The sequence below is a fragment of the Flavobacteriales bacterium genome (assembly GCA_016704485.1).
Lineage (GTDB): Bacteria > Bacteroidota > Bacteroidia > Flavobacteriales_F > PHOS-HE28 > PHOS-HE28.
In genome coordinates this window covers 575,156-632,826 of the sequence record JADJAA010000001.1, presented here as the reverse complement: position 1 = coordinate 632,826, position 57,671 = coordinate 575,156, and the positions used below count along the sequence as shown (strand labels likewise).

Below are 57,671 nucleotides of genomic sequence, written 5' to 3'. Positions count from 1 at the left end.
TCAGTATGTGGCGCAAGTTTGTCATTGAATATCGTGAACAGGGCTTGATTACCTCTAATGCATGGATAGTCACCTGCATACGGATCATAATATCCGTCGCCATTGGCATCCACATATGGCGCTAGATACAAAGCCTGACCAGCATTTACGTCCCCATTGGCGGGCCAGTTGATGAATGCCTGTGGTACGGTATATCCATTCGGAAATAGCGTTGCAATGTCGCAGCTAGGTTCGTTCAGGCAATTATACCAAAGGACGTGTTGGTCTACCTGAGACTTATCAATGCGCAACACCATATCATAGGCGAGCGAAACCTGATCGGATATGGTTGCGGAGCCATCAATAGTCAATGGTCCTGGAAAGAAATCCGATCCACTGCCGTAAAGTTGCGCAGCGAGTTTTAGTTGGTTGTCGGTGGAAGAACCCGCCATCCACAGACCGGCATAGCCCATGGGACTAGCTCCACTTCCTGCAGGTACAACGAAACCAGGAGTTCCTAGGCTAAGATCATTTCCGATCTTACCATTTGAGAAAACTCGCATTTCAACATCATTGATGTTCAGTGTATTAAAAGCTTGATTGAAGGCTTGAGGCAAGGCACCGATCAGAATGCTTGTAAGGAGTACTACTTTTTTCATGATCGTTGAATTTGTTGATATTGATATCAAACCTATACGCTTCAGTGGGTGGATGTTAGTCCACAACGGGTAACGGTCACAGTAGGCCATGGAGCGGTATCATAGCCCAGAGGTTTACATGGCGAATTAAAAAAATGGACAGCATCCTGCCGGAATGGTCAAAGTGGTCATTAAGCGACATTATCGGAGAATAGCATGTCGCTTCCAAGTTCTTATTCGGGGCAACGGTCTTGGACGTATGATCGTCCACAAGGCATATGCTCATCCAGCCGAACGCCTTAAGGTTCGGTGTTCACATCCTGATACCATGTTCACTCAGCGCCTTGTCTTGCTTCCCTTCTTGTTCGCAACGTTCTGGACACCCCATGCACTGCATGCGCAGACGCTTGGTGCCGGCAATCAATTCAGCGTTTTCCTGTGCGCGCCGCAGGGGCTGAGTTCGTGTGGTTCGGACTATTATGGCCAACTCGGCAACACCTCTTCCATCGATCAGAACATTGCGTTCCCAGTGGCAATGCCGGATGAAGTGACCATGGTCAGTGTTCAACAGCAGCAAGCCATTGTATTGGGTGCGGATAGTACGGTCTGGACCTGGGGCCAACGGGTGGGCACTACCGAAGTTTACGACAGCATTCCATACCACGTACCCGGTCTTACAGGGGTTATACAAGTCGCCATGGGCTTCGCACATGCAGCGGCCCTACGAGCTGATAGTACGGTTTGGGTCTGGGGTGGTGGCCTTTTCGGGCAGTTGGGTAACGGACAGATGGGACCCGGTACATTGTCCTTATCGCCGATCCAAGTTCCCGGGCTTACGGGAATTGTCTCCATCGCTACAGGTGGTTACCACACACTTGCACTTCGAGCGGATGGTAGCATCCGCTCCTGGGGCATGAATGCAGATGGGCAGTTGGGTGATGTGACCACCGAGAACCGTGCAAGTCCGGTGAACGTGGTTGGACCTACCGCCATCGCCGTGGCAGGCGGGAACAACCATTCATTGATGCTGCGTGCCGACGGAAGCATCTGGGGCTGGGGCTACAACGAGCAAGGTCAGATCGGCGATGGCACCAACGTAACCAAGACCGGCCCAGTGCCTTCCTTGGCTAACAGTGGTTTCACGAGTGTAAAGGCGGGTGTGTTCCATTCTTTGGCATTGAAAGAAGATGGTACTGCTTGGGCATGGGGTTATAACCATTACGGCCGTTTAGGCGATGGCACACAGACCGATCGTTGGAGTCCAGTGCAAGTGACAGTGATCAGCAACGTCGTGGAGATCTGCGGTGGTGCCGGACATAGCCTTGCCCGCACAAGTGATGGAGGAGCATGGGGTTGGGGAAACAACGAATGGGGACAGCTTTCCATCGGGACGAACACCAATTCACCAGTTCCGGTCAGGTCACTGGTAGATTGTGGCTTCCGGTCGATCGCGGAGCAAGCTGCATTGCCACCACTTTCGGCACAGCCCAATCCATTCATGACCGAAGTTATTGTGCAAACCGCAAGTACGAAAGGAGGAACTTACACGCTCTGGGATGCCTGTGGAAGAACGGTTCTGCCGGCCACCCGCTTCGGCGATACAAGTCTGGTCATATCTCGTGGTAGCTTGCCATCGGGTGCATACTTGCTACACGTGGAACATGAGAATGGCATGCGGCAAACAATACGTCTGATGGCGGAGTAGGAACGTTCGTGTACGCCTCGCTCAGACCATAACGATCGACCCTGAACCACGATCCTGAAAGCTCTGTATCCGTAATACGCGGATAACGGTTTTCGATGTTCTGAGTTGGTTGGCTTCCGGTGTGTCCAACACGGAGATCATTGATGATCTTCCACAATTGACAGAAGAGGATATTAGAGCGTGTTTGGCATTTGCTGCCCTTGGGAATTTGCCACTCAGCTCTTGAATGTCAAATTTTGATAAGGTCAAGTTCGGCCTTTAGACGATTGAAGTGCTTATCTCCAGTAACCAGCGGAATACTCAGACTGATGGCAGTTGCTGCAATTAAAGCATCCGCCAGTTTTAGCTTATGTTTGATTCGAATGTCAATTGCGATCATCTTAATGTTTTCATTGACATCAGTGACAATGAACTCCTTGATCTGTTCTGACACCACGGTCCGTTCTTCTGTCGAATAGCCTGGCCAGCTAAGCAGTTCGATCTGGGTAACGAACGAAATATGGACCTTTTTATCTTTCAGTAGCTCGCCGACGTGCTGATCACCTCCGAGTTGGTGGATCAGTGCGTTTGTATCGGCCAGCATCCGCTCAACGATCATCGCGCATGTGTTCCAAATACTCTTTCATCCGTTCCGCAAGGCCCGGGATCGCACCTGTGTACTTATCTGCGTCATACCCTTTACGAACCTTATTAGGAGCCGAACGCTTCGCTGGCTTTTGTTCCGTCCGCTTTTCAGTGCCCGCAGGCTTAGGTGCTGCTCGCCTAGCGCGAGTTTTCACCGCATCCGCAATTGTAGCGTTTGGTTTTTTCTTAGCCATTGTATGGCGAAGTTAGGACAACGTTTCCCTTCACAACTTCCCCAACAGCCCACGCATATTCACTTTCTCACCAACAATGCGGTCGAGGTCAGTTATAGCAACCCGCTCCTGTAACATCGTATCACGGTCACGGATGGTTACGGCGTTGTCGGTAAGCGTTTCGTGATCAACGGTAATGCAGAACGGAGTGCCGATCGCATCTTGTCTGCGGTAGCGTTTACCGATACTGTCCTTATCGTCGTACTGGCAGTTGTGGTCAAGCTTCAAGCGGTCAATGATCTCACGCGCTTTTTCAGGTAGGCCATCTTTTTTGATCAACGGCAACACTGCAACTTTCACAGGTGCCAATGCTGCTGGAATGCGGAGCACGGTGCGTACCTCACCGTTCTCCAATGTTTCATCTTCGTACGCAGAGCTCAGCATTGCCAAGAACATCCGGTCCAAACCGATCGATGTTTCGATCACATACGGTACATAGCTTTCGTTCGTCTCGGTATCGAAGTAGCGCAGCTTCTTACCGCTGAATTCCTCGTGCTGCTTCAGGTCGAAATCAGTACGTGAGTGAATGCCTTCAAGCTCTTTGAACCCCATAGGGAAGTTGAACTCGATATCACATGCGGCATTGGCGTAGTGCGCTAATTTGATGTGATCGTGGAAGCGATAATTCTCCTGTGCGATTCCCAATGAACGATGCCAGGCAATGCGCTTCTCCTTCCAGCTATCGTACCATTCCATTTCGGTACCGGGTTTCACGAAGAACTGCATTTCCATCTGCTCGAATTCGCGCATGCGGAAAATGAATTGGCGTGCTACGATCTCATTCCTGAATGCTTTACCGGTCTGTGCAATGCCGAAAGGAAGTTTCATGCGTGCACTCTTCTGCACGTTCAAGAAATTCACGAAGATCCCCTGAGCTGTTTCAGGGCGTAGGTAGATCGTGGCACTCTCGCCGCTTACACTACCCAGCTCCGTTGCGAACATCAAATTGAATTGACGCACTTCCGTCCAGTTGGCAGTGCCACTCACTGGGCATTTGATCTCTTCGTCCAAGATCAATTGGCGCACACCTTCCAGATCATTTGCTCCCAATACCGCTTTCATACGGCCCTCGACCGCGTCGATCTTGTCTTGACTGCGTTTTACATTCGGGTTGGTCGCGCGGAACTGTACTTCATCGAACGCATCGCCGAATTTCTTCTTCGCTTTTTCAACCTCCTTATCGATCTTCTGCTCGTACTTGGCCAAGTGTTCTTCCAAGAGGACATCTGCACGGTACCGTTTCTTGCTGTCCTTGTTATCGATCAGCGGATCATTGAACGCATCCACGTGTCCGCTTGCTTTCCAAACGGTAGGGTGCATGAAGATGGCGGTATCGAGGCCGACGATGTTCTCGTTGAGTTTCGTCATCGCCTCCCACCAATACCGGCGAATGTTGTTCTTCAGTTCTACACCATACGGACCGTAGTCGTAGGTAGCACTAAGTCCATCGTAGATCTCGCTGCTTTGAAAAACGAAACCATACTCTTTGGCATGGCCGATCAGTGTCTTAAGGCGGTCTTCTTGATTGCTCATGATGTTCGTTCGTTCACCTTGGAAACCTGTGGCGACGGAAGTGCAAAGATGGGATGATCGCGCGTATTGCGATCGTCTATCTTTGCAAGGCAATGACCACCAAGCCGATCCCTGTATTCGCACGCCGCATTTTTTGGGATGTGGATTTCGATAAGCTGGACTATGAGGGCAAGGCGGATTTCGTGATCGAGCGAGTATGCACCTGGGGCGATGTTCCAGATATTCGGCAGGTTAGAAGATATTACGGCGACGAACAAGTATTGGCTGTTCTTCTTGCTGCTGAAAACATGCCAAGCGTTTCACTTTACTTTTGGAGCTCTGTTCTCAACAGACCAGTAACAGACTTTAAGAGCTATAACGTTGGTGAAGAAGAGAAGCCTTACAATACTAAAAGGGCCTACTTTGATCGACTGAACGAAATACATGGTTTGCCGCCCATGCCAGAACCGCATCCGGCTATTTTAAGGATGAGCTGATCGAGGATGTGAAATGCAAGATCATCATCGTTGGATCAAGCGCTGTGAATAGCCAAACCGGACTATTGGATATTCTCTGTCAATAGTTGCCTTCCATTTGTTCTGATCCATGATCGATGATCTACTTATCTTTACAGAAACATGGTATCGTTTGAAGTGGATGTAACGAGTAAAGAGGCCCGAAAGCTATTAGAGCAATTGCGCGACCTTGGCAATATTGCTATGCGACTAAGGAAAGTGCGGACGCTTACGGCGGTAATTGCCGATATTCAGGCGAGAGCCAAGAAATTGCCACCGATCTCTGAGGGGGAAATAACAAAAGAAGTGGAGGCAGTTCGAAAACAACGATACAATGCCTCAGCGCGTAAGCCTCAGGCTCCTCGTTGACACGATTGTTTGCATCAGTTCACTTCTTTCTTCAGATATAAATGAGCTGGTAAGGCAAGTCGCGAGAATTTACAAATGATCGAACACCGTAACACCCTTATTAGCGAGGATATTTTCGAGAAGCGCTTCGTGTGCGACCTCAACGCATGCAAGGGCGAATGTTGCGTGGCGGGCGAGAGTGGTGCGCCTTTGGAGCAAGCAGAAGCTGATCAGTTGAAGGCATTGTGGCCGAAAATAAAACCCTACATCCCGGAAAAAGGTCAACGTGCCATTGAAGAACACGGTGTTAGTGAGGTGGATGATGACGGGGATCTTGTTACTACATTGGTCGAGGGTCGTGGTGAGTGCGCCTTCACCGTTTTCGATGAGCAAGGCATTGCATTGTGCGGCGTAGAAAAAGCGTGGAAGGATGGCGCGATACCCTTCCGTAAACCGATCAGCTGCCACTTGTATCCGATCCGTATCACGAAGTTGAAATTCCACGAAGGCTTGAATTACCACACATGGCCTATCTGCAAGCCAGCCTGTGAGTGCGGTGCGAAATTGGATGTGCCTGTATACCGGTTCTTGAAGGAAGCGCTCGTGCGTAAATTCGGTGAAGAGTGGTTCAAGGAATTGGACGAGATCCACACGGCTTGGCTCGAGCGATAGATCGTCTTGGTCCGAAGTGATCGATACGTTCTTTTTTCCTGAACGAGTGGAATGAATTCACTTCGTCCGAACCGTTACCTCTTTGTGCTCATCGATAACACGTTGCTATCTATTTTCTAGTGTTATCAACCTGTTCCGAGGTTCCGTGTCTCATTATGTTAGTGCAGACGTAGGTTACAAGCATTGTTAATGCTTCGTGAAAAGAAACTGTTGCAAGTGTGGTTTAGTGATCCAGCCCGCGTCAGCAACGGCGTACAAGGTCATGTTGAAAACTACGGAAACTTAGTGGCCTCTTGGACTTGTGAAAAGTAGATCGGGTTCGGACTTTTGTAACCCGACGACGCACTGTTCCAGATCCGTCATCGGCACCAAGAATTTCCTGTTGAATTATTCATTGAGGTCTCCCCCTCATGAAACTTTACCCCCGGTCCCGAACCATGAGTACCAGAACTACACCCACTCAAATAAGTATGATGGATGACATTCTTCCAACGAACGTGGACAACGCTAACGAACCATTGTTACGGGAGAATAAGGACCGATTCGTGATCTTCCCGATCCAACACAATGACATTTGGCAATTCTACAAGCAGCATGAAGCCGGCTTCTGGACCGCAGAAGAGATCGACCTACAGATCGATCTTAGTGATTGGGCGGATAAATTGAATGATGATGAGCGTTACTTCATCAAGCACATTCTTGCCTTCTTCGCTGCAAGCGATGGCATCGTGAACGAGAACCTAGCGGAGAACTTCGTACACGAGGTGCAATATCCAGAGGCGCGTTTCTTCTACGGCTTTCAGATCGCCATGGAGAATATCCACAGTGAGACCTATAGTCTGTTGATCGATACCTTGATCAAGGACCCTACCGAGAAAGATCATTTGTTGCATGCCATTGAAACGGTTGAATGCGTGCAGAAGAAAGCGGAATGGGCCTTGCGTTGGATCAGCAAGGGGAGTTTCGCAGAGCGCTTGGTCGCATTTGCAGCAGTTGAAGGGATATTCTTCAGCGGCAGCTTCTGTTCGTTATTCTGGTTGAAGAAGCGCGGCCTGATGCCGGGTCTCACATTCAGCAATGAATTGATCAGCCGCGATGAAGGATTGCATTGCGATTTTGCCTGCTTGCTCTACAACAAGCACATCGTGAACAAGCTGGATAAGAAAACGGTGACCAAGATCATCATGGATGCCGTTGAGATCGAAAAGGAATTTGTGACCGACGCATTACCGGTGAACCTGATCGGTATGAATGCGAAGTTGATGCAGCAATACATCGAGTTCGTTGCCGACCGGTTATTAATGGAACTGGATAACGAGAAGGTGTTCAACGCTACCAATCCTTTCGATTTCATGGAGATGATCAGCCTGCAAGGCAAGACCAACTTCTTCGAGAAGCGCGTAGGCGAATACCAGAAGGCCGGCGTTATGAATAAGGATAAGGAGGGTAACAAATTCTCACTGGACGCTGATTTTTAGTGCTCCCTTTGAAGCCCAAACACCGTGGTGGAACACGCTCTCCTTGTTAGCGTAGTAAACCCGGCGGGCTTCGATACGGAACTTACCCACCAACTAACAACGTTCGGTTAACGATCCTCCCGGACCTAGGATCATTATGCGTTGTTAAAGAACCCATCTTACGGGTCCAAAAGTTTGACAGATAAACCGGCAAAGGGCGACCAACAACGGGAGTTGAAAGTCGACCGAAGCCACAAAGCCAGCTCAATTAAGTATGTATGTAATTAAACGCGATGGACGCCGGGAGGCGGTGAAGTTCGATAAGATAACCGCCCGAGTTAAGAAGCTCTGCTACGGGTTGGATCCCAGTGTGGATGCTACGCAGGTCACCCTCAAGGTGATCGATGGTATCTACGATGGAGTAACCACATCCGATCTGGATAACCTTACTGCCGAGGTATCCGCCACCATGACCGTGCGCCACCCGGATTACGCACAGCTCGCCAGCCGTATTGCGGTAAGCAACTTGCACAAGAACACCACCAAGTCCTTCAGTGAAGTAATGAAGGACCTCTATGAATACACTGACCCGAAGACCGGAGCGCAAGCAAGCCTCTTGGCCGATGACGTTCACAAGATCATCAGCGACAACGCAGAGGTTTTGGACAGCGCCATTATCTACGACCGCGATTTCAGCTATGATTATTTCGGTTTCAAGACCTTGGAGCGGAGCTACTTGTTACGCACACACGGGCAAGTAGCTGAGCGTCCGCAGCACATGCTTATGCGTGTCGCCATCGGTATCCACAAGAACGATATTGATGCAGCGTTGAGCACATACAATTCGCTTAGCGAAGGATGGTACACGCATGCAACACCAACACTATTCAACGCCGGAACGCCAAAGCCACAGATGAGCAGCTGCTTCTTATTGCAGTTGAAAGAGGATAGCATCAATGGCATTTACGATACACTGAAGCAGTGCGCACAGATCAGCCAAAGTGCTGGTGGCATTGGACTAAGCATCCATAACCTGCGGGCAAAGGGTAGCTACATCAAAGGAACCAACGGTACCAGTAATGGCATTGTTCCGATGTTGCGTGTCTTCAACGATACGGCCCGTTATGTGGACCAAGGCGGTGGAAAGCGCAAAGGCAGCTTTGCCATGTATATAGAGCCATGGCATGCCGATGTGAACGATTTCCTTGATCTGAAAAAGAACCACGGTAAAGAAGAGATGCGCGCCCGCGATCTTTTCTATGCCATGTGGATCCCGGACCTGTTCATGAAGCGCGTGGAGATGGGAGGCGATTGGACGCTGATGTGCCCACATGAATGCCCAGGTCTTAGCGACACATGGGGTGCGAAGTTCGAAGCGTTGTATGAAAAATACGAGAGCGAAGGCAAGGGCCGTCAGACCATCAAGGCACAGGAGCTTTGGTTCAAGATCCTGGAAAGCCAGATCGAGACCGGTACGCCGTACATCCTGTTCAAGGACGCTGCCAACGGCAAGAGCAACCAGCAGAACTTGGGTACCATCAAGAGCAGCAACCTCTGCACGGAGATCATCGAATACACCAGTCCAGATGAAGTTGCCGTATGCAATCTCGGTTCCATCGCGTTACCGAAGTTCGTTACCAAAGGCAAGTTCGATCACGACAAGCTTTTCAGTGTAACCTATGAACTCGCACGCAACCTGAACCGTGTGATCGATCAGAACTATTACCCGATCCCCGAGGCAAAGCGCAGCAACATGCGTCACCGCCCGATCGGTATCGGTGTACAAGGCTTGGCCGATGCGTTCATCCTGATGCGCCATCCGTTCGATAGCGTAGAAGCGAAAGTGCTGAACCGCGAGATCTTCGAGACGATCTACTACGCTGCACTTACCGCGAGCAAGGACCTAGCGAAAGAAGAAGGTCCATACGAGACTTACGAGGGCAGCCCAATGAGTGAAGGCGTATTGCAGTTCGACATGTGGGGTGTGAAGCCAAGTAGCCGTTGGGAGTGGGACGTATTGCGTGAGGAAGTGAAGAAGCATGGTGTGCGCAATAGCCTGTTGTTGGCTCCGATGCCGACCGCCAGCACCGCACAGATCCTTGGTAACAACGAATGCTTCGAGCCATTCACCAGCAACATCTACACCCGTCGTGTATTGAGTGGTGAGTTCGTAGTCGTGAACAAATACTTGCTGCGCGACCTCGTGAAGTTGGGCCTCTGGGGAGAAGACCTCAAGAACAAAGTGGTGGCCAACAACGGCAGTGTCCAGAACATCCCGGAGATCCCACAGAACCTGAAGGACCTTTACAAAACCGCGTGGGAGATCAGCCAAAAGGTCATCATCGACATGGCTGCTGACCGTGGCGCGTACATCTGCCAAAGCCAGAGCTTGAATATCTTCATGGAGAACGTGAACTTCGCGAAGCTCACGAGCATGCACTTCTACAGCTGGAAAGCAGGCCTTAAGACAGGCATGTACTACCTCCGCACCAAAGCCGCAACGGATGCTATCAAGTTCACCGTGGACAAAGCCAAGCTCACTGAGCCAAGCGCTAAGAAAGTTGCCGAAACCTTAGTATCAAAAGCACCGACCGCGAACTTGATCGAGGAAGAAGTGGAAGTAAGTACCGAAGAGCATGATCTACCGGTAACCGCTGTCGAGAAGCAGAACAGTGCGCGCATGAAAGCCATGAGCAAACAAGCCCAGGCCCAAGCCGAGATCAGCTGCTCACTCGATGATCCGGATAGTTGTGAGATGTGTTCTGGGTAGGAGAGCGGCCAAATAACTAACAAGGAAGAGCGGCTTATAGGGCCGCTCTTCGTGAAAAGAGCAATATTCAATAATGACTACTATGAAGAAGCAATCACATGTTATCCCCCTGTCCATAGAATTGAATGAACACGAACAGTGTGCGGAGATATTCGAGAATCTCTTTCTGACATCCGATGGCAATAGCGTTGGATGCGACATTTGGCGCGCATTGGTTGGGGATGAACGATTATACGACAACTGTCTTGGAGAGAATTTCAATCAGTTACTCCATACGATTCATGATGATTGGTTTGGTAACTCTGCATGGAAGGAAACTTCGATTGAATTCTATAACACAACCTACATATTTTGGCTCTACTTGGTAGTCGCTCGAGTGAATGAGGTCTTTGACACGATTGACCCCAAAGGCACAAACCAACTTGTACAGAAGAAGAGGCGGTCACTTTCAACATTCCATGAGATTAACCTCTGGGCCATATTCAGCAAACATCCCAAGGAATTTATTTACGCGCATTGGCCTGAAGCAAGCTGCGAAGGACGGACTCATAGCCGGACACGGTCAACAGCAATTCGCATCAATACGGCTTATCTCAAGGCGCACTACTCTTCAGAGAGTGATAAACGCCCGATTGAGTTGAAGAATCATACTAACGTAGTGGTGGAATATCCCAAACTCACACGACTGACGGAGGGCTTGGTTAAGGATTTTCTTGCTTTCCGGGACTTCATCTGCAAGAACGAGATGGTAATTGATGAACTAAAGAAGGACACGAACGTTCCTTTTGAGAACGTGAGGTAATTACCTGCGCAGGGTCTTACGTCATCGTAGACCCTATGGCACATACGATTGCATGTGTGGGTCCCAGACTCCCGCAATAGATCCCATAAACATAAAACTCAAGCTATTGGAATCCATCTTACCAAGGAAATACCCTTGTTAGCTCAGCCCTGCATGGGCGACACAGCAAAGCGATGGGTCAAGACCCATCGATAGAAGAACGCGTGAATTTTTCAAGCCCTGCAGGGGCGAAATAGTGCGGTCCTATTATTCAGGTTGGAAAACAAGGGTTGCTATTTCGCCCCTGTAGGGCTTCACAACCATTGGTAATGCGAAGTCGATGGGTCATGACCCATCGCTTTGCTATTGCACCCCGCTGGGGTTGTGCTTCAATCAATTCAACAAGGCCTAAGTATTATGGACCTTCCTCAGCATTTGGGCACTTGTGTAGCTCTTGCCTTCTCCGCGCAAGTAGCGGGAATGCGAAGCATCAAGTTGTGCCTTTTGTTCAGCACTCAATTCAAAATTGACCGCCTGATTCAATACCAGATCCACAGAGTGTAATTCAGACTCGCTTTCCGACTCGAGGATCTGCTTCGCAAGGGATACTTTCAATTCGTTGAGTTTCATGGTGCAGTTACTTGACCCTAAGATAGAACCACAGACAGTTGTATGGCCGGCCTCAATGCCGAGCCCCCTCTGCATACGGCCAAGGAATACCGGTGATGACCGTGTCGCCATCAACCGTCGGCGTTTTTACACAGGCAACCATGGTGCCGCCTGGGCATAGGTTCCAGTGCAAATTGGAGTCATCGATCTCGTTGCCGAACGGGATCTCTCCTGCCCATGCATGCGATCGTACGGCGACAAAGAGCGCGCAGGTCCGCTGGGCGATATTGAAGTTGAGGATGTCCGGGTTGAAACCTGCGGAAGACGCTTTTAGTGCTGGTTGTTCCAACGTACTGAGTGCTACTCCGGGTTCCTGCTCAGATGTACATGAGCAGAATGCAAGCATGAGGAACAAGGCAACTAGGTTTACGGGGCGCATGGTTCAGTGTGTTGGTATTCAAAGGTCATTGATCCACGAACTGCGATCGTTCTAATACACAGTCTTTAACGTTTTCACCAGTATGGTCAAGGCCTTCCGAGGCGAATTACACGGAGCAGGACCAAAATGCCATCGGGATACCGATACACAAAGTCTACGACCTTTGGTCAAACGCAATTGTTGCAGGCAACCGAAACGCTATTGAAACGTCATAGGAACAGCGGGTTAGATTAGATTCGCAGGCCATTAGAAGGGTAGCTAAACATGGGAGGTTCAAGGATCATACGGATTTTTGCAGTAGTAGTGCTAGTTATAGGACTATTTGCTCCTTGCCACGCGCAAACGACAGTGCCATTTACCAGTGGACCCATACCTCCATGTGACACCAGTTATTTTACAGCGAATGTGTCCGGTGTTGGTACATTGTACCCTCCAGGATGGGGTGGCGGATGGACTTACTCGCTGCAAATGCTTACGATCAATATAACCAGTGAGCATCCTTGGACATTACAGATCTCGTTGACCTCTCCGGAAGGGACCACGTTACTCTTGTCCGCATTCAATGGCGCGGGTGGACAGAATTACACCAATACCACGTTCCAGTATTTTCAATATCCATCCATCACCACGGGCACTGCTCCTTTTACTGGTGATTGGACAGCAGAAGGGGGATCACTTGATCTTTTCGATTATGAGAATGCGGACGGAACATGGACCATTACCGTGATCGATACAGCTTGCGGCAGTGTAAGTGGTCCTGGACCTGGTGGAATTTGGACCCCCGGATGGTTCGATGGGGGTGCAGGAAACGGTGGTTTTGCATTCTATTTTGATCCTGGCCCGCCGCCATGTTGGGGAGGCATTCCAAGTGATGTGGCTTACGTATGTGCTGGCGAGACCGTTGATGTTGTTGCGTATTATGAAGGCTTGAATACGGGTTACTCCTTTAATTATTGGAATTGGTCCGACCCGAATTTCGATCCTAATGCGGCATCTGGAACACAGACCATTCAAGTGGATGCCACTGATCCTTGGGATAATTGTTGGTATTCCGCTCAGTTCGATATAGTTGAGTCGCCGCCAACAGCGCTCGGCACGGATCAGACCATGGATATCTGTGGAAGCGAAACAGCTGATCTGAATGCATTGTTCGTGCTTTCTGGATCTACGGCCAATTGGTCGTTCGCCGGAGCGTCTATCACAAGCGCATCTGCATCGACTGCCAATGAACCTGGCACCTATCAGATCATTGCCGGTACAGGAACCTGTAGTGATACCGCGTTGGTTACCTTGAACGTTGATCCTGGTCCTGCATTGGGTCCGGATCAATCGGTCAGCATTTGTCCGGGCAGCAGTTTGGATCTTACAACACTTTACACTACCGCTGGAGCAACCGCAGATTGGTACTTTGGTGGAAATGTTCTCACAACGCCGACGGTAGCAGAGTTCGACGGCATTTATACCTTGATCGCTACATCGCCTGGAGGCTGCTCTGACACTGCGGAAGTTACATTGGTGGTGCAGTCCTTGGCATCCGTAGGCGCGGACCAAGTGGTTGATCTGTGCACCAACGCCACGCTCGATCTTACATCACTCTATTCCACTACGGGCTTAACTTCATCCTGGTCGTTAGCTGGAGTGCCAGTAGCAAACGCTTCAGCAGTTAGTACTACGGGCACCTATGAGTTGATCGCTTCCAACGGCACTGGCTGTGCGGATACCGCTTTCGTTACGGTCAATGCGATCGCACCTCCGGACCTCGGACCTGATGCTACGGCCTCCGCTTGCTCCGGTGATCTGGTTGATCTTACTTCCTCGTTCCTTACTGCTGGTCTCACCACGACGTGGACCCTTTCTGGCGCACCGGTCGCTGATCCAACAGCGGTTGACGCAACAGGCCTTTATACAGTTGTTGCAACAGCGGCAAATGGTTGTAGCGATAATGCAACGGTGGATCTGATCGTATCGGCCAACCCTACGCTTGGGCCTGACCAAACGCTGACCGAATGCGCTGGTGTTCTTGTTGATCTCACATCGGTTTACGCCACTGGTTCGAATACGACATCTTGGACCGCAGGAGGTTCAGCGCTTGCTGATCCGACTTCCGTTCTTACCGCAGGTACGTATACCTTATCCGCGACGAACACTGCTGGTTGCACGGCATCAGCGGTTGTTACGTTAATGTTCGAAGCATCGCCAGTTCTTGGTGCGGACCAAACAGCATCCATCTGCGCCGGTTCAACCTTCGATCTTACTGCATTGTATTCCACGGCGAACCACACTACGCAATGGACACTTGGCGGGGCAGCGGTTACCGACCCTGCTGCAGTGAATGCAACTGGGAATTACCGTTTAGTGGCAAGCAATCTCGCTGGTTGCAGCGATACTGCATTCGTTGACTTTGTCGTGAATGACGTTCCTGTTCTGGGCGCTGATCAGTTCTTTACGCTGTGCTCATGGCAGACGGTAGATCTCAGTACGGTATTCCCAACTTCAGGAATGTCGGTTGTCTACACGTTCAATAGCAATCCATTGGCCGATCCGACAATGGTACACGATGCTGGTTCATACATCCTCACAGCAACCAATGTGAACGGGTGTGTTGACGTAGCGGAGGCAACGGTGATGAACATTGAATGTCTTTGCGTTGCGGACTTTGTGCAGGATGCGAAGTGCATGCAGGATCCGGTGAAATTCATTCTTGAAGCCGATTCAGCGGTGGTCGGGGTGCAATGGAATTTTAATGGCGCAGCGGATAACTCCACGGAGATCGATCCTAGTGTGCGTTTTACGCGGGCAGGTGAAGTGTTGGTCTCCCTGCAAGTAACATTGAGCTGTGGTGTTGTCGATGTGGAAAGAACCATGTTCATAGAAGATTGTTCCGACTCTTGCACGGTATGGATACCATCGGCATTCTCACCGAATAACGATGAGCAGAACGATGCATGGAGCTGGAAAGGGGAGTGTACCCCGGAGGATTTTTCAATGGTCATCGTGGATCGTTTTGGCGAAGTGATCTTCAGGACCACAGACCCTGATGCAACTTGGGACGGAACCTACGGTGGAAGGGTTTCACCGGATGGCGTTTATGTGTACAAGGTGGGTTATCGCTTGCCTTACCAAGAACGAAAAGATGTGGTCGGAAAGATCACGTTGTTGCGGTAGAGGCCTTGCACGGTTTAGGACCGACCAAAGAACATATAGAGCCCATCCCAAAATGCTTTCGGGATGGTCTTTATGTTGGATAACGACTTCACGCTTACAGTTCTCAATGTAGTGTTGGCTGTATGAGACTTTGCGATCGCGTCGTTACGACTCCTCAACAGACCACAGTACGTGATTCAAAACCTTTGCATTCTGCATATATGCAGAGTGAAGAATATTCGGAGATGTTCAGGTAAACATCAACGCAAAGCAGCAACACCACTTATCGCATTTCCGCTAGGCATGAAAAGCTGTGCTGGTCCACTGTTATTCACGAACAGGATGCCGGGTGTTTTGGATGTTCCGATGCGTATGGGCATTACGTGGCGTGTATCGTAAGGTGAAAAGATCCCGCTTTCAGCAACAGGTGCAGGTTTGAATCCACCTTTGCCGTCGCCGTAAAGAAGAAGTCCCACACCGGCATCATACCGCACGGTCTCAACTTCGGCACCGTACATGTTCCCACCGCAGATGATGTCTTTCTTACCATCGCCATTCACATCCTGAAGGATAAAGTCGCGGATCGGAAAGAGCTGCGCATGGTTCGGTAATGCGGTTGCAGTGAATTTGCCTTGTCCATCGTTAAGAAGCACCATGCTCTTGAATTCCGTAACGGAAAGTTGCAGTGCGTTCGCCAATTTATCTGCTCCGTAGATCTTCTGCAGATCTGCTTCAGCAAAGGACTTGTAGCTCGGGAACTTCTGCAGGATCACCGGGCATTGCTGCGAAGAACATTCGCGCCCACGCACCGGGAGTTCACCACTATTTCCCGTCTTGGCAAGAACAATATCGTTGGTGCCGGTTCCATCCAGATCGCCGGAATAGACCTTCAGTGGTCGTTCGTGGGATGGGTGGAACTTGTTGTTCATTCCAAGATTGCCAGCGAGTATATCCAGGTCACCATCACCATCAATGTCCTCCACACGAAGGCCTTGCCACCAGCCGGACATGGTCGTGTCTATCATGTTCGCTGTAGCATCTTTAAACGAGCTGCCAGTATTCTTCAGAATGCGCAAGGGCATCCATTCTGCGGCAACGATCAACTCGTTCTTCTTGTCGCCATCGAGATCCGCGAACTGCGCCGCGGTGATCATTCCCAGTTCGTTTCCCTGTTGCAACCAATTCGCAGTTGCATCAATGAATCGGCCATTCTCGTTCAGGAGGATCTGGCATTGCGGTGAAAACGGATAAAAACCGGGCACATTCCGACCGCCTACGAATAGGTCCAGATCGCCATCGGTATCCAGATCCTCGGAGACCACGCAACTGGTGCTGTTATAGCTTTCCGGAAGTGCATTAGGTGCTTCGATGAAATTCCCTTTGCCATTGTTCAAGAACAACCGGTCGCGATACTCCTTCGCACCCTTTGGAAACTCCGTACTCCCGGCAGCTAGGTAAATGTCCGGATCACCATCGCCGTCCGCATCGAAGAAATGTGCGCCAATGAATTCAGAGTTCTTGTAAGAGCTCCACGGTTGCGATCCTGCTTTCGTGAATTTTCCAGATGCGCTCTGCAGGTACAACGTAGTTGCGCTTCCTGTTTCGCTGGTAATGATCATATCATCAAGGTCATCGCCATTCACATCGGCTACAGCAGCCCCGGGCCCGTGTTGGCTTTGTTGTTGGGGTAATAAAGGTTCCTTGAGAAAGTCATCGAACGCGTTTTCTTTATGAGCAGTTACCCCGCTCAAATTCGAGGAACGATCCACATAGAATGATCGCTGATCTTCTTTTGGCCGTGCCGCACGAGCAGCCGCCTTCATGTCCACTGTCATGCGCTGATCGACCGTTGGGGATGAAATGATCGTGCGTGTTCCATCGTACCAATCGATCATCAGCTCATCCACGGAGCCATCGCCCAAACCAAAATGGACGATCGGTTCCACACTGCTCTGATAACCCCGGCCAAGCCAAAGCTCAAACGTTTGGATACCCTTCGCGTTCTTAATGGTCACGGTGGTTCCGATCGCATTGGGATTCAGGTCTTCACCTTTCAGGAGAATTTGGATGAAGTGATCGTTTCCAAGTTGTCGCGCACGGTTCTCGATGACCTTGCATTTGTCGTTCACATCGGCAGAAACAATATCCAGATCGCCATCGCCATCCAGATCCGCATACGATGCTCCGGTCGCGGCATTACTGTGGTGAAAGTTCCACGGGTCCATGGCCTTTTCGAAGGTGAGGTCTCCTTTGTTCCGGAAAACGCTGGTCTCTTTGTAGTGGCTTGGGGCAAGATCAAGGATCTGTTTGAAGTTTGGCCGTCCGCCACTTTCTTCCGTTATTGCATTCGCCTTGATGTTGAAATCAACATTTCCGATATCGCGCGGAATGCCATTGGTAACGTAAAGGTCCTTCCAACCATCATTGTCCAGATCCACAATGAGTGGGCACCAGCTCCAGTCTGTCTTGTCCACCCATGCGGCCTGCGCGATCTCTGCAAAATGGCCATTGCCCAGGCCAAGGTGTAGCGTGTTCACCATGTATTGATGGTTCATACCGTTCTTCACCATGTTCCGGAATTGATCGGGTTTCATGCCGGCCATATTCTCCTTGCTCAGTTTATGGTCTCCAATGGCCATGTCCAGTTCCATCATATCCGCAACACCGTCGTTGTTCAGATCCCCTCGATCCACGCCCATGGCGAAATATGAGGTGTGCCTTAGGAACTCCAATGCACGATCCGAGAAGCGTGGTATGCCATCCCGTGTTCCGTTATTGATCATCAATTTGTTGGGCGAGTAGTAATCGCAGCTGGTGTAGATATCGTTGCGTCCATCGCCGTTGATATCACCGATCGCAACGCCGAGGCCCCAATTGCGGCTCGCCGTTCCAGCGGTCGCGGAATGCTCGGCGAAATGTCCGGTTCCATCGTTCAGGTAAAGGCGATCGGATTGGTCCGCAACAGGCAGGAACCGTGGATCGGTGATGGCATTGTTCAAATTCTTGAAGTCCACGCGATGTGCGAGAATGAAAACGTCAAGATCACCATCACCATCCAGGTCGGCGAAACTGGCTGCGGTATGGTGCCCTTCATCCGCTACACCTCTCTCCGCGGCTTCGTCCACGAATTTCAGAGCTCCTTTGTTGATGTACAACCGGTTGCGCCGGTATTTCACGGGCCAGTATCCCGGACCGGAACCGCAGACGTAAATGTCCAGCAATCCATCGGCATTCGCATCCATCATGCACACACCGGTCGCCCAAAGCCCTACCAAATTGAATCCCGCGGTCTTCGTTACATCACTGAACTTCAGGTCCCCATTGTTCTTGTAGATCGCACCGCCGTTCCGGTTGCTCACGCATACGATCTCCGGTAGTCCGTCATTGTCAAGATCACCGGTGGCAACACCGCCACTATTGTAGATGTAGCGGTAGTTGAGGTAGTTCGCGCTATCGTCCTCAATGACACGGTTCACAAAATTGATGCCCGTACGTTCAGCGTCCAAGATGACCAACATTGGCGATGGCGCTGCAGCCTCTTGCGCACTGTTCTCGATCGGGTCAGGACTTGATGGAGTTCCACAGGACATCCAGACCAATGCAACACAAAAAAGCGACGTGTAGTTGATCAAACCGTTATTTGTCATTGTTGATAGCGTTGGAATTGAAGAGGCCAACGCATGCACAAAATACCACTATTCTTCATACCGCTATTGACGAGCGATCGAATTCGGACACTCGCGAACGATCTGCTTTCTTTGCCGCCTCGAGTAGATCGAGGAGAAGAACATGATCATTGGAAAAGAGGCGAGTGTAGGTTCATTCATTCTACATCGCGTTGGGGCGACAGTAGAAGGGAGCGTGTTGGCGGAACAGGATGAGGAAATGATGCGGGAGGAGGATCAGGAATTCCTGCGCAAACTGTTCTTGAAACCATTCGCAACGGCGATACACACTTCGGAATTCACGCATGCTGTTGGGTTGGAATACAACGTGCTACATCGGTTGTGCAGGTCGATCCAAGAAGAAGGTGAGTTCGTGGAACGGTCACGGGACATTGCAAAGCACTTGATCGATAGCAGTCAGCACCACAACATAAAGTCGGGAGATCTGTTCATTGCACGATTCAGCGATGTTGAACTTGGCCTAAGGCATTACCAAGCCATTGGGATCTACAAGTACGACAGCAAAGAGGTATTCATGGAGACGAAGGTCCGAGGCAAGTCGATCGAGCTGGATCTGCGCAAAGGCTTAGGTAGCGCCAAACCGAACAAAGCCTGTTTAGTGGTGTTCACTGAAGAGGCGCCAACGCTGTTCGTGCTCGATGACAACGACCACACAACCTATTGGCAGAATGATTTCATTGGTTTGAAGGCCAAGAAGGACAATGTGAACAGCACCAGCAATATGTTGGAACTCACGAAGAGTTTCATCACGGACCAATTGCCGCAGAACTATGAGATCGCCAAGGCGGATCAGATCGATCTGTTGAACCGTTCGGTGAATTATTTCAAGAGCAATACGGAGTACGATCAAGAAGTGTTCGAGCAAACGGTATTCCAAGAGCCGAAGGTCATCGAATCATTCAAACGGTTCGGGGATGAGTTCAAGCAAACGCACGATCTGGAAATGGATCCGCGATTCGAGATCTCAGCGCAAGCCGTAAAAAAGCAAGCGCGCATCTTCAAGAGCGTGTTGAAATTGGATAAGAACTTTCACATCTACATCCATGGAGATCGGAACAAGATCGAGCGTGGCACCGATGAAAGCGGTCGGAAATTCTACAAGATCTATTTCGAAGAAGAAAAGTGATGCGAGCTGAACAACGGAGCTTGAGCAGTGTGATACGTTGCAGCGCTTCCATGGGTAAGCTCTTCCTGCTATGTAGTATGCTGCTCCGGATGAGTTACTTGTTCGGGCAAGAAACATTCGAGGTCAAGGAATTTGGTCCTGATCCCGGAAACCTTCGGATGATCGTTCATCTACCTGAGAATGTGGGGTCGGACGTAAAGCGTTTGCCGATGGTCGTGGCTTTGCATGGTTGTACACAGAACGCCGAGGAACTTTTGGAAATGACCGGTTGGGACAAGCTCGCGGACCTGCGGGAATTCATACTGGTATGCCCGGAACAGCGCGGTTCGAATAATATGATGCAATGCTTTGATTGGTTCCGTGCCAAAGATGCCGTAGGTGAGCAAGGCGAATTGGCATCGATCATGAGCATGATGGAACATGCCAAGCAAACGTGGCCGATCGACACGGGGCGTGTGTTCATCTACGGTGTTTCTGCAGGAGCTGCAATGGCTGTGAATGCAATGGTCGGGCATCCGGCAACGTTCCGAGCGGGTGCAACAATTGCCGGTGGTCCATTCTTGGGTGATGTGGGTTTGCTCACCGCGGCGCGATCACTAGGCGACCCACCGGACCGAACACCGCAGGAATGGCGCGCAATTATTTCCGAGGTATATCCGGACGCGATCGGCCCTTGGCCACGATTGATCGTGATGCACGGAACCAACGACAAGGTCGTAGATCAACGCGCTTCATTGGAGTTGATCGATCAATGGGTAGGCCTGAATGGGTTGGATGCAGAAGCCGATCGGATCGAGGTCGAAATGGACGGCCACTTGGGCATATCGCAATTGAAATACAACGACGATGCTGGACGAGCAGTTGTAACGAGTTTTGTCTTCGACGGAGTGGGACACGCGATCGTGATCGATGCGGGTGAAGGTCCTTGCCAAGGCGGAATTACGGGAAAACGTTCAGTTGATCTTGACTTCCATAGCACGTGTGTGATCGCCGATCTATTCGGTTTGTGAATGCGCTTAAGCAGAGTGGCCTGCAACGACCAAAGCTGATCAACTATCCGATCACGTGATCACCTTTCACCTATGCTCCAGCTATCCCTGTGACTCGTGAATTAAAGCAAATGTGAAAGGTGAATGTTTCATAGGCTCTATCACTGCCGGCTGTCTTGAAAACTTAACCCTTGGGTCTTGTAACTTGAGTCTTCTTCAACGCCCAAGGCCAAACGCCTAGCAAACGAAAACCGCTGGAACTGCGCACTGCGAACTGCGCACTGCTCACTGCTCCCTGCTATCTGCCAACTTTCTCATATTCACTCCTTCCACTCAACGTGCTTGCCCAACGTCCCCATGAAGCGTTTCCATTTTGATTCACGTTCCACGATCGAAACGAAATCGGACTCGTACGCAGAACTTGGGTCAATGGCCGGAGTGCTTTGGTCCATGGCAGCAATGGTGTCTTCCAACATTGGGATCACGGTGATCTCCGCGTCAAGTCTTCGGTGCATTTTGCGCACGAACCGTTTAAGCAGTTTGGTCTGGAAAATATCCGAAGCCAAGGCTACCTTTTCGAAGCCTTTTGAGCGGGCCAACTTGTAACCGTAGAACACATTTTCAGTGCTGTGCTCCGCTTGTGTCTCTGCGAAGACATGGCTTTCCGGAATGCCCATTTTCACTGCGTACAAGCGCATGATCTCCCCTTCTTTATACGGACTGTAAACATCAGATCCGGAACAGATGATGTTCTTGGTAACGCCGCTATCATAAAGGTGTTTCGCCCACAACATGCGTCCTTGCGTGATCCTATCCCATTTACCGTTCAAGAAGGGTGTTCCTGGAACGATCACAGCATCAAAAGGTTGTTTCGCTAAAGCCTTGTTGTAATATTTCAAGGGGTTCGATATGGTACATCCCGAAAGGAACAGAACTGAAAATACGACAAGTGGAATGAATGTGTTACGCATATTTATGGTTTTTACTGGTCCGGTGAGAGACGGGATCCGTCATTGGCAATTAAAGAGGTATCGCGGTATTCATTCGCTACTTACATTGCGGAGTAAAGATCGTGCGCTTCTGTTCAACAAGCTTGCGCCTAGTTTTGTTCACACATGAGCAACGTGTAGAACGGGGATTGAGAAAAGTCTTCGGCGAAGGATACGGAAAATCGTATTACGTTAGATTCCGTAATACAGCCATGAAAGAACTCAAAGAATTCTGGAATACCTACTCGCGCTACTTTGTGGACATCTGGCAATACCTGATCATCATCGTGATCTTCATTATTGCCGCGTTGGTGATCTTGTGAGTTGATCGCAGAGCCGTCAATTGGTTCACGAACGAAACATCCCGACGAACCTCGGAACGTTCTTACCGTGCGATCACCAACGGAACCGCGCTCACCGCACCTGTTACATCTGTTGCACGCAACACATAATAGCCCTCAGGTAGTTGCTCCACCGCTAGTATGTAGCGATCAGCGTTGCTGATGGTTTCATTCAGTACGATCTTGCCACTTGCATCATAAACCAGTAGTTGCTTTAGTGGCTTGGCTTTGGTTGAAGAGATCTGCACGTGGGTGTTGGCCGGTTGCGGCATTACCGTGAGGTCGGTAGTGGGCAATAACGTTTCATGGACGTTCAGCGTTAGTGCGCAACTGCCGTTCGGTGGAACAATATCCTGATCTGAATAGCAGATGCGGTCACAATAGCATTCGTAAATAATAGAACATGACGCATGACCGGGAAAGTGTTCTCCGCCAATATTTCCACCGATCCGCTCCATGATCGTTTCTCCTGAATTGAATTCGAAATCTCCATCGGTTCCGATCAAGCTCAACGTGCGTAACGGAAATCCATCAACAACAGTAGTAGAGGTGTCCGTCACCAACCAATAGGAATCGGGACAGTCTTGCCCGTATGGCCAGAAAGGAGTCCATCGATCACCGGGGAGGGCGCTGAACCAATAGAGTGTATCCCAAGTCGTTCCGTTGTATTCCCAAACCACATCACCGTCCGTGGTCGTAAAGAATTCTGGTCGGTGTGTGTTGATGAGCGTATCGTTACCCATTATCTCAGTTGTCAGAACAGTCATATCAAACCGTTGCGATACATACCCCTCAATGACCGTGTCACCCAAGTATTTAATGTACGTCTTCGAATCGACCCATGGATTACCGGTATCATAGATCCACGCTGCTCCAGGCGGGCACCAGTTCTGTGCATTCAGTGCTGCAACAAAAAACAAGAAGGTAGCGAGGGAAAGTAGCTTTCTCATTGTGTCAGTATCAAGTGCGTTCCGCGTAAGACACCGAAAGATAGGAAATAGCTGTTCGTGAAAAATAAGCTCCCGACTTTATAAGCCTGGTCAGCCCGTTCAGGAGCTACAACCGTCCCAAACACCACGCGGTGAACTCCTTGCTTCCGGCTTTTCCGAAATGCGAGCCATCCACATAAAGGGAGTCTGGCCAATGCCGTTCATTAGCATCAATGAGGGTATGGCCAAGCGGCACCAGCATTGCGCGCAAACGCTCAACGTGCTGCGCTTGTTGGGCATCGTTCTCTTTGGTGCGTAAGCCATCGCGGTAAGCACTTTCAAGTACCACCAGATCAATGTTCATTGCACGCATGTTCTTTGCAAAGTCAGTGAATGCCAAGTACCGTTCCTCATCCATCAATTCGCTCTTGGGTGGCCCTGCATTGAAACGGCCATGATCAATTCGATCGGCAGGTACCACCAATGTTGCACCGCCACAGGCATCAAAACCAAGGTATTCGTAATTGGCGGGATCCGTGAAGCGCAGTTTGTTCGATTCCGATTGACGCAAGTAGTACGGTGCGTTCCAATGCCTCAAATAACTGAACCAGGTAGGCGAGCCATTCACGTAGGAGGCGATCGATGCACTATCCTCCGCAAGTACGTTCTCTTCTTTCTTGAAGTCCATCATATTCGTCGCGACGATGACGGTTTTGGGATGGTACTTCTTGGCCAGTATCGAACCCAGCAAGCGTACTTCGGATGCACCTGTTCCCCAAGCCCCTGCATTGAGGTAGGCGATCTTACCATAGTGATCAAGGACGGCCTCGGTATTCAAGTTGTTCAGCGTCATGCTGGAGCCGACCGCGAGCACATCCAACTTTTCAGGAACGGTGTTGCGGGCGAACGCTAGTTTTTCGTTCACGGCAATGTTCGGCGTCACGCGCGGCGCTGGAACGTAACGGTGCTGGATCATCAGGTACAGCACTGGGATCAACAGCGCGAACGAGCCCAACTTCAGAATGCGTGCTATGAAGGAGATGATCATCCGCTAGAACTGGAAATAAATGAATTCACCGCCGGAAAGTGGAGCGCCGAGCATGATCACTGCAATAACGCCATAATAGAGGGCATACCGAACTGGTCTTGAACGCACGTGATCCAGCTGTAGGCCATACTGTTTTTCCCTGGAGATCCACTCCAACGCAAGTGTGACCATGATACCCAACACAGCGAACGCCAGCATGCGTTTACTCGCGATGGCCGGAGCGTTGAACAGGGTGCGGGAAGCGATGGAGCCTAGCACATCGTAGGCTTGCTGCATGCTTGCGGCACGGAAAAAGATCCACGCGAAACACGTAATGGCGAACGTGGAGACCATCTGCCAAAGCTCAAGTGCCGTGGGTAACATTCTTCCCTCGGCGACTGTATTCGTCATCGCGCGGTTCTTGCCGAGCAGAAGGAGTGGTAAGAAGAGCAGCCCGTTGATCAGGCCCCAGAAAACGAATGTCCAGTTTGCACCGTGCCAGAAACCGCTCACCACGAATATGATCAGCACGTTGCGCACGTTCAATGCTTTGCCCAAACGGCTGCCGCCAAGTGGAATGTACACGTAGTCGCGGAACCATGTGCTAAGGCTGATGTGCCACCGCCGCCAGAATTCCGCAATATCCCGACTGAAGTAAGGGTAGGCGAAGTTGCGCATCAGATCGAAACCGAAAAGGCGTGCACTGCCGATGGCGATATCGCTATACCCGCTGAAATCACCATAGATCTGGAATGCGAAGAGGATCGCGGCCATGAACAGGGTGCTTCCATCATGCATATGGTGGGCCGCGAAAATGGGATTCACGATCTCCGCACAATTATCGGCCACAACAACTTTCTTGAACAGCCCCCAGAGCATTTGGCGGACCCCATCATACGCCATGGATCTATCGAACTTACGCAAGGTGCTGAATTGCGGTAAGAGGTTAACGGCCCGCTCAATGGGCCCGGCAACCAGTTGTGGGAAGAAGCTGACATATGCAGCAAAGGCGATCGGTTGGCGCGAGGGTTCCAATTGCCGTTTGTACACATCGATCGTGTAACTCAACGTCTGGAAGGTGTAGAAGCTTATACCGACCGGTAGAATGATGTTCAACCGGGATGTGGTGAACTCCGAACCGAACAAGGTGAATGCATCGGCGAAGCTGTCAGCAAAGAAATTGTAGTACTTGAAGAATCCTAGAAAGCCGAGGTTAATGGCTATGCTGGTCCAGAGGAGGTACTTGCGCTTTCGTTCATCATCGGTATTGCCAAGGGCCACACCAAGGCTGTAATCCAGCAAGGTGCTGAAGGCGATCAACCCCAGAAAGCGCCAATCCCACCACCCATAGAAAACATAGCTGGCCACCAACACGATCACGTTCCGGCGGCGCTGGCTGTTACCGCCTACCCACCAATACAGGAGGAAGACGATAGGCAGGAAGAGCGCGAAGTCGATCGAATTGAACAGCATAGGGTCGCCGTTCTACGGCTTTTGGTATTCCTTGGTTTCAGGGTTGATACGCCAGCTTGGCCCTGTTAATTGGGTGCACGCCGCTGTATTGTCGCAAATCTATTTTCTTGTGCGTTCGCGATGCGTTGAACCGCATGGTATGGTGAACAGTTGGGTGTGGAGTACCCGGCAGCTTCTGCCATAGCTGCACTATAAGGGCAGATCGAAGAAACCTTTAGAACAGAAAAAGATCTTCGAAAACTGAGGTTATTTCATCGGATAGTACGAACTTGGCAGACCATGTCCGCAGAAAACAAGACCGTACACATCCTGGTAGGAGACCCGTTGGAGCTTATAGCCGATGGACTTCGCGCACGATTAGCTGAGTTCCCTCAGTTCCAAGTGGTCGGTTTCGCCAACAATGGAAAGGACGTCCTTTCGTTCATCAAGAATAACCAAGTAGACCTTGTTCTGCTGGAGGTTTCGCTTCCGGTCTTGGATGGCATCGACACCATGCGTGCCATCAAGAAAAGTCATCCCGGGATCAAGGTAATTGCGCATTCTCAGCTCACTGAGGTCGAGTACATCAATAGTATGCTCATTGAAGGTGCGTTGGGTTATTTGACCAAGGATGGGACCAAGGAGGAACTGATGTTGGCCATAAGGGCCGTGATGAACAACGAGCAATTCGTCTGCGATGCCGCCAAGGAAAGCAAGGAGAAGGGCTACTCCTTTACGGAGAAGAACCCGGATGGGGAGTATATAGGCCTTACCGCTCGTGAGCGGGAGGTCATTAAGATGATCGCTTTGGAACGGACCAATGGCGAGATCGCGGCTGCACTCTTCATCAGCGAGGATACCGTAAAGACGCACCGCAAGCACTTGATGCTGAAACTGAACGTACGCAGTGCAGCAGGCATCGTGAAGTATGCGATGGACCGCCGGTGGGTGTGATCGGTTGCCCCTTCATTCTATTAGGTTGAAGCAAGTTTCCCCACATGTGGGTATTGTGGGCGGCGGCATGGGCCCGGACATTTGTATCGTCAATGTCACACACACTCCCCACAATGAACAAGCAAGCCTCCAACCTCTTCCTCTCAGCCCTTATTACCGGTCTTTTCGCACTGATCGGCCTAGGCCTCTTCGCTGCTCCCGGCAACGAGACCACCACGGATAAGTTGGTACTGACCGGATGGTTGCACATGGATACCTTGGATGCACAGGATGTGGTTCTCGCGGTTGAGTTGGGAGATTCCCAGTGCATGTTCGCCAAGGTGCAGCCTAACGGTCGCTTCGAGTTCCATGTTCCTGTGAACGTGAAAGCCCGGTTGATCTTTTACAAGCCCGGCTTCATCACTAAGTCCGTAGACGTTGATACGCGCAACGCACTGAACACGAAAGACGCTCAGAAAGCCAACCAAAAAGTGGATTTCGATGTGGTGCTTGAAGCCGCCGATACCAACCGCGGTCTTGAGTACGCTGGTCCTGTAGGAACCATCACGTTCCTGAACGGTTCAGGCCTAATGAAAGTAAAGCACGACCGCAAGATGGTTCCTGTTGAGACCTTGGCCGCTCTAGTAGGAGAATAAGAACAGCATAATAAGAAACGTGAAAGCCCTCGCCAATTGGCGAGGGCTTCGTTTTTAGTATACAATTGCGGGCCGGATCGGTGTGGCGGATGACGAGACTGCGGTCGAGCCCGCAGTGACTTACCCCCCAACCGCCACTGCGGGCTCGACCCGCAGTCCAGTAAGTGCCTCTATCTGCGTTCTATTCCCCCTTACTTAAAAGCCGCCAACCCCGTAACCTCCATGCCGGTGATCAGCAAATGGATATCGTGCGTACCCTCGTAGGTCACCACGCTTTCCAAATTCATCATGTGGCGCATGATCGGGTATTCGTTGGTAATGCCCATGCCGCCGAGGATCTGGCGTGCTTCGCGTGCGATGGTCAGTGCCAACATTACGTTATTGCGTTTGGCCATGCTGATCTGTGCGGTGGTAGCGCGACCTTCATTCCGCAATACACCCAAGCGCCATGTAAGCAACTGCGCTTTGGTGATCTCGGTGATCATCTCCGCCAATTTCTTCTGGGTAAGTTGGAACTGACCGATCGGCTTTCCGAACTGGATCCGTTGTTGGCTGTAGCGCAATGCGGTGTCATAGCATTCCATGGCCACGCCGAGTGTTCCCCACGCAATGCCGTACCGGGCACTATCCAAGCATCCCAGTGGTGCGCCCAGGCCGCTCTTATTCGGGAGCAGGTTCGCTTTGGGTACTTTCACATTATCGAATACCAATTCACCGGTAGGGCTGGCGCGAAGGCTCAACTTACCATGCGTCGTTGGTGTGGTGAACCCTTCCATGCCGCGCTCAACAAGCAAGCCATGGATGCGCCCTTCGGTATTCTCTGCCTTTGCCCAGACCACGGCCACATCGGCCAGCGGACTGTTGCTGATCCACATCTTGGCACCGTTCAGCAGGTAGTGATCGCCCTTGTCCTGAAAGGTGGTCACCATGCCGCTAGGGTTGCTGCCATGGTCGGGTTCGGTAAGTCCGAAGCACCCGATCTTTGTGCCTGCCGCCAGTTGCGGAAGCCACTTCATTTTCTGCTCCTCGCTGCCGTATTTCCAGATCGGGTACATCACCAAGCTGCCTTGCACGCTGCACAAACTGCGCAGACCGCTATCACAACGCTCGATCTCTTGCATGATCAGGCCGTAGCTCATCTGATCCAGGCCCATACCGCCGTATTCGGTAGGTACCATCGGGCCGAATGCACCGATCTCTGCCAGTCCAGGGATGATCTCCGGATGGAACTCGGCTTTCTCGAACGCCTCCTCAATGATCGGCTTCAGGTGCTTGCTGATGTGCTTGCGCGCCGTATCGCGGATCAGCTTGTGCTCCTCCGTAAGCAGTTCATCGACCAGGTAATGATCGTGTGCTTGGTACAGGTCGGTTGCGCTTTTAGGGGTGGCTTTTGAAGAAGTTGTGGCAGTGCTCATGGTATCTTTTAAAGGTTTCCTGCCTATTTCCGAATAGGATATTCGCGACAAGAGGGGCAAAATTACGCACCCTGTGGGCGGCGAGCGCCATGCATCCATTTCGCCTCTTAAAAACGTTAGCATTCATTGAGAATACATCGCCTGCGACACTGCCGTACGGCAGATCGAAAGACATGCATCGTGTTCTACTTTTCTAACTTCTACGACCCATGCTGGGTCGAAACAGTTGCGTTATTTGACCCTGAAATGGGTCGCAGATATAAGATCTCGGCCATGCTCAGCGTCAATTTCGGCCCAGAATGGGTCGCAGAACGTAGGTGGCGTAAAATTTAAGAGGTGATAGCCCTGATCACGCATCTACTTTTGTACCTGAATGCAACCTGTGAATTCCCTCGATCACCTGCGCTACATTGACCCTATGAGTGCTTGGTGGGTGGCGTTGGTATTGCTCGTGGTGTTCATCATTATTGCGATCACCAATGTGAGTTCACCCCGGAAATGGCGGTTGCTTGGTCAGGCGTTGTTCCAGATGCGTTTGGGTAAACAGACGTTACGGGAGGAGATCGATCTACAGGATAGGACCTTGCTGGGTCTACTTTTCTGCTCGGTGCTGGTCATGGGCTTATTCGCATGGCAGGTGTTCATTTATCTGGATATCCCTGGATCGCCTGGTTATCTTGTCTGGGTGTTTCTGATCGCTGCCGTGGTGTTCATACAGAGTTTGGTATTGCGTATTGCAGCAATGATCATGCGTGTGGACAATGGTCTTGGTGAGCATCTGTATTCCGGTCTTTTGGTATTTATATTGGCCGGTCTTGTCCTGCTCCCATTGGCCGTGCTCATTGCTTACCGTCCGGAATGGCGTTATGAGTTATTGGTAGCTGGTGGTGTGGTCACGGTATTGCTGTTGCTTTTCCGCTGGCTACGCGGTGTTTGGATCGGAATAGGTGAGGGCGTGCCTGTCCGTTACATAATTATTTACCTTTGCGCCACAGAAATACTCCCATTACTGCTATTGGTCGACGCTTTGCGCCGACCAATTCCCTCCCTGATCAACCTCTAAGTTCACGGCCTTGAAGATCAAGACCATTCTTGTATCCCAACCTGCTCCTACTGACGAAAAGTCGCCTTACCACGAGCTTGCCAGCAAGCACGGGTTGAAGATCGATTTTAGACCGTTCATTAAAGTGGAGTCCGTGGATGGTCAAACGTTCCGTCAGGAGCGGATCAGTATATTGGACCATACAGCGATCGTTCTTACCAGTAGGAACGCGGTGGATCATTTCTTCCGGATGGCCAAGGAGCTGCGGCTCACCATTCCGGAGACAATGAAGTACTTCTGCGTGAGCGAGAGTGTCGCTTATTATGTGCAGAAATACATTGTCTATCGCAAACGCAAGGTCTTCATCGGAAAGCAGACGTTCCATGATCTGATCGATGTCATCAAAAAACACAAGAACGAAAAATACCTTGTGCCAAGTAGTGATATCCAGAAGAGTGAGATCCCGTCACTGCTCGCCAAGGCGAATGTGAAATTCACCAACGCAGTGTTCTATCGCACGGTAGCGAGTGATCTAAGCGATCTGAAAAACTTGAAGTACGACATGTTGGTGTTCTTCAGCCCAGGCGGTATAGAAAGTCTGCTGAAGAATTTTCCGAAGTTCAAACAAGGAACCACATTGATCGCCTGTTTTGGTTCCACCACCTCGAAAACTGCGCGTGACAATGGCCTTCGGTTGGATCTTGAAGCACCATTACCGGAAGCACCAAGTATGACCGGTGCCATAGAGCTCTACATAAAGCGGGAGAGCAAAAAGAAGAAGTAGGCTTCTTAGGGTCCACGTCAGTTGTGATCCTGGTAAAAAGGAGCAACCAATAGTGATATGGCGACCTTCCGTAAACATGAACACCTCTGCCGGCGTCTCTTGATCCAGGAGGTCTTTACCACGGGTCGTGCGGTGCATGACCATCCCTTCAAACTGGTTGGGAAGAAGTTGGCATTGCCTACCGTAGCGCCTGCGCAAGTAGCGTTCTCGGTTCCGAAGAGAGGGATGAAAAGAGCCGTTGACCGCAACCGCATCAAACGCCTTATGCGCGAAGCCTACCGGCAGAACAAGCCGAATTTATATGAACGGCTCGGTACCGAAGGGTTACAGTATGCGTGGCTGTTGATCTATCAAGGAAAGGCGGGAATAACCTATTCTGAGGTAGAGCAGAAAATATCCCGGAGTTTGGATCGTTGGATGAAAGAGCATGGGTAAACTTTTTTCATGGCCGTTGATCGCGTTGGTAAGGTTGTATCAGTACTTGATCTCGCCCTTACTGCCCGGTGCATGCCGCTATTCACCTTCGTGTTCGGAGTACGGATTGCAGGCGTTACGCACCCACGGAGCGTTCCGTGGCGGGTGGCTTACGCTTAAACGCTTCATATCTTGCAACCCATGGGGTGGTCATGGCCATGACCCTGTTCCAGAAAAATCCTATCAACATGGATAAGAAAACGACGACTGCACAATGGAAACTCTGGCTATTAGGCGGAGCTATAATTGGCGGAGGTGCCTTCACCCTATCGGCTGGGGACAGCTACTTCGAGATCAGTAAGAACTTGGAGATCTTCACGGAGCTGTATAAGGAGCTCAATATCTATTACGTGGACGATACGGAACCCGGCCAGTTGATGAAGACCGGCATCGACGCGATGTTGGCGTCATTGGATCCGTACACTCAATACATCGCCGAAAGCGATATGGAGGATTACCGCTTCATGACCACTGGGCAATACGGTGGCGTTGGCGCGTTGATAAAGCAGAAGGATGAGCGTGTATTCTTCAGCGAACCGTATGAAGGCTACCCGGCCCAGAAGGCTGGAGTCTGGGCCGGTGATGAGATCCTGGAAGTGGATGATAAGAAGATACCAGGCTTGTCTACTGAAGAGGTAAGCAAGCTGTTGAAAGGTCAGGCAGGATCTGCGGTGAAGATCGTTACTCAGCGGCAAGGATCCGCACCGGAAACGCATACGTTGATGCGGGAAGAGATCAAGATCCCCGATGTGCCTTTCAAAGGAATGATCGATCCAGTTGGTATGGTCGGTTACTTGAAGTTGAACAGCTTTACGCAAACGGCAAGTCAGGAAGTGCGCAATGCGGTGAAGGAGTTAAAGGATCAGGGTGCCACCAAAGTGGTGTTGGATCTTCGCGGGAATGGTGGCGGTCTGCTGCGCGAAGCGGTGAACATCGTCAACCTTTTCGTGCCGAAGAACCAATTGGTGGTAGAGACCAAAGGCAAGATCCCGGAATGGGATAAAACGTATAAAACATTGAGCGAACCGTTGGATGCGGAGATCCCGTTGGTGATCCTTGTCGATGGACAAAGTGCCAGTGCAAGCGAGATCGTTAGTGGAGCATTCCAGGACCTGGATCGTGCCACGGTGATCGGTGAGCGTACGTACGGCAAAGGCCTTGTGCAACAAACGCGTGATCTCTATTACAACAGTAAGTTGAAAGTGACCGTGGCCAAGTATTACATCCCCAGTGGTCGTTGTATCCAGAAGTTGGATTATGCTCACCGGGATAGTTCCGGCCATGCGATCCTGTTCAAGGAAGACTCGATCGCAGAATTCAGGACACGCAACGGAAGACCTGTATTCGATGGTCGCGGCGTATTCCCTGATGTGGAAGTAGAGGACCCGGAACTTGCAAAAGTGGTCGGTGGACTCTACAACAAAGACCTGTTCTTCGACTTCGCCACCGATTATCGCTTGGCCCATGCCGAGATCGCTGAACCGGAGCAATTCAAAGTGAGTGATGAATTGTACCAACAGTTCGTTGATTTCGTGAAGGACAAAGAGTTCGATTACGATACGGAGACCATGGAAGCGTTGCTGGTACTGGAGGAAAAGGCCAAGAAAGAACGGTACTATGACCACGCCAAGGAACAGCTGGATGCACTACGTGCTGAACTGCGTCCGGATCGTTCGGAGGAACTGATGCGTTTCCGCAGTGATATTGAAGAGGTCCTTAAAAGCGAATTGGTAGCACGCTATTATTTCCAGACAGGCCGTGCAAAGGCATCGATGGGGAGTGATCCGTATATCCTGAAAGCCATTGATGTGCTCAATAAAGGCGAGTACAAGACCATTTTGGCCGGCACTGGATCAACCAGCGGGAAATAAAAGTTCGTCACTTTCGTTCGATAGTGCCCGGCCCGATGGGTTACATGTATGCGCAATAGAGCCATTTTTCGCACGATACATGTAGCGGCACTTTGTCTATGCGCCATTTTACTTCCGTGGAGCACTGCGATCCTGAGCATGGCACAAATGCTCCTCGCGTTGAACTGGTTCGTTGATGGATACGTGAACAAGGACCTCAGTGCACGGTTGCGCAAGGGATTCACGAGTACGACCTCACTGGTGTTCATTTCGTTCTTCGTTCTACACGTTGTTGGGCTTCTTTGGACTTCCCCTGAAGGGATGGCCTGGGGTATGGATCTTGCCAGGATCCTGTTCCCTGTTGTCGTGTTCAGTGTGATCCTTTCCGGGTCCGAAAGGCTCACGCAGAAAGAACTGCGTACGATACTGTTGTTCGGTGCATGGAGTGTTGTTGCAAGCACGGTCATTTGTTTTATCGGGTTCGTTCCTAGCGGTGATGGCTACCGTGAATTCTCGATCTTCATCAGTCACATTCGACTTTCGCTTCTGCTGTGCTTCGCGATCGTTGTCTTTTTCAATTACCGAGCTCGATCCTGGATCATGGTCGCGCAGACCATCGCTTCGTTGTGGGTACTCTATGTCATCAATAGGTTGGGGAGTATTCAAGGGTTCATGATCCTGTTCGTATTGGGCGGCCTGTTGCTTTGGCGTTTGCTTGGTCGGATCCAACCACTTCTGCGATATACGATACGCTTCGTCTTGATCGCTGTTCCGCTCTGCGTATTGGTATGGGTTGGAAGCACAGTAACGAAGAGCTTTTCACTTCCGGATCCAGTTGCTATGGGTGCCGGTGAATACACTGCTGGCGGTGAAGCGTATACCTATGATGCAACCAATCCGCAGAAGGAGAACGGCGCTTATGTATGGTCATACATTGCGTGGGCCGAGCTGGATAGAACATGGAAGACCAGAAGCCGACTTGGGCTTGCCGACATGGATAGTAGCGGTCATATTCTATATGGAACATTGTTCCGGTATCTAAGTTCCAAAGGCCTTCACAAGGACAGCATTGCGATAACGGGCCTTGCGGCGAGTGAAATTGAAGCAATAGAACGTGGCGTAACCAATACAGGCAATGAAAGCAAGTTGGAGCAACGATTCTCAGAAGTCGTGATGGAGCTGGGTCAGTACAAAGCGTACGGGAATGCGGACGGTCATTCCGTTGCCATGCGACTTGAATTCTGGAAGGCGGGATCGGCCATTGCGAAAGCAAATTGGTTGACGGGAGTTGGTACCGGAGATACCCAAGTAGCGTTCGACGAATACTACGAGGCGACCAACTCCACGCTTGCGGAGGAGTGGAGGCTCCGAGCACACAATGAATACCTCACGTTACTCATTAGCTTCGGTGTTCTGGGTCTGTTGTGGACCCTGTTCAGTTGGTGGTGGCCAGCTTATGTGACCGGTGCTTGGCGCGATCCACTGTTCATTGCATGGGCCGTGATCTTCGGGATCAGTTGTTTAACGGACGATACGATAGAGACCCAAGCTGGTGCAACATTTTTCGCGTTGTACTATGCAGTACTTGTGTTCGCTGCGCCTGAACGCTCTAGTTCGCGGATAGAACCTTGAGCACTTCGGAAGGCAAGATCGCGTGAACTTGTTTATTGACGTCAAGTTCCTTCGCAGTTTCATTCACCAACACGTGAACATCCTTGCCAAGCGGCGACCATCTTCCAGGGTGCATTGGCCGTTGCGTTGGGTAAAGGCCAATGGCTTTAACACCGCAGGCCGCAGCAATATGCAGTGGTCCTGTACTGGCAGCGATCAATGCATCGCTAGCACCGATCAACGCGATCAATTGATCGAGGTTCAGTTTTCCGCCGGTGTCGGTAACATGCGGCAAGTGTACCGGTAGACCATAGCGGTATTCGCTGGCTTCGGATGCTGTGCCTGTTATGATCACTTGGTATACCTCCGGGTCCAATAGCTCGATCAGTTCCGTGAAGCGATCAAGCCCCCATTCCGCAGCACTGCCTTTTGAACGTGGGTGCAGGATCACACATTTTCTGTCGCTTCGAACTAGATCGGATACCGTTCTGTCCGGAGCAATTCTTCTGAAGCCGGTGAGTGCGGCTAATTCAGAAATGCTTGGCTGGTCAGTGATCCCGAATGGAGCGAGTAACTTCACATTGAGTTGTGCTTCGTGCAGATCACTGTTCTTTCGGCTGAAGGAAACACGCTCATTCGCAGTGAACCAATGCCACCACCGATGGCTTGTGCCGATGCGAATGGGTATTGCTGCTTTCTTGGCCCATTGCGCAACGCGTTGTTCGGGGAAAACATGCACGATCGCATCCGCATGCAGGTCACGAAGTTTCGCAACGGCATCCGCTGTGTTGTTCGCCTCCAGTTCTTCCATGGTGAGAATGGAATCGACATGCTCGCAACAACGAAGTATAGGTGCTGTGTAACTGCGTCCCAAGAACGTTATGTGAATGTTCGGGAACCACTGTTTCAGCAGACCAGCTAACGGCAACGTCAACATAACGTCGCCAATGCTGTCGGTCCGGCTTAGAATAATACGTTCAGGAGATCGTTCCACCGCGATTCAATTGGGATAGTTTGGAATACTTCAAATAAACAGCTCGTGCGGAAAGTGTGGCGATCTTCCAACCGGCCCATCCATCCAGGAACCCGAGTTGAAAGAGGTAGCCCTGAATGAACTTGGCAACCGGTGAACTCCATCGTTTTACAACACCGGCCTTACGACCATTCTCGAACATGCTTTGCGCGTGCAAGGTGCTGTAACGCTGTATCCTGTTCTTGTGGTCCGCGATCGTGTGGTAGGAGTAATGCAATAGATCTCCGCGAAGCCGTACTTCTTTCATTCCTTTCGGTAAGACCAACGTTTCGTGAACGTGAGCACCTTCCCAGCGCGTATCTTTCTTTGGGAACAAACGCACCTTCGCATCGGGATACCATCCGCCGTGTTTTACCCAGTGCCCACAATAGTTCGTGTAGCGGCTCACGCTGTAAACTGCGTCCAATTGTTTTTGCTTCAGCTGCAATAAGGAAGCCTCCAATTCAGGTGAAAGTGCTTCATCGGCATCCATGGAAAGGATGTAGGAATTCTTGGCCAAGCTGTTCGCGAAATTCTTTTGATCGCTATAGTTCGTCCACGTGCGAACATGAACTTCAGCACCAAGTTGCTTGGCCAGTTCACGTGTTCCATCATCACTTTCGGCATCGACCACGATAACCTCGTCCGCAACATTCTTCAGCGAAGAAATACAGCGCTGAATATTTCGTGCCTCGTTGCGGGTTATGATCACTGCGGATATCACTGTCATGGGTGGCCAAAGATATCTGCTTCGATAGGGATCGCTCAGAAAATTGAAATGGGGACCGAAGCCCCCATTTCAAATACACGCTGGATATGTATCAATGCACCACGACGAGCTTGCCGCGTGCCAGCTCAGTATCCGAATTGCCAATGAGGTAGGTATAGGTTCCATTGGCGAATGCAGCAGTACGACAAGCATTCCGTCCTGTACGAACGCGTTGGTCAGCCACTTTTCTGCCACTGGCATCGTGAATGCTTAGGATAAGATCCTTCAAGTCCTGCTCGCTGCCAAGTTCGAATATGACCTCTGCATCCGCTGGAGCTGGGAATACGTTGATCGTGGTGCCCTCCGCGATCTGGTCAACGCCAACATCCCCGGTCAATAACACGCAATAATCCTCTACTTCGCCAAACTCGAATGTAGCCTCACATCCGCTCGCGATCTCTGATTGATATTGCATGATGACGCGCATGCGAACGATACCAGGTAACGCGGTCAATGGAATGGTGATGTCGCCAGTGATCGCAGCAGTGGTCGTAGCTGTTGCATTGTAGACGCGCTCCAAGACGTTGAATATCCCATCGGCATTGAAGTCCATATAGACAGAGAACCATTCACCGTATTGGAAACCGCTATATCCGGGCGTAAGCGTAATGGAGTAGGTCTGTCCAATGTACATCGGTGTGCTCTGGCCAGAGAAATCGCCATACCCACCATCGTTACCGGACGTATTTGAAATGCCACCGACCGCGACACTCTCTATGAATTCTTCATCCGTACCACCGGCTGAAGGGCAATAGCTCAGGTCCACGCAATCACCACAATCCGCAGTCGTGAAAAGCAATGCATCGGACCAGTCACTTTGTTCGCCGCTGCATGTGCTTCGGATCTGAACTTGATAAGGTGTGCATCCATCCAATCCCGGGAGGGTGTATGGCGTTGTAGTTAGCCCGGGCACAATGGTCCAATCGGTGGTTCCTTGCAATGCATATTGTAGGTCGTACGTGACAGCTGCAGCCACTCCAGGCCAAGAGACCACTGCTGAATTTGCGGTAGTACTGGTAAGTGCGAGGCTGCTCGGCACGCTACAGCAGCCTTCTGAAAGGAATACATAGGAAGAGCTGAATTCACTCATTTCCGAACCGCAATCGACCCGTACTTGGAATTCATATTGGATGCATGCTAGAATATCACTTGCGGTGTACTGCGGTGATGTTAATCCGGACACCAGTTCCCAAGTGGGCGTTCCTACCGGTCGGTATTGAAGATCGAAGACGGTTCCCGCTGTTGAACTCCAGGACATAGTGGCTTCGCCGATCAACGGGTTTGCAGCAGCAAGGTTGTACGGTGAAGGACAAGTACCACATCCATTCATGATCAACTGTATGCTGTTACCTGCGCTGATGCGCCCACCGGTTACTGTTTGTCCGGCCAGATTACCAACTTGTTCGGTGCCATCGAACAAGACCTGCCTGATGTACAATGCCCCTGCCTCAGGATCACCGGAAACCAAGCTCATTAGCGAAGAACAAGGTGCGCTGTACAACAACCCGATCACACCTGCTGTCAATGGACTGGCAAAGGAAGTTCCGGATGTGGATCCGTAGCCATCGCCTTGTGAGGTGGTCCGCACATCTTCACCTGGAGCACCAACATCGATCGTGGTTAGACCATAACCGGAAAAGGTCCTGTTGTCGGAAGCATTGGTAGCGGTAACACTGATCATGAAATCGCTAGCACATGCAGTGGGTAGGTCACCGATGACATCTATGTTCACGTTCGAATTGGATGTAGCCCCGCAGTTAAGGACACCTTGAGCCCCAAGTGAGTCATAGATCGCACACCACAATGGTGCATCAGCCGGGTCGCCACCATCGACGCCCCAGCTTGCATTCGTTGCTACAACGAAGGCACCTTCGGCACCATTGCTCTGGTTATACCTACGGCGCATTACCCACGGATAGGTGTATGCAGCTACTACGGCAGCTTCTTGCACGCCACCATAATCCACCACCATCATTTTTACGTTCCAATTCGCTCCTGCAACGCCAATTGAATTGTTGCCGGATGCACCGATCATTCCGGCCACTTGGGTTCCGTGCCCGCCGCCATAGACATCATCATTACCTCCTGGTGTATTCCATCCCCGGAAATCATCAACGTAGCCATTGCCATCGTCATCGATACTGTTGTTGGGGATCTCTGCATGGTTGAACCACGCATTTCCAATGAGGTCGGCATGCGGCAGATCAGCATCCTCGATGATGCATACCACAATGGTATCGCCGGTGGCCGTTACGCCTCCTGTACTGATATCCCAAGCGGTTTCACTATCAATGTTCTGGTGATGCCATTGCTGAGCATATTGTGTATCATTCGGCACAATGCGATCTTTAACAACATGGTTGTTCTGTGCCAGTTGCACAAGTGGGTGCCTCCGCAATTCGCGCAACATCAGGTTCTGATCAATGTCCACCGCATCAAAATGCAATAACCATGCACGCATGGGTTCGCTGATGATACCTTCTACTCTTAATCCGGTCGGTATGCCTTTGATCGCTTCCAGATCGGTTACGATTTGGTTCACATTAGCGCCAGGAGTCAGCATGATCATGATGTCGCCAGGAACGATGGAAGGCCCTTGTGACCGAGCGGAATTAGGCACCAAAAAGGAAAGAACGATCAAGGCGAACGCGAAGAATTGCTTCATAAGTTGAGTTGAAAAAGAGGATGTCTTGCAAACTTACGGCTATTGGCCGAGAAGCAGGCCGGTAGTTGGGATCATCCGGCAACTTTCAGATTCTGAAATTGGATTGCTGAAAACGACGCAAGGAAACGCGCGTGGATCACGAAGAAGGTGAGTGGACCCGGTCTACTAGAGATAGGGTATGCAGCCATAAAAGTAATTGCCAATTGTAACGATCCAAGGCGTAGTGACCTTATTGGGCTAGAACCTACCCGTGCAAGTACACCCGTTTCACGCGCGGTGCAATTGAGGTAAGAACTTCATACGGGATCGTATCCATGTCCTTGGCCAATTCCGTTACCGGATGGTCCGGGCTGAATATGATCGCCATGTCATCCGACGAACACGGTATAGTGGTAACGTCGACCATGACCATATCCATGCATACGTTCCCAACGATCGGAGCGGCTCTGCCATTGATCCACACACGACCTTTTCCATTGCTGAGCCGCCTGCTAAGCCCATCGGCATAACCGATCGGAAGTGTTGCGATCCGTACCACGCTGTCCGCTTTCCACGTTCGTCCATAACCAACGGTGTCACCAGGAGCCAATGTCTTCAGTTGCGCGATCGGTGACTGTAAGGTCGTTGTCGTTCGCAATGCCGCCATTTCGTGCGCGGATGATGCAATTCCATGAAGGCCAATGCCAAGACGCACCATATCAAAATGGGCTTTGGGGAAGCGCGAGATACTTGCTGTATTAGCGATGTGTCTTAATGGAACAGTGTCCACCACGTCACAGATCGCATCCGCCATGTTCGTGAACGATGCGATCTGTTCACGCGTGAATGCATCCAATGCAGGATCCTCACTTGCTGCCAAATGCGAGAAGATCCCAACGATGTTCAACTTCCTGTTCTGTCTTAAACGGTCGATCAATTCGGGCAGCTCATGCGCAGTAAATCCCAAGCGGTGCATGCCGGTATCCAGTTTGATGTGGATCGGTGGTGCTTCACCATGTTGCTGGATCATCCGTTCCGCTTCATCCAACGAACGCAGATCGAACACTTCGGCTTCCAATCGGAAACGTTGGAGCGCTTCAAAGGGAACGGGTTCGGGGTTCATCACCAGAATGGGCAAGCGAATACCGTTCTGCCGAAGTTCGACCCCTTCATCCGCATACGCTACGCCGAGGTAATGTACCTGTTCATGTGCGAACAAACGGGCCAGCTCCAATGCCCCACTTCCATAACCGAATGCCTTTACCATCGCCATGGTACGCGTCGGTGGTGAGATCAACCCTCTGTAATGATTCAGGTTATGGCGTACTGCTTCCAGGTCGATCTCCAACACGGTTCCATGAACTTGGCGCTGCCAGTGCTGGACCAACCGTTCCAACGCGAATGTGCGGGCACCCTTGATCAGGATCGCGTGGCCGGCAAAAGCTGCAGTATCCACACCATTCAAAGCACTGGTCGTATCCGCGAAAAAAAGTGATGCCGAAGGGAACAAGGCACGATGTGCATTCAGTTGAGGACCTATTCCGATCACACGTTCAACACCCGAACGGATCATGCGATCCGCTACGCGCTGATACAACGATAAAGCGTTCCCGCCGCTCTCGATCATGTCCGTAAGCACCACGGTCTTTGGCCTGCCTTGGGCAACCATGCCTAAATGGTCCAGCGCTATTGCGAACGAGGCTTCATCATTGCTGTACGCATCGTTGATCAAGGTGGTGCCGTTCACGCCATCCAATACCTCAAGACGCATCGCCACGGGCGTTAGGTGCGGTGTGCGTTCCGCTATCCAAGCCGGATCGTGACCAAGGTGCAGCAACAGTGCAACGCAGTGCAGAACATTTTCCACCGAAGCGTGATCCGTGAACGGGATCTCGAATGTGAATTGATCATTCGCTCTGCTTACCGTGATCAGCGTTCTGTCCTGGAGCGTTTCTTCGTGCAGCACATGCAACCATCCTGAATTCTCACGCGACCAGCCGAGCTCCGTTACCCGTTGTGCAAGTCCCGTCCGTTCCAATGCCTCTGCGATCACCTTATGATCCGCACAGTAAATGAGAACATCCACATCGTGGAACAAGCCGAGCTTCTCCACTGCTTTTTCGTGGTCGTCCTTGAAATTCTCACCATGCGCTGGACCAACGTTGGTGATCACTCCAATGGTAGGCCGGATCACGGATCGCAAACGCTCCATTTCACCGCGCTTGCTAATGCCTGCCTCAAAGAGACCGAGCGTATGTTCCGGACCTAATTCCCAAACGCTCAAGGGTACACCTACTTGGGAATTCCAGCTGCCCGGACTGCGTACAATATGTTCTTTTCCACGCAAGAGCTGATACAGCCATTCCTTCACAACGGTCTTGCCATTACTTCCGGTAATTCCCACGACCGGTGCACGGAAATGTGCGCGATGCCAACCTGCTAAACGCTGCAATGCGCGAAGCGTATCGCGGACACGCAACACAGGAAAAGGCAGGTCAACGGTCGAACTTGCATTCACGAGAAAGTAACGCATCCCGCGGTCAGCGAGTTCATTCAGGTAGGCGTGTCCATCATGGCGCTCACCGTGCAAGGCAATGAACAAGGTGCTTTCCGGTGGATACGGTTTCCGTGAATCAATGCTGATGTGTTCGATCAACGGGTCTTCACCCATCTGGTCGTAAGCCACACCAAGCGCTGCGGCAATGGCCGAAAGTCGATGACCGCGCGTGGCCATCAGCGTTGCGCTTTATCGGGTGTTCGCTCCACGGCTTCGGTGCGATGTGCGTTCACGAAACACGTACGGCACAATGGCTCATAACTATCGGTTTCACCGAGCACGATCAACTCCTGACTGGCCGTGGTGCGATGGCTGAACGTGGCCAATTCCCCGCAGCGCATGCAGATCGCATGCACCTTGGTCACGTATTCCGCCGTAGCCATTAATTGAGGCATAGGGCCGAACGGATTTCCTTGAAAATCCATGTCGAGCCCAGCTGCGATCACCCGCACACCTTGATCCGCGAGTTGCTGACAGACCAACGGAAGACCTGCATCGAAGAACTGCGCTTCATCGATACCGACAACCTGCACATCCGAGGCCAGCAAGAGCAGATTGCTACTGTTGGGTACGGGCGTGCTGCGGATGGTCGTCGCATCATGACTTACCACATCGGCCTCCGCATACCGTGTATCCACGCTGGGTTTGAAGATCTCAACGCGTTGTTTCGCAAATTCTGCACGGCGCAATCTGCGGATCAATTCCTCGGTCTTTCCGGAGAACATGCTGCCGCATATCACTTCGATCCAACCCTTCCGCTGCGTGTGTATTCCGGTGTGCTCCAAGAACATGGTAGAACATGCAAAGAAGTTCTGAATGGAACATTGTTTGCAAGGTGCCGCGAAAATAGGGATCTTCGCGTTGGAGCGTACATACATTTCCGTATATATCTTGGGCACACCGTATGGCAAAGGACAACAAGTACCGTAAGATCAACGAGATCCTCTTGGCATTGACCGAAAGTGAGCGGCTATTGAGTGCCGGAGCGCTTGGGTTGGAAGGCCTGGAATCCGCGTGCGGTAATGCCCGCGAGCTATTCGAACGGTTGGTGGTGCTTCGGCATAAGGCCCGCGAATCAGCATTGAAAGTTTCTCCTACACCAGTAATTGAAGCCAGTTCGGCCGTTGTGGTTCCGAAGGTTGAAGAAGTTGAAAGGCCGCTACGATTGGATACACGCCCGCCGGAAGTTTCGCAAAGACAGACATCGCTGATCGATGCGATCGAAGCCACACAAGCGGAAGAGTCGATCCCGGAGATCATTTTTCCAGCATCAGCGGAGCCGAAGATCCGTAAGCCAGCAAGCGGATCGACCATCGCCGAGAAGATGGAAAAAGCTTCAACGGCGGATTTGTCGAAGATCATCACCTTAAGTCACAAGTTCTGGTTCGTCGCTGAATTATTCAACGGTGATCGCATCACGTATGAGAAGTCCATCGATAAGCTCAATGGCTTCGGGGACCTCAAGTCTGCGCAGGCCTTTGTGGCGGACGAGGTAGTTGCGAAACTGAAAAAACCCGCGGACCCGGAAGCGCTGAGTACGTTCGAGGAATTGGTTAAGCGGCGGTATTCTTGATGCAACACCATCGCTTTTGGTCGGTGATCCGAACTTGGTTGATCTGTGTAGTTGTCAGCACAACGGTCGTCAATGCGCAACCGCGTTCAGAAGTTCTGGCGAATGCACGGCATGTGGTTGATGCGCTCACTGACCCGGTCTTTCATGGCAGAGGTTACGTTTCGAATGGCGACGGACTCGCATCAACATGGATCGCCAAAGAATATGCGCGCATCGGTTTGGGCATGTTCGGAACAGGCTATCAGCAACCCTTCGAATTCAATGTCAATAGTTTCCCGGATACGGTGAAAGTTGCCGTTGATGGTGTTCGACTTGTTTCCGGAGTTAATCTCATTGTTGACCCAGCGAGTGGAAAGGCATCGGGAAAATTCGATCTCGTTCATTACACGTTGGAAGAATTGGATGACGCAGCACAGAGCGATGCATTACTTGAGGCGATCACCGGTCGAGCGGTATGCCTTCGCTTTGCATCGACCAAGAATGCAGATACGTTGCGCATGCAGGCGGAATGGAAAGCCGAGTTGATGCAAATTTGCCCGGTGATCGTGCCTGTTGAAGGCAAGTTGACATGGAGTGTTGCGCAGGAAGAACGTACGTTTCCGCTGATCGAAATAAAGGCCGCGAAGATCTTGAGTACAACCAAAAGCATTGAGCTAGCGATCACGAATAAATTCCTGTTAGCCCACAAAGCGGAGAACGTGCTCGGTATCATCAAGGGAACAAGCGATGAATGGATCATCATCTCGGCACATTACGATCACCTCGGTGAAATGGGACCGGATGCGCTGTTTCCTGGCGCGAATGACAATGCCAGTGGAGTTGCCATGTTGCTCGGTCTGGCGGAATGGTTCAAAGCGCACCCACCTGAACACAACCTGCTGTTCATCGCGTTTGCAGGCGAAGAGGCCGGGCTGATGGGCAGCAACTATTGCGCGAGCAACCCGTTGTTCGATCTTAAGAAAGTGAAGTTGATGGTGAACTTGGATATACTCGGCACAGGCGATGACGGCATCATGGTGGTGAACGCGACTGAACAAAAAAAGCATTTTGATAAGCTCGTCCAGATCAACAAGAAAAGGAAGTTACTTCCGCAGGTGAAAGCGCGCGGACCTTCCTGCAATAGTGATCATTGCCCATTCGTGAAGCGCGGCGTGCCAGCCATATTCATCTACACCATGGGCGGCATAACAGCGTACCACGATGTCTTCGACAGACCCGAAACATTGCCACTAACCAAGTTTCCTGAAGTGTATGCATTGCTCAAGGAATTCATAACCCGCACGAAGTGAGCACCGCATCAAGATCTTCGCTAACACTGGTTCCGACGCCCATCGGTAACCTGGATGATATCACCCTGCGTGCACAGAAAGTATTGGCCGAGGTCGATGCAATCGTTGCGGAGGATACGCGAGTTAGCGGTCGGTTGATGCAGCACCTGGGAATTACCAGACCGTTCATCAGTTTTCATACGCACAACGAACACCGCATGGTAGATCAGTTGGTTCAGCGCATGCGATCGGGCGAGCGGTTCGCATTGGTGAGTGATGCAGGCACACCGGGCATCAGCGATCCCGGTTTTCTTCTGGTACGCGCAGCAATAGAAAATGACATCACCGTAGAATGTCTCCCCGGCGCAACAGCCTTCGTACCAGCGTTGGTCAACAGTGGCCTGCCATGCGACCGGTTCGTGTTCGAGGGATTCCTCCCCGTAAAAAAAGGACGAAGAACCCGATTGGAAGAATTGCGTTCCGTAACACGTACCATCGTCTTCTACGAAAGCCCACACCGCGTTCTACGCAGCTTAAAAGACCTCGCCGAAGTACTGGGCAGTGACCGCAGAGCAAGCGTTTCCCGCGAGCTAAGCAAACTACACGAAGAAACCGTTCGCGGCACGTTGGAGGAACTCAGTGCACACTTTACAGCAAAAGAACCCCGCGGAGAATTCGTGATCGTAGTTGAAGGAAGGGATAGTTGATGGCTGTCGGTTTTTGCTGTCTGCATGCCCAGTATAACGTGCGTTAACGTCTATTTCATCAAGGAGTTATCCAGACAGCAATAACGGACAACCAATAACCAATAACAAGCTGATCAAAAATGCCCAAAGCCTATACGCTCGTCAAACACGGAAATACAAAAGAAGCATTTGTCCTACAAGATCATCCGAGCAAACCCATTGGGCCCAACGACATTCGCATTCAAGTTGAAGGCTTCGGATTGAACTTCGCCGACGTTATGGCCGTAAAAGGAATGTACCGCGAAGCACCTCCATTGCCCAGTGTGATCGGATATGAAGTTGTTGGTCGTGTTACCGAATGTGGCTCTGCTGTATCCAAAGAAATGATGGACCAACGCGTGGTATCCATGACGCGGTTCGGCGGTTATGCGGAAGAAGTGGTAACTGATCACCGCGCCGCAGCGCGTATTCCGGACAGCATGCCGATCGGCGAAGCAGCAGCCTTGGCGACACAAGGGTGTACGGCGTGGTATGCAGCGCGTATTCTGGCGCCGGTGCGTAAAGGAGATCGTGTATTGGTACACAGCGCGGCAGGTGGAGTAGGGCAGCTGTTAACCCAACTGGCGGTACACAGTGGCTGCGAAGTATTCGCTGTTGGAAGTGGAGCGGAGAAGCGCACGTACCTGCAAAGCTTGGGCGCGCACCACATCATTGATCGCAGCATTGGTGATCCTCATGATCAGCTACGAAAAGCACTTGGAAAAAATCGCCTCGACGTGAGCTTCAATGCCGTTGGCGGGTCCTCCTTCAAACAGGATATGGAACTATTGGGAAGTGGCAGTCGGTTGGTCTTGTTCGGTGGCGCGGAACGTGGTTCGATCGGTGGCTTCGGCACATTGCGTTTTGTTTGGCGCATGGGACTCATGCTCCCGATCTTTTTGATGATGAAAAGCAAAAGCATCCTCGGCATCAACATGCTACGCATCAGCGAGAACAAACCAGAGATCGTTGCTGAATGCCTTCATGCAATGGTTCATGCCCATGCAACGGGTGTGATCCGCCCGCACGTGTACAAGGAGTATGATGCCAAACAATTGGTTGAAGCCCACATTGCATTGGAAGGCGGCAAGACGATGGGTAAGGTGGTGCTGCGCTGGTGATGGGTGGTGTGGTTCTATCTCAACCTTCCCCTTGTTACTCAAAAACGATCCTACCACTATACCGCTGCACGCCATCACTTAGTTCCACATGGTACATGCCTTTGGCTTGGGAGGTAATATCTAACCGTACGCCATCGCTGCCGGTGGTAACTGGAATACGTTGCACTTGCCTACCCTGTGCATCAAAAATAACAAGGTTCAGGTTTGGGGTAAACCGAAGGTTTAGTGGTAATTCTACCGTACACAAACCATTGTTGGGGTTGGCGTAGATGAGCAGGTCGTCCTGCCCTTCGGTACTGTAAGAAGAAACGCTGGTTATTAGACCTAACTTCGCCAAAATGGCATCCTTGTAACCGTATGTGGTAAACGAGGAATCACCGAGTGTAACGGATCCGGTCGGGTTTTGCCCCGGGAAACCTAAGCCTAAGTAAAGCCCATTTGTTGTAGGTAGCAGACTGCTTGTATTGAACGCACCTGTGCCATCTGTAAAGATACCTTGGCAGCTACTGGTTGCAGTGTGTTTGCTTATAAATACCGCTTGGTTCGAAACCGAAATGGGCACACCATCCCAATTCCCTGAACCCGTCTGTACAATACCTGTGGCGTAAAACCCGCCCAGAGGATCCGAGGCGATATTCTCGAATCTTACACCACCTGAAGATTGGTATGCTTTAGCAGAAAGTAGTGCTCCAGAAGAATCATGTATTGCAATAAATGAACTCCATCCGGAATTGTTCGCACTAAGAAGCGTATCAATACTAAATATGGCGGTGTCGCTAAAGATACCCACCATGGCCAACTGCCCATTTACATTAATTGCTATTGGCTCATTCACTAATGCAATATTGGCTCCAATTCCCTCTCTCGATACCCACAATATATCACCATTAACCGGGTCAATCCGCGAAAGCAAATAACCTTGCTCAGGTGTCGAGCCGCCAACCAACATGAGCGTATCTAACGAAACGGTGTCCGCCTGTGAGTTCACGCCATAAGGAACACATGCATATAGCCTAGCGCCATGATTATCCAAGTTTACAGATAACGAACTCAATCCAGAGTTCTGTTCAATAAATTGTCGAGCCCAAAGCGGTGACCCATCTGAATTATACCCAGCAATGAATGAGCCGTATGCATAAAGAGCGCCTTGAACGAAAGTCTGGGCATATTGGGTGGTGGTCCCAGATACTACGATTTGCCCATTGGACATTAACGCAACCGACCTTCCAACACACTTCGCCCCATTAAGGTCTGTGCTTGACGTAGCTACATTCTTTACCCATAAACAACTACCTGAGTAGCTCCAGCTGCTGAGCATAACGCCAGCATAATTTCCAGCATAAGTTGTAATTGTGTCCAGCACGCAGCCCCCTACATAGGTCCCAATCGCATAAATGGATTGTGAAAGCGTATCGATGACGAGATCAGCAATTGCTATTGAACCAGTTGGGCTGATGCAATTTTTTAACCAGATTAAACTACCATTGGAATCGAATTTAGCGATAAAAGCATCTGCGCTCCCAAGAACCGTATCCCCATCAATATAACAGTTGCTGTGTGAAACAGGATTGATGTTTCCAGGAGTGTCTCTCGCATATCCGACTATGGCGTAAATATTACCCTCCTCATCTTCGGCGGTAATACGTCCGGATTCTCCACCCGTTCCACCAATATGCTTCATCCATTGCCAATCTTGTGCAGCACATGTTAGAGATAAAGTAGAAAAAATGAACTGGAACAGTATGAACTTCATTCTCATGGATTGATAGACTTTCGTTCGAAGTTCTTGCCATCAGCATTTACGCCGAGAGAATAGTTTCCAAGAGAAAGCGACATGCAGTGGTGAAAGTAATAAGTAATCACATCACAAGATACCTTTGCACAAATGCCCGATCCATCGAACCCTGGCCTGCAACCTATTCCGTTCTCACAATGGGGGTTAGGGCTGGAGCGGCCATTGATGATCGCTGGCCCCTGCAGTGCGGAAAGCGAGGAGCAGGTATTGGCCACGGCACAAGGCATAGTGGAAAGTGGTATCGCAAACGTGTTCAGAGCTGGAATATGGAAGCCGCGCACGCGGCCCGGTAGTTTTGAAGGCGCTGGAGCACCCGCTTTGGAATGGTTAAAAGCGGTGAAGGAGAGAACGGGGCTGCTGACCATGGTAGAAGTGGCAACCGCTGAACACGTGGAAGCTGCATTGAAAGCGAAAGTGGATATGCTGTGGATAGGTGCGCGTACAACCCCCAATCCATTCAGTGTGCAGGAGATCGCGGATGCGTTGCGCGGTACGGATATTCCGGTCTTCGTTAAGAACCCCATCAACCCGGACCTTCATTTATGGATCGGAGCCTTGGAACGGTTGCAGCAGGCAGGGGTTACCCGTTTTGCAGCGGTGCATCGCGGCTTCAATTGGTTCGAGCGTACGCCTTATCGCAATAGTCCCATGTGGGAATTCCCAATCCGGCTGAAGGCGGCTTACCCGGAATTGGAGATCATCTGCGACCCGAGCCATATTGCCGGAGAGCGTTCCAAACTGGCTATTATTGCCCAGCAAGCTTTGGATCTGGGGCTGAGCGGCTTGATGCTTGAAGTTCATCCCGATCCCGATCATGCACTCAGCGATCCGCAGCAGCAATTAACGCCTTCCGCTTATAAGGAACTGATCAACAGTTTGATCTTCCGGACCTCGCGGCCTACAGCACCCATGCAGAACCGGTTGCAGGAATTGCGCGACCTGATCGATCAGTTGGATGAGGAGATCGCCCAGAAACTGGGTACACGAATGGCAATTGCGGAGCGTATCGGCGACCATAAGCGGGCGCATAAAGTGGCCATTTTGCAACCGGAGCGGTGGGAGAATATCATGGATCGGCAGCTTCGGCTGGCTGCGGATCTTGGCCTAAGTGCCGCGTTCGTAAAGGAATTCATGGACTCCGTGCACCGGGAGAGCATCCGCAGACAAAGCGACCCTGAAGGTTCAGAGGTTCACGAACCCACCTCAGGAACACCACAATACGCAAAGAATGGAAAGGTGCGTGAATGACCAAGTTCTTTACCTTGCCAGTAACTTGCGACCCCTAATTATTCACGAAGGAACCTAAACCCGTTTAGATCATGCGATTGAATTCTACCCTCTGGGTAACCTTATCCCTTGTTACAGTACCGTTACTTGGCCACGGTCAGGTGGCATTTACCAATGCTAGCAATTTGCTCAGCAATACCACTACGAGTGGTGGTTGCATGGGAGTTGTTGATATGAACGGCGATGGCTTGGACGACATAGCCAAGTTGCATGACAGTAAACATTTTTATGTGGATTATCAGAATGCGGATGGTTCGTTCACACTAGAGGACTACGGAACGGTTTCAAACTCCGGGCAATGGGGAATGGCCATTGGCGACATGGACAACGACGGGCACAAGGACCTTGTCTGCGGAGGAAATTCCGACGGAACACATTTCTTGAGCATAGCAAGTGTTGGCGTTAGTACGCTTACCGACCTGAACAATGGGTCGCTGTTCACCCAATGCGTGAATATCGCCGACATTAACAACGATGGTTATAATGACTACTTCGCTTGTAATGATGTAGGTCCCTCGAAAACGTGGATCAACGACCAGAACGGTGGCTTGCCGTATAATAACTACATAAATTATGCGACGGATCCGGTATCCGATATGAGCGGCAACTACGGTAGCGTATGGATCGATTTTGATGACGACGGTGACCTCGATCTTTTCATTGCACATTGCCGCCAAGGGGTTAATGATCCAGAAGATCCACGCCGCTGGGACCGCTTGTTCGTTAACGATGGCAATAACAACTACACCGACCAAGCGGAGGAGTTCGGATTGTTGAACAAGAGCCAATCCTGGTCCGCCGATTTCGGGGATATTGATAATGATGGGGATCTGGACCAGGTCGTGACCACACACGATGGTACGATCGAGTTGTTCGAGAATGATGGAACCGGTCACTTCACGGATATCACGGCGGGTTGCGGAATGGAGGTTTCCGGATTCTTCTTGCAGAGCAAATTCGTTGATCTGGATAATGATGGTTTCTTGGATGTAATGATCGCTGGTGGCTCGGGCAGTGCACATGTTTACATGAATGATGCGGATAACACCTTTACGGAAATAGCCAACACATTTCCGAGCAATAAGAGCATGCACAGCTTCGCTACAGGAGATCTGAATAATGATGGATTCCAGGACGTGTTCGCGAACTATGGTGGTGGTTATATCGATTCTGATGCTAGCTATCCTGATCGTTTGTGGTTGAATAACACGAACGCTAATCATTGGTTCACCGTTCAGTTGCGGGGTGTCCAAAGCAATCGGGATGCGATCGGTGCTCGCGTTACGATAACAGGTCCTTGGGGCACGCAGATACGTGAGGTCCGCGCTGGTGAGAGCTATGGAATTGTAACGAGCTTTGCGTGTAATTTCGGTATTGGTAACGCTACCACGATCCCTACCATGACCATCAACTGGCCAAGTGGGCTGGTGGAAACCTTCACTGATCTTGCAGTGGATCAGACCATAGTGGTGATCGAGGACCTATGTATCAGTCCAACGGTTGCCATCGCCACTTCAGGCGCCCCGATCATTTGTGGAAATGGAGATTCAGTAACACTCACTGCGGATGCAGGGTTCAACTATACATGGAGCAATGCGGAGACGACCCAGAGCATTACCGTTTCCCAACCAGGAAATTACACGGTAACGGTGGATGATGGCACTGGTTGCACGGGTACGGCAAGCATTTTCGTTCAACAGAGTCCGGATGAAACTCCAAGTGTAGCAGTAGTTGGAGAGACGGAATTCTGCGAAGGCGGATCAGTCGAGTTGACCTCATCCAGTGCATCAGGCTATACGTGGACCGGAGGAGCCACCACACAAACGATATCAGTTACAGAAGCCGGATCATACGCGGTTACGATCGATGGAACGTGCGGTGCATTCACAAGTGATGCGATCAGCGTTTCGGTCCTTGATGCACCCGATGCTCCAAGTGGAACAGGAGCTTCCATCGCAATTGGGAACACAGCACAGATATCTGCCGTTGGTGATAACATCACGTGGTACGATCAGGCCGCAGGCGGTGCCGTTGTTGGAACAGGTAACAGCTATGATACGCCAGTATTGAACACGACAACTTCGTATTGGGCATCATCGAGCACGCAATACGGTGGTGGACAAGCATTCGGAGGCAGAGTTGATAACAGCACAACAGGTGCCTACCATACCAATGCGGACAACTACCAAGTGTTCAGTGCATTCGAGGACTTCACGCTTGTTTCGGTAAAGGTGTATGCAAGTGGTGCGGGTAACCGGACCATTGCATTGACGAACTACAACACCGGAGCCACATTGGCAACGGGTTCATTCAGCGTTCCCGATGGTGAAAGCCGTGTGGATCTCAATTTCGCTGTACCAGCTGGTGGTCCTTACGGCTTGCGTGTTGTTGGCGGTAACCCACAACTTTGGCGCGATGCGTTGGGCAGCAACCCTACCTATCCCTATGCCTTGGGCACTGTCGGCGAGATCACAAGCAGCAGTGTTGGTGGTGCGAATGCGACCGCATACTATTACTTCTTCTATGATTGGGAGGTGAGCAGTGAAGGGGTTACATGCGAAGGTCCGTTGACGGAAGTCGTCGTATTCGTTGGCACAGTTGGCCTGGATGAGAACGACGCGAATGGTCTTGTGCAGGTTTTCCCGAACCCGGCACACGACAACATTACCATGGCTTTTGGTGATGTGAAAGGAAAGGTGACCGTTGAAATAATGGATGTCACCGGACGTTTGGTCCGCAGCATCAATGTTGCAGACGCACAACAGAATGGTCGCATGAACATGGATCTCAGCGATCTTTCACGCGGTGAATATGTGATCCGTGTTCAACACGCGGAAGGCAATAGTGTTCATCAGATCGTGCTGCAGTAATAGCATCGATGGAAAAGTTGAAAAGCTCCCGACCTGGATCCAGGTCGGGAGCTTTTTGTTTTCATTGCCGGGGGTTGTTCCAAGACCAATGAAGGAGAACGGACAACCAGGAATATCGCAGTAACTTGGTCGCATGGGAGAAAAGGATGGCCATAAGCATGTCATTGTGATCGGGGCAGGGGCTGTAGGCTGTGCGCTGATCCCGATGCTTGCAACACTTCCTTTGGATCAATGTTCCATAATTGATGGTGATACAGTGGAACGCTCCAATCTTAAGCGCCAACCGCTTTATGGACCATCGGATATTGATCGCCTGAAAGTGGAGGCAGCTGCGGAACGGATGCGACATACCGCTACGGAAATGAAGATCGTTCCCATTCCGCAGTTCATCGGAGCAGCCAATGCGGATGAATTGCTTCGGGGTGCTTCCGTTGTTGCCGATTGCACGGATGATCTACATGCGCGCGTGCTGATCGATCGGTATTGTGAGGAACATGAACTTCCATTGGTAAGCGGATCCGTCTTCACGGAACAGTTCCAGGTATTAACGCTGCATGTGCCACTGGTACCAAGGGGAAAAGGGTTCGGGCTGCGCGATTATTATCCCGGAAAGATCGGAATGGATCAGGATGGTTGCGATATGCAGAACGTACCGGTAATGGTACCGAACATGGCAGCAGCACTAATGGCATGGCGCATTTCGGATCTGATCAACGGCGGGAATGGAGGCGCGGATCACATGGATATTTGCGATCTTAAGCACGGTCGATGGATGCGTATAGCACCGCCTCAACAACCAGATGATCCAGAACTCATAGCAGCGGATCAACAACGCATTATACGCGGATGAATGCAGTTCTTGTATTGAGTGTGTTGGCCGTGATCGGCTTTTTCTATGCATCAGTGGGTCACGGTGGAGCAAGTGGTTATTTGGTTGTAATGGCGTTGCTCGGTTATTCGCAGGATGTCATGAGGCCGTCCGCATTGATCATGAACCTTTTCGTAAGCGCCATATCATTCACACAATTTGCACGCGGTGGTCATTTTCGCTGGAAGCTCTTTTGGCCGTTCGCGCTAGCATCCGTTCCATTTGCGTTCATCGGCGCAGGGATCAGTGTCGATCCACTTATTTACAAACGGATACTCGCAGTTTGTTTGTTGTTCGCGGTGGCAAGGCTCGTTGGGCTTTTCGGGAGTGCACCTTTAAAAAGCAAGGAGGTGAACATACCATTGGCATTGATCACTGGTGCGGTGTTGGGCCTTGTATCCGGAGTGATCGGCATCGGTGGTGGGATCCTGCTTAGTCCATTGATCCTGCTTTTGGGATGGGCGAATGCAAAAGAGACCGCAGCGGTAAGCGCGTTGTTCATCTTCGTGAATAGCGCAAGTGGCGTGTTACGGATCGCGATGGATGGAATGGAGTTGGGTAATGAAGTGGTCGGATGGGTGCTGGCCGCAGTGGTCGGTGGTTTGGCCGGAGGTTATTTTGGAGCACAGCGATTGAATGAACCACGACTACGGCAGCTGCTGGGTTTCGTTCTGTTCCTGGCTTCCATAAAATTGTTCTGGGCATGATATCAGTATCGGAAGCAAAACGGTTGATGATGGCGGCAGTGCCGGATCCAGTGGTGATCGACCTTCCGATCGCAAAGGCGTCCGATCATTTTGCAGGATCTGATATTCGTGCACCATTCGATCATCCGTTGTTCAATTGCAGTGCGGTGGATGGTTATGCGTTCCACTTTGAGGATGTACATGGCCCGATGCAGGTGTGTGATGAAGTACAGGCCGGTGGTACGTTGGACAACGCTGTTGGTCCAGCCCAGTGTGTACGGATATTCACCGGTGCCGAAGTGCCAGAAGGAGCCGATACCGTGGTCATGCAGGAGTATTGTACACGGGACGGAGATATGATCACAGTTGATGATGCTCGCCTGGTTCGGGGCGGGAATATCCGCAAGCAAGGTGAGCAGATCAAAGCGGAAGGAACGGTAGTCGTAAAGGGAACCTTCTTGAATGCATCCGCGATCGGTCTGTTGGCATCCGTTGGAGTTGTCACTGTGCCTGTGGGTCGCGTTCCTGAGGTATCGATCATTCGAACGGGTGGAGAATTCACTGAGCCAGGTGCTACACCAGCACCTGGAAAAATATTCAGCAGTAATGACCTCATGTTATCCGTAGCATTGAAGGAAGTCCTTAGCTGCGCAGGGAATGAGGTTTTCACCGCACGCGATAGTATGGATGAATTGCGCTGGTCATTCGAACGTGCGTTGGAAGTTTCTGAGGTCGTGATCTGTACTGGCGGTGTTTCGGTCGGTGATCATGATCTGGTGTTACCGGTGCTGCAGCAAATGGGTGCGGAACTGATCTTTCATTGCGTAGCCCAGAAGCCGGGAAAGCCGATGTTATTTGCAAGGATCAACGGCAAGTTCGTTTTCGGTCTACCCGGAAATCCGCGCGCTGTCATGGTCTTGTTCTGGGAATACGTAGTGCTATTTTTACAAGCGATGCAAGGTGCAGCAGATCCCGGACTGAAGAGCAATGTTCTGAAGCTCCGCGATCCACTGGTCGTAAAAGGGGATCGTGCGGAATTCCGTGCAGCGATCGTACGCGATGGTCATGTGGAGCTACTGCGAGACGAAGGTTCACACATGCTCCATAGCTTGGTACATGCCGATGTGCTGGCCTATGTTCCGGAGAACAGGCGGTCGTATTTGAAGGACGATCCCATCGAAGTACATTGGTTACCGAAATGAGCGATCGAGGTTGGACAGGCGTTGTTCTTGCCGGTGGTAAAAGCAGCCGAATGGGCCATGACAAAGCGATGATCGAGCATGAAGGTGTAACGTTGTTGCAACTTGGTATCGAGCGGTTACGGCCGTTGGCCCGAGAAGTGATCGTGATCGGTGATCCAGAAAAATACGCAGAACATTGGTCGCATGTAATACCGGATGATTCCCCCGGTGATGGGCCGCTAAGAGGTATTGCGACGGCATTGAAGCATGCACGGTATGTGAAAGTATTGGTCACTGCCTGTGATATGCCGTCCATCAATGATCGCCTACTCATCCAGTTGAAGAATGCGTTGGATAACGGTGGTGATGCCATTGTTCCACGACATGCTGGAAAAGTAGAACCGATGGCGGCGGCTTATCACAAGCGAAGTCTGGAATCGTTCGAGAATTGCTTGAGCAAAGGGAGCTACCGGTTGAGCGATGCACTGGTTACGGTGGATACGCATTTCATGGATATCGTACCTGGAAAATTCGGCTGGCCCTTGAATTTATTTCGCAACATCAACTCTCCGAGCGATCTTTGAGCCATGCAAGTATTGTTGTTCGGTATGATAGCGGAACGTGCGGAGGTGGGAACACTTGAACTGAACGCGAAGAACATGGAAGAGCTCCGTGATCAACTGGGAACACGCATCAATGGGCTGAACGACCTGAGCTATAGCATTGCGGTCGATCGTTCCATCGTGCATGGTGAAATGGAACTTTCAGGTGATGAAGAGATCGCGGTACTACCGCCATTCGCAGGAGGATGAAAGAGAAGAGCACACATCGGAAGCATGACATTTTTATTGAAGGAGCCATCGATCCAGGCTTCATCTCAGAAAGTATCTCGAAGCATGCAACGCGCATGGATATCGGCGCGCATGAAATTTTTCTAGGTCAGATCCGTGCGTATATGGATGCAGGTTCTGGTATGGATCGACCAGCGAATACGGTCACGGCGATCGAGTATACCGCATACAAGGACATGGCATTGGAGCGCATGACCGCGATCCGCGAAGATGCGTTCGATCGGTGGCCGACAATAACTTGTTTGCATGTGTACCACAGCCTGGGAAGGATCCCCGCTGGGAAATTATGTTTCATGGTATTTGCCAGTGCACCCCATCGTCGGCAAGCGCGTGAAGCGGTCGCTTTCGTTGTTGATGCGGTGAAGAAGGAACTACCGATCTTCGGTCGCGAATTGTTCGATGATGATGCGCACAAGTGGAAAACGAATCGTTCATGATCGACATCACTCATAAATCAACAACACTGCGTGAGGCCATTGCGCAAGCCACGGTAACCGTGAGTTCCACAACGACGATCGATGTCGTACGAGCGAAGAAAGTGCCCAAGGGAGATGTGTTGGAAGCAGCAAGAATTGCCGCCTTGTTCGGTGTAAAACGCACTTCGGACATGATCCCGGATTGCCATCCATTACCCGTGGAACACACCGAGGTCAATTTTGAGGTCACGGATAGTTCCATCATCATAAACGTGAAAGTGCGCACCATATACCGCACCGGGGTTGAAGTGGAAGCCATGCATGGCGCTAGCGTAGCGGCACTAACGATCTATGATATGCTGAAGCCGATCGACAAAGGCATCACCATCGATCGCATCCGGTTGGTAGAGAAAAAAGGCGGCAAAAGTGATTGGAAGGACGATTTTGCTACACCTCGGAAAGCAGCGGTGCTGGTCTGTTCGGATCAGGTTTCTGCGGGTAAGAAGAAAGACACTGCGGGAGCGAGGCTCAAAGAGCGGTTGGAGCAATTGAACCTGAATGTTATTGAAGTCGCAACGGTTCCGGATGATACCGATCCCATCAAGGCACAAGTCCAGCAATGGGCCAAGTTGGGTGTTGACCTGATCCTTACGACCGGTGGTACAGGACTTTCTCCTAGGGATAACACCCCGGATGCGATAGCGTCGATCCTGGATCGCGAAATACCGGGAATCATGGAAACCGCACGCGCATATGGGCAGGATCGTATGCCTTTAGCTATCATGTCACGTGGTATCGCCGGAATGATCGGTCGCACGTTGGTGATCACGTTACCCGGATCAACACGCGGTGCGCAAGAGACCATGGATGCCTTGTTCCCTTTCGTTCTACACGTGCTAAAAGTGCAGGAACACGCATTCCGGCACGGGCAGTAAAAGTGGTGTGACTTAATTGCGCTCACCCACCAATGCTCACCATTGGCCGAGCACTTAGGTGGTTCAATACCTCCGTTTCGGAAGCGGCCTTGAAAGGTGGTAACCCGCCGAGCATCTTATGCTTCGCCAATACATTTGCTTCGATCAACGGGCCAAGGTCTGCTCCACTGCGCATGGCTTTCAACAGGTCGGTTTCTTCTCGCGAGAATAAACAATTGCGCATTTTGCCTTCCGCAGTAATGCGCAACCGATCACATGTGCCGCAGAACGGTTCCGTTACCGTGCTGATCACTGCGAACGTTCCTGGCCAGTTCGGCACTCTGTATGATTTTGCTGTGCTGTGCGGGTCGTCATTCAATTTCTCGAATGGATAGGAAATGCCA

At 51.0% G+C, this 57,671-nt stretch carries 51 protein-coding genes (2 of these 51 running past the window's edge); 32 read left to right on the top strand and 19 right to left on the bottom strand.

Features of this window, described 5'->3' with window-relative positions; genetic code table 11:
* On the bottom strand, nucleotides 1-638 hold the beginning of the coding sequence (locus IPF95_02795; GenBank protein ID MBK6473622.1) for a T9SS type A sorting domain-containing protein. Its footprint begins 1,153 nt before the window's first position; only the first 638 of its 1,791 coding nucleotides appear in the window; its start codon is at nucleotides 636-638; its stop codon lies off the left edge, out of view.
* A gap of 307 nt (nucleotides 639-945) precedes the next feature.
* On the opposite strand from IPF95_02795, the gene IPF95_02790 reads away from it, so the two are divergent.
* Entirely contained in the window at nucleotides 946-2,322 is a 1,377-nt protein-coding gene (locus tag IPF95_02790; GenBank protein ID MBK6473621.1) for a T9SS type A sorting domain-containing protein, read from the top strand.
* 67 nt (nucleotides 2,323-2,389) lie between these two features.
* Entirely contained in the window at nucleotides 2,390-2,548 is a 159-nt protein-coding gene (locus tag IPF95_02785) for a DUF433 domain-containing protein (protein MBK6473620.1), read from the top strand.
* A gap of 3 nt (nucleotides 2,549-2,551) precedes the next feature.
* Here the strand turns inward: IPF95_02785 and IPF95_02780 are convergent, their stop codons facing one another.
* From IPF95_02780 to IPF95_02770, 3 genes are read right to left on the bottom strand one after another with little or no spacing between them, the layout of a single operon-like run.
* Entirely contained in the window at nucleotides 2,552-2,920 is a 369-nt protein-coding gene (locus IPF95_02780; protein MBK6473619.1) for a type II toxin-antitoxin system VapC family toxin, read from the bottom strand.
* Nucleotides 2,910-3,140, bottom strand: coding sequence for a hypothetical protein (locus IPF95_02775; GenBank protein MBK6473618.1), 231 nt, complete (start codon nucleotides 3,138-3,140; stop codon nucleotides 2,910-2,912). The genes IPF95_02780 and IPF95_02775 overlap by 11 nt, the downstream gene beginning before the upstream one ends.
* Before the next feature lie 30 nt (nucleotides 3,141-3,170).
* Entirely contained in the window at nucleotides 3,171-4,712 is a 1,542-nt protein-coding gene (locus IPF95_02770) for a glycine--tRNA ligase (protein MBK6473617.1), read from the bottom strand.
* Between the two features lie 53 nt (nucleotides 4,713-4,765).
* Between IPF95_02770 and IPF95_02765 the strand changes: the two genes are divergently transcribed.
* The 6 genes from IPF95_02765 (at nucleotide 4,766) to IPF95_02740 (ending at nucleotide 11,255) form a co-directional block, all read left to right on the top strand.
* Complete coding sequence (locus tag IPF95_02765; GenBank protein ID MBK6473616.1) at nucleotides 4,766-5,188, top strand: hypothetical protein; 423 nt, start codon at nucleotides 4,766-4,768, stop codon at nucleotides 5,186-5,188.
* A 141-nt stretch (nucleotides 5,189-5,329) separates the two neighbouring features.
* Nucleotides 5,330-5,575 carry a hypothetical protein gene (locus IPF95_02760; GenBank protein MBK6473615.1) on the top strand — a complete coding sequence of 82 codons (246 nt, stop codon included), beginning with the start codon at nucleotides 5,330-5,332 and terminating at the stop codon, nucleotides 5,573-5,575.
* Nucleotides 5,576-5,650: 75 nt separating this feature from the next.
* Nucleotides 5,651-6,226 (top strand): DUF3109 family protein, encoded by a 576-nt coding sequence (locus tag IPF95_02755; GenBank protein ID MBK6473614.1) that lies wholly within the window; start codon nucleotides 5,651-5,653, stop codon nucleotides 6,224-6,226.
* 473 nt (nucleotides 6,227-6,699) lie between these two features.
* A complete protein-coding gene (locus IPF95_02750) occupies nucleotides 6,700-7,704 on the top strand; it encodes a ribonucleotide-diphosphate reductase subunit beta (GenBank protein ID MBK6473613.1) in 1,005 nt (334 codons plus the stop codon).
* Between the two features lie 253 nt (nucleotides 7,705-7,957).
* Nucleotides 7,958-10,453, top strand: a complete 2,496-nt coding sequence (locus IPF95_02745; GenBank protein MBK6473612.1) for a ribonucleoside-diphosphate reductase subunit alpha — start codon at nucleotides 7,958-7,960, stop codon at nucleotides 10,451-10,453.
* A gap of 82 nt (nucleotides 10,454-10,535) precedes the next feature.
* Nucleotides 10,536-11,255, top strand: coding sequence for a hypothetical protein (locus IPF95_02740; GenBank protein ID MBK6473611.1), 720 nt, complete (start codon nucleotides 10,536-10,538; stop codon nucleotides 11,253-11,255).
* 387 nt (nucleotides 11,256-11,642) lie between these two features.
* Here the strand turns inward: IPF95_02740 and IPF95_02735 are convergent, their stop codons facing one another.
* Together IPF95_02735 and IPF95_02730 are read right to left on the bottom strand one after the other, a co-directional pair.
* Nucleotides 11,643-11,864: a hypothetical protein gene (locus IPF95_02735; GenBank protein MBK6473610.1), complete on the bottom strand. Its 222-nt coding sequence runs from the start codon at nucleotides 11,862-11,864 to the stop codon at nucleotides 11,643-11,645.
* Nucleotides 11,865-11,916: 52 nt separating this feature from the next.
* A complete protein-coding gene (locus tag IPF95_02730) occupies nucleotides 11,917-12,282 on the bottom strand; it encodes a hypothetical protein (protein ID MBK6473609.1) in 366 nt (121 codons plus the stop codon).
* Nucleotides 12,283-12,630: 348 nt separating this feature from the next.
* Between IPF95_02730 and IPF95_02725 the strand changes: the two genes are divergently transcribed.
* The gene (locus IPF95_02725; GenBank protein MBK6473608.1) at nucleotides 12,631-15,447 is read left to right on the top strand and encodes a gliding motility-associated C-terminal domain-containing protein; all 2,817 of its coding nucleotides are present in this window, start codon (nucleotides 12,631-12,633) and stop codon (nucleotides 15,445-15,447) included.
* 239 nt (nucleotides 15,448-15,686) lie between these two features.
* Here the strand turns inward: IPF95_02725 and IPF95_02720 are convergent, their stop codons facing one another.
* On the bottom strand, nucleotides 15,687-19,073 hold the full coding sequence (locus tag IPF95_02720; protein MBK6473607.1) for a VCBS repeat-containing protein: 3,387 nt from the start codon (nucleotides 19,071-19,073) through the stop codon (nucleotides 15,687-15,689).
* Nucleotides 19,074-19,215: 142 nt separating this feature from the next.
* Here IPF95_02720 and IPF95_02715 point away from each other — a divergent pair, with 142 nt between their 5' ends.
* Together IPF95_02715 and IPF95_02710 are read left to right on the top strand one after the other, a co-directional pair.
* Nucleotides 19,216-20,238: a nucleoid-associated protein gene (locus IPF95_02715; protein ID MBK6473606.1), complete on the top strand. Its 1,023-nt coding sequence runs from the start codon at nucleotides 19,216-19,218 to the stop codon at nucleotides 20,236-20,238.
* Complete coding sequence (locus tag IPF95_02710) at nucleotides 20,238-21,248, top strand: PHB depolymerase family esterase (GenBank protein MBK6473605.1); 1,011 nt, start codon at nucleotides 20,238-20,240, stop codon at nucleotides 21,246-21,248. Before IPF95_02715 ends, IPF95_02710 begins: the two co-directional genes overlap by 1 nt.
* A gap of 299 nt (nucleotides 21,249-21,547) precedes the next feature.
* On the opposite strand, the gene IPF95_02705 is transcribed toward IPF95_02710, so the two are convergent.
* The 4 genes from IPF95_02705 to IPF95_02690 form a co-directional block, all read right to left on the bottom strand.
* Nucleotides 21,548-22,198, bottom strand: a complete 651-nt coding sequence (locus IPF95_02705; GenBank protein ID MBK6473604.1) for a YdcF family protein — start codon at nucleotides 22,196-22,198, stop codon at nucleotides 21,548-21,550.
* A 403-nt stretch (nucleotides 22,199-22,601) separates the two neighbouring features.
* On the bottom strand, nucleotides 22,602-23,507 hold the full coding sequence (locus IPF95_02700; protein ID MBK6473603.1) for a T9SS type A sorting domain-containing protein: 906 nt from the start codon (nucleotides 23,505-23,507) through the stop codon (nucleotides 22,602-22,604).
* Nucleotides 23,508-23,613: 106 nt separating this feature from the next.
* Nucleotides 23,614-24,534: a hypothetical protein gene (locus tag IPF95_02695; GenBank protein ID MBK6473602.1), complete on the bottom strand. Its 921-nt coding sequence runs from the start codon at nucleotides 24,532-24,534 to the stop codon at nucleotides 23,614-23,616.
* A gap of 3 nt (nucleotides 24,535-24,537) precedes the next feature.
* Nucleotides 24,538-25,986, bottom strand: a complete 1,449-nt coding sequence (locus IPF95_02690; protein ID MBK6473601.1) for an MBOAT family protein — start codon at nucleotides 25,984-25,986, stop codon at nucleotides 24,538-24,540.
* Nucleotides 25,987-26,265: 279 nt separating this feature from the next.
* Between IPF95_02690 and IPF95_02685 the strand changes: the two genes are divergently transcribed.
* Together IPF95_02685 and IPF95_02680 are read left to right on the top strand one after the other, a co-directional pair.
* A complete protein-coding gene (locus tag IPF95_02685) occupies nucleotides 26,266-26,919 on the top strand; it encodes a response regulator transcription factor (GenBank protein ID MBK6473600.1) in 654 nt (217 codons plus the stop codon).
* Between the two features lie 113 nt (nucleotides 26,920-27,032).
* Complete coding sequence (locus IPF95_02680) at nucleotides 27,033-27,554, top strand: hypothetical protein (protein ID MBK6473599.1); 522 nt, start codon at nucleotides 27,033-27,035, stop codon at nucleotides 27,552-27,554.
* A gap of 191 nt (nucleotides 27,555-27,745) precedes the next feature.
* Here IPF95_02680 and IPF95_02675 read toward each other — a convergent pair whose 3' ends face one another.
* Nucleotides 27,746-28,969 (bottom strand): acyl-CoA dehydrogenase family protein, encoded by a 1,224-nt coding sequence (locus IPF95_02675; protein MBK6473598.1) that lies wholly within the window; start codon nucleotides 28,967-28,969, stop codon nucleotides 27,746-27,748.
* Between the two features lie 418 nt (nucleotides 28,970-29,387).
* Here IPF95_02675 and IPF95_02670 point away from each other — a divergent pair, with 418 nt between their 5' ends.
* From IPF95_02670 to IPF95_02645, 6 genes are read left to right on the top strand one after another with little or no spacing between them, the layout of a single operon-like run.
* Nucleotides 29,388-30,032, top strand: coding sequence for a DUF4271 domain-containing protein (locus tag IPF95_02670; protein ID MBK6473597.1), 645 nt, complete (start codon nucleotides 29,388-29,390; stop codon nucleotides 30,030-30,032).
* Nucleotides 30,033-30,042: 10 nt separating this feature from the next.
* Nucleotides 30,043-30,795: a uroporphyrinogen-III synthase gene (locus IPF95_02665; protein ID MBK6473596.1), complete on the top strand. Its 753-nt coding sequence runs from the start codon at nucleotides 30,043-30,045 to the stop codon at nucleotides 30,793-30,795.
* 57 nt (nucleotides 30,796-30,852) lie between these two features.
* A complete protein-coding gene (gene rnpA, locus IPF95_02660) occupies nucleotides 30,853-31,230 on the top strand; it encodes a ribonuclease P protein component (protein ID MBK6473595.1) in 378 nt (125 codons plus the stop codon).
* Nucleotides 31,223-31,465: a membrane protein insertion efficiency factor YidD gene (gene yidD / locus IPF95_02655; GenBank protein ID MBK6473594.1), complete on the top strand. Its 243-nt coding sequence runs from the start codon at nucleotides 31,223-31,225 to the stop codon at nucleotides 31,463-31,465. Before rnpA ends, yidD begins: the two co-directional genes overlap by 8 nt.
* Nucleotides 31,458-33,140, top strand: coding sequence for a S41 family peptidase (locus tag IPF95_02650; protein ID MBK6473593.1), 1,683 nt, complete (start codon nucleotides 31,458-31,460; stop codon nucleotides 33,138-33,140). The genes yidD and IPF95_02650 overlap by 8 nt, the downstream gene beginning before the upstream one ends.
* A 48-nt stretch (nucleotides 33,141-33,188) precedes the next feature.
* Nucleotides 33,189-34,751 carry an O-antigen ligase family protein gene (locus IPF95_02645; GenBank protein MBK6473592.1) on the top strand — a complete coding sequence of 521 codons (1,563 nt, stop codon included), beginning with the start codon at nucleotides 33,189-33,191 and terminating at the stop codon, nucleotides 34,749-34,751.
* Here the strand turns inward: IPF95_02645 and IPF95_02640 are convergent.
* From IPF95_02640 to IPF95_02620, 5 genes are all read right to left on the bottom strand, one after another.
* Entirely contained in the window at nucleotides 34,729-35,724 is a 996-nt protein-coding gene (locus IPF95_02640) for a glycosyltransferase family 9 protein (GenBank protein MBK6473591.1), read from the bottom strand. The genes IPF95_02645 and IPF95_02640 overlap by 23 nt on opposite strands.
* Nucleotides 35,708-36,472 (bottom strand): glycosyltransferase family 2 protein, encoded by a 765-nt coding sequence (locus IPF95_02635; GenBank protein MBK6473590.1) that lies wholly within the window; start codon nucleotides 36,470-36,472, stop codon nucleotides 35,708-35,710. The genes IPF95_02640 and IPF95_02635 overlap by 17 nt, the downstream gene beginning before the upstream one ends.
* 91 nt (nucleotides 36,473-36,563) lie before the next feature.
* Nucleotides 36,564-39,176, bottom strand: a complete 2,613-nt coding sequence (locus IPF95_02630) for a S8 family serine peptidase (protein ID MBK6473589.1) — start codon at nucleotides 39,174-39,176, stop codon at nucleotides 36,564-36,566.
* Nucleotides 39,177-39,420: 244 nt separating this feature from the next.
* A complete protein-coding gene (locus IPF95_02625) occupies nucleotides 39,421-41,889 on the bottom strand; it encodes a bifunctional UDP-N-acetylmuramoyl-tripeptide:D-alanyl-D-alanine ligase/alanine racemase (GenBank protein MBK6473588.1) in 2,469 nt (822 codons plus the stop codon).
* On the bottom strand, nucleotides 41,889-42,503 hold the full coding sequence (locus tag IPF95_02620; GenBank protein ID MBK6473587.1) for a thymidine kinase: 615 nt from the start codon (nucleotides 42,501-42,503) through the stop codon (nucleotides 41,889-41,891). The genes IPF95_02625 and IPF95_02620 overlap by 1 nt, the downstream gene beginning before the upstream one ends.
* 113 nt (nucleotides 42,504-42,616) lie before the next feature.
* Between IPF95_02620 and IPF95_02615 the strand changes: the two genes are divergently transcribed.
* The 4 genes from IPF95_02615 (at nucleotide 42,617) to IPF95_02600 (ending at nucleotide 46,399) form a co-directional block, all read left to right on the top strand.
* The gene (locus IPF95_02615; GenBank protein ID MBK6473586.1) at nucleotides 42,617-43,285 is read left to right on the top strand and encodes a hypothetical protein; all 669 of its coding nucleotides are present in this window, start codon (nucleotides 42,617-42,619) and stop codon (nucleotides 43,283-43,285) included.
* 23 nt (nucleotides 43,286-43,308) lie between these two features.
* Nucleotides 43,309-44,574, top strand: a complete 1,266-nt coding sequence (locus tag IPF95_02610; protein ID MBK6473585.1) for a M28 family peptidase — start codon at nucleotides 43,309-43,311, stop codon at nucleotides 44,572-44,574.
* Nucleotides 44,571-45,260 (top strand): 16S rRNA (cytidine(1402)-2'-O)-methyltransferase, encoded by a 690-nt coding sequence (gene rsmI, locus IPF95_02605; GenBank protein ID MBK6473584.1) that lies wholly within the window; start codon nucleotides 44,571-44,573, stop codon nucleotides 45,258-45,260. Before IPF95_02610 ends, rsmI begins: the two co-directional genes overlap by 4 nt.
* 119 nt (nucleotides 45,261-45,379) lie before the next feature.
* A complete protein-coding gene (locus tag IPF95_02600) occupies nucleotides 45,380-46,399 on the top strand; it encodes a zinc-binding dehydrogenase (protein ID MBK6473583.1) in 1,020 nt (339 codons plus the stop codon).
* A 34-nt stretch (nucleotides 46,400-46,433) separates the two neighbouring features.
* On the opposite strand, the gene IPF95_02595 is transcribed toward IPF95_02600, so the two are convergent.
* Nucleotides 46,434-48,152, bottom strand: coding sequence for a T9SS type A sorting domain-containing protein (locus IPF95_02595; GenBank protein MBK6473582.1), 1,719 nt, complete (start codon nucleotides 48,150-48,152; stop codon nucleotides 46,434-46,436).
* A 132-nt stretch (nucleotides 48,153-48,284) separates the two neighbouring features.
* Between IPF95_02595 and IPF95_02590 the strand changes: the two genes are divergently transcribed.
* From IPF95_02590 to IPF95_02550, 9 genes are all read left to right on the top strand, one after another.
* Nucleotides 48,285-49,442 (top strand): bifunctional 3-deoxy-7-phosphoheptulonate synthase/chorismate mutase type II, encoded by a 1,158-nt coding sequence (locus tag IPF95_02590; GenBank protein ID MBK6473581.1) that lies wholly within the window; start codon nucleotides 48,285-48,287, stop codon nucleotides 49,440-49,442.
* Between the two features lie 71 nt (nucleotides 49,443-49,513).
* Nucleotides 49,514-52,351, top strand: a complete 2,838-nt coding sequence (locus tag IPF95_02585; protein MBK6473580.1) for a VCBS repeat-containing protein — start codon at nucleotides 49,514-49,516, stop codon at nucleotides 52,349-52,351.
* A 133-nt stretch (nucleotides 52,352-52,484) separates the two neighbouring features.
* A complete protein-coding gene (locus IPF95_02580) occupies nucleotides 52,485-53,201 on the top strand; it encodes a ThiF family adenylyltransferase (GenBank protein MBK6473579.1) in 717 nt (238 codons plus the stop codon).
* Nucleotides 53,198-53,926, top strand: a complete 729-nt coding sequence (locus IPF95_02575) for a sulfite exporter TauE/SafE family protein (GenBank protein MBK6473578.1) — start codon at nucleotides 53,198-53,200, stop codon at nucleotides 53,924-53,926. The genes IPF95_02580 and IPF95_02575 overlap by 4 nt, the downstream gene beginning before the upstream one ends.
* Nucleotides 53,923-55,107: a molybdopterin molybdotransferase MoeA gene (locus IPF95_02570; GenBank protein MBK6473577.1), complete on the top strand. Its 1,185-nt coding sequence runs from the start codon at nucleotides 53,923-53,925 to the stop codon at nucleotides 55,105-55,107. The genes IPF95_02575 and IPF95_02570 overlap by 4 nt, the downstream gene beginning before the upstream one ends.
* Nucleotides 55,104-55,670, top strand: coding sequence for a molybdenum cofactor guanylyltransferase (locus IPF95_02565; protein MBK6473576.1), 567 nt, complete (start codon nucleotides 55,104-55,106; stop codon nucleotides 55,668-55,670). Before IPF95_02570 ends, IPF95_02565 begins: the two co-directional genes overlap by 4 nt.
* Nucleotides 55,671-55,673: 3 nt before the next feature.
* Entirely contained in the window at nucleotides 55,674-55,898 is a 225-nt protein-coding gene (locus IPF95_02560) for a MoaD/ThiS family protein (GenBank protein MBK6473575.1), read from the top strand.
* Nucleotides 55,895-56,374, top strand: coding sequence for a molybdenum cofactor biosynthesis protein MoaE (locus IPF95_02555; protein MBK6473574.1), 480 nt, complete (start codon nucleotides 55,895-55,897; stop codon nucleotides 56,372-56,374). The genes IPF95_02560 and IPF95_02555 overlap by 4 nt, the downstream gene beginning before the upstream one ends.
* Nucleotides 56,371-57,288, top strand: a complete 918-nt coding sequence (locus IPF95_02550; protein ID MBK6473573.1) for a bifunctional molybdenum cofactor biosynthesis protein MoaC/MoaB — start codon at nucleotides 56,371-56,373, stop codon at nucleotides 57,286-57,288. Before IPF95_02555 ends, IPF95_02550 begins: the two co-directional genes overlap by 4 nt.
* A gap of 22 nt (nucleotides 57,289-57,310) precedes the next feature.
* On the opposite strand, the gene moaA is transcribed toward IPF95_02550, so the two are convergent.
* Nucleotides 57,311-57,671, bottom strand: the end of a protein-coding gene (gene moaA, locus IPF95_02545; GenBank protein ID MBK6473572.1) for a GTP 3',8-cyclase MoaA. The gene runs 644 nt beyond the window's last position; the window shows 361 of its 1,005 coding nt (coding positions 645-1,005); its start codon lies beyond the right edge, outside the window; its stop codon occupies nucleotides 57,311-57,313.

What these genes read in the sequence shown, in the direction of transcription:
- IPF95_02790 (MBK6473621.1), top strand. Translation starts at nt 946, where the DNA reads ATGTTCACTCAGCGCCTTGTCTTGCTTCCCTTCTTGTTCGCAACGTTC.
- IPF95_02780 (MBK6473619.1), bottom strand. Translation starts at nt 2,920, where the DNA reads ATGATCGTTGAGCGGATGCTGGCCGATACAAACGCACTGATCCACCAA.
- IPF95_02775 (MBK6473618.1), bottom strand. Translation starts at nt 3,140, where the DNA reads ATGGCTAAGAAAAAACCAAACGCTACAATTGCGGATGCGGTGAAAACT.
- IPF95_02770 (MBK6473617.1), bottom strand. Translation starts at nt 4,712, where the DNA reads ATGAGCAATCAAGAAGACCGCCTTAAGACACTGATCGGCCATGCCAAA.
- IPF95_02765 (MBK6473616.1), top strand. Translation starts at nt 4,766, where the DNA reads ATGATCGCGCGTATTGCGATCGTCTATCTTTGCAAGGCAATGACCACC.
- IPF95_02760 (MBK6473615.1), top strand. Translation starts at nt 5,330, where the DNA reads ATGGTATCGTTTGAAGTGGATGTAACGAGTAAAGAGGCCCGAAAGCTA.
- IPF95_02755 (MBK6473614.1), top strand. Translation starts at nt 5,651, where the DNA reads ATGATCGAACACCGTAACACCCTTATTAGCGAGGATATTTTCGAGAAG.
- IPF95_02750 (MBK6473613.1), top strand. Translation starts at nt 6,700, where the DNA reads ATGGATGACATTCTTCCAACGAACGTGGACAACGCTAACGAACCATTG.
- IPF95_02745 (MBK6473612.1), top strand. Translation starts at nt 7,958, where the DNA reads ATGTATGTAATTAAACGCGATGGACGCCGGGAGGCGGTGAAGTTCGAT.
- IPF95_02740 (MBK6473611.1), top strand. Translation starts at nt 10,536, where the DNA reads ATGAAGAAGCAATCACATGTTATCCCCCTGTCCATAGAATTGAATGAA.
- IPF95_02735 (MBK6473610.1), bottom strand. Translation starts at nt 11,864, where the DNA reads ATGAAACTCAACGAATTGAAAGTATCCCTTGCGAAGCAGATCCTCGAG.
- IPF95_02730 (MBK6473609.1), bottom strand. Translation starts at nt 12,282, where the DNA reads ATGCGCCCCGTAAACCTAGTTGCCTTGTTCCTCATGCTTGCATTCTGC.
- IPF95_02720 (MBK6473607.1), bottom strand. Translation starts at nt 19,073, where the DNA reads ATGACAAATAACGGTTTGATCAACTACACGTCGCTTTTTTGTGTTGCA.
- IPF95_02715 (MBK6473606.1), top strand. Translation starts at nt 19,216, where the DNA reads ATGATCATTGGAAAAGAGGCGAGTGTAGGTTCATTCATTCTACATCGC.
- IPF95_02710 (MBK6473605.1), top strand. Translation starts at nt 20,238, where the DNA reads ATGCGAGCTGAACAACGGAGCTTGAGCAGTGTGATACGTTGCAGCGCT.
- IPF95_02705 (MBK6473604.1), bottom strand. Translation starts at nt 22,198, where the DNA reads ATGCGTAACACATTCATTCCACTTGTCGTATTTTCAGTTCTGTTCCTT.
- IPF95_02700 (MBK6473603.1), bottom strand. Translation starts at nt 23,507, where the DNA reads ATGAGAAAGCTACTTTCCCTCGCTACCTTCTTGTTTTTTGTTGCAGCA.
- IPF95_02695 (MBK6473602.1), bottom strand. Translation starts at nt 24,534, where the DNA reads ATGATCATCTCCTTCATAGCACGCATTCTGAAGTTGGGCTCGTTCGCG.
- IPF95_02690 (MBK6473601.1), bottom strand. Translation starts at nt 25,986, where the DNA reads ATGCTGTTCAATTCGATCGACTTCGCGCTCTTCCTGCCTATCGTCTTC.
- IPF95_02685 (MBK6473600.1), top strand. Translation starts at nt 26,266, where the DNA reads ATGTCCGCAGAAAACAAGACCGTACACATCCTGGTAGGAGACCCGTTG.
- IPF95_02680 (MBK6473599.1), top strand. Translation starts at nt 27,033, where the DNA reads ATGAACAAGCAAGCCTCCAACCTCTTCCTCTCAGCCCTTATTACCGGT.
- IPF95_02675 (MBK6473598.1), bottom strand. Translation starts at nt 28,969, where the DNA reads ATGAGCACTGCCACAACTTCTTCAAAAGCCACCCCTAAAAGCGCAACC.
- IPF95_02670 (MBK6473597.1), top strand. Translation starts at nt 29,388, where the DNA reads ATGAGTGCTTGGTGGGTGGCGTTGGTATTGCTCGTGGTGTTCATCATT.
- rnpA (MBK6473595.1), top strand. Translation starts at nt 30,853, where the DNA reads ATGGCGACCTTCCGTAAACATGAACACCTCTGCCGGCGTCTCTTGATC.
- yidD (MBK6473594.1), top strand. Translation starts at nt 31,223, where the DNA reads ATGGGTAAACTTTTTTCATGGCCGTTGATCGCGTTGGTAAGGTTGTAT.
- IPF95_02650 (MBK6473593.1), top strand. Translation starts at nt 31,458, where the DNA reads ATGGATAAGAAAACGACGACTGCACAATGGAAACTCTGGCTATTAGGC.
- IPF95_02645 (MBK6473592.1), top strand. Translation starts at nt 33,189, where the DNA reads ATGCGCAATAGAGCCATTTTTCGCACGATACATGTAGCGGCACTTTGT.
- IPF95_02635 (MBK6473590.1), bottom strand. Translation starts at nt 36,472, where the DNA reads ATGACAGTGATATCCGCAGTGATCATAACCCGCAACGAGGCACGAAAT.
- IPF95_02630 (MBK6473589.1), bottom strand. Translation starts at nt 39,176, where the DNA reads ATGAAGCAATTCTTCGCGTTCGCCTTGATCGTTCTTTCCTTTTTGGTG.
- IPF95_02625 (MBK6473588.1), bottom strand. Translation starts at nt 41,889, where the DNA reads ATGGCCACGCGCGGTCATCGACTTTCGGCCATTGCCGCAGCGCTTGGT.
- IPF95_02620 (MBK6473587.1), bottom strand. Translation starts at nt 42,503, where the DNA reads ATGTTCTTGGAGCACACCGGAATACACACGCAGCGGAAGGGTTGGATC.
- IPF95_02615 (MBK6473586.1), top strand. Translation starts at nt 42,617, where the DNA reads ATGGCAAAGGACAACAAGTACCGTAAGATCAACGAGATCCTCTTGGCA.
- IPF95_02600 (MBK6473583.1), top strand. Translation starts at nt 45,380, where the DNA reads ATGCCCAAAGCCTATACGCTCGTCAAACACGGAAATACAAAAGAAGCA.
- IPF95_02595 (MBK6473582.1), bottom strand. Translation starts at nt 48,152, where the DNA reads ATGAAGTTCATACTGTTCCAGTTCATTTTTTCTACTTTATCTCTAACA.
- IPF95_02590 (MBK6473581.1), top strand. Translation starts at nt 48,285, where the DNA reads ATGCCCGATCCATCGAACCCTGGCCTGCAACCTATTCCGTTCTCACAA.
- IPF95_02585 (MBK6473580.1), top strand. Translation starts at nt 49,514, where the DNA reads ATGCGATTGAATTCTACCCTCTGGGTAACCTTATCCCTTGTTACAGTA.
- IPF95_02580 (MBK6473579.1), top strand. Translation starts at nt 52,485, where the DNA reads ATGGGAGAAAAGGATGGCCATAAGCATGTCATTGTGATCGGGGCAGGG.
- IPF95_02575 (MBK6473578.1), top strand. Translation starts at nt 53,198, where the DNA reads ATGAATGCAGTTCTTGTATTGAGTGTGTTGGCCGTGATCGGCTTTTTC.
- IPF95_02570 (MBK6473577.1), top strand. Translation starts at nt 53,923, where the DNA reads ATGATATCAGTATCGGAAGCAAAACGGTTGATGATGGCGGCAGTGCCG.
- IPF95_02565 (MBK6473576.1), top strand. Translation starts at nt 55,104, where the DNA reads ATGAGCGATCGAGGTTGGACAGGCGTTGTTCTTGCCGGTGGTAAAAGC.
- IPF95_02560 (MBK6473575.1), top strand. Translation starts at nt 55,674, where the DNA reads ATGCAAGTATTGTTGTTCGGTATGATAGCGGAACGTGCGGAGGTGGGA.
- IPF95_02555 (MBK6473574.1), top strand. Translation starts at nt 55,895, where the DNA reads ATGAAAGAGAAGAGCACACATCGGAAGCATGACATTTTTATTGAAGGA.
- IPF95_02550 (MBK6473573.1), top strand. Translation starts at nt 56,371, where the DNA reads ATGATCGACATCACTCATAAATCAACAACACTGCGTGAGGCCATTGCG.